Origin of the sequence: Mesorhizobium sp. LNHC252B00, from assembly GCF_000502955.1 — a bacterium.
GTDB lineage: Bacteria > Pseudomonadota > Alphaproteobacteria > Rhizobiales > Rhizobiaceae > Mesorhizobium.
In genome coordinates this window covers 1-41481 of sequence record NZ_AYWO01000035.1, presented here as the reverse complement: position 1 = coordinate 41481, position 41481 = coordinate 1, and the positions used below count along the sequence as shown (strand labels likewise).

Genomic DNA, 41481 nt, shown 5'->3' with positions numbered 1-41481 from the left:
AAGGCCCCTAAAGAATCAACCTTTCCACTCAACGCAAGACTTACTCTTACTCATATGCGATTCCCCTGCCCTTGAGGGGGAGATGGCCGGCAGGCCAGAGGGGGGCGCCTCGCAATGCAATTCGCTCGCTTTGGAGTGCGTCGGATGAGCGAATCAACGCCTGGAACGACAACCGACGGCAAATCCGCCACCTTCCATCTCCCCGGCGCCGAAGAGCAGGTCGAAGGCCTGCCGCCGGGCTTCGGCGAAGGGCTCGCCGGCAAGGCCGCCTTTCTCATCGCCGTCTCCTTTTCCGTGTTCCAGATCTACGTCGCCGCTTATGGCAGCATTCCGAGCCAGGTGGTGCGAGCCATGCATGTCGGCTTCCTGCTGCTGCTCGGCTTCGGCCTGATCGCCAATCTGCGCGCCAAAAGTATGCCGGCAAAAGCCGTGTTCTGGACGCTCGGCGTGCTCGGCTTCGGCACCGGACTCTACAATTGGGTGTTCTATACAGACCTCATCCGCCGCTCCGGCTTCCTGACCACGCCGGACCTGATCGTCGGCGCGGTGCTGGTGGTGCTGGTCTTCGAGGCCGCCAGGCGGCTGATGGGGCTGCCGCTGGCGGTCATCGCCTTCATCTTCCTCGCCTACTGCTTCGTCGGCAACCATCTGCCGCCGCCGCTCGTCCATCGCGGCTATGATTTCGCCCAACTCGTCGACACCTTCGCCTATGGCACCGAAGGCATATACGGCACGCCGATCTATGTTTCAGCCGCCTACATCTTCATCTTCGTCGTCTTCGCCGCCTTTCTCGAACGCGCCGGCATGATTGCGCTGTTCAACGATTTCGCGCTCGGTCTTGTCGGCACCTGGCGCGGCGGCCCGGCGCAGGTCTGCGTGCTGTCCTCGGCGCTGATGGGTACCATTTCCGGCTCGGGCGTCGCCAATGTGGTGGCCAGCGGCCAGTTCACCATCCCGCTGATGAAGCGCTTCGGATTCCGCGCGGCTTTCGCCGGCGCCGTCGAGGCAACCTCCTCGATGGGCGGCCAGATCATGCCGCCGGTGATGGGCGCGGTCGCCTTCATCATGGCCGAGACGCTGAACGTGCCCTATGCCGAAGTGGTCAAGGCAGCGATCATCCCGGCGCTGCTCTATTTCGGCGCCTGCTTCTGGCAGGTGCATCTGGAAGCCGGCAAGGCCAGCCTGCATGGCATGGCCAAGGCGGACCTGCCCAACCCGTGGGACGCGGTGAAACAACACTGGCCGCTGGTGCTGCCGCTTGCGGCCCTCATCTATCTTTTGTTCGCCGGCTATACGCCGATCTTCGCCGGCACGATGGGCCTAGCGCTGACCATCGTGCTTATCCTCGGTACGCCGCTGGCGGCAGCGATCGGGCCGCTCGCCTTCCGTGTCGTCTTCTGGCTGGCGCTCGGGCTCGCCGCCGCCTTGTTCATGAAGTTCGGCGTCAACCTCCTCGGCCTCGTCATCGCCGCGCTGGTCGTCGCCTGCTTCACCTCCAGGGGCGGCCGCGAGACGCTGCGGATCTGCGTCGACTCGCTCGCCGAAGGTGCCAAGAACGCGCTGCCGGTCGGCATTGCCTGTGCCATCGTTGGCATCGTCGTCGGCACGCTGACGCTGACCGGCATCGCTTCGACCTTCATCGGCTGGATCATCTCAATCGGCGAGAACAATCTGTTCCTGTCGCTGGTGCTGACCATGGTCACCTGCCTGGTGCTCGGCATGGGCATTCCGACCATTCCCAACTACATCATCACCTCGTCGCTGGCCGGGCCGGCGCTGCTGTCGCTCGGCGTGCCGCTGCTGGTCAGCCACATGTTCGTCTTCTATTTCGGCATCATGGCCGACCTGACGCCGCCGGTGGCGCTGGCCGCGTTTGCCGCCGCCCCCATGGCCAAGGAGAGCGGCCTCAAGATCGGCATCCAGGCGACCAAACTCGCCATTGCCGGCTTCGTCGTGCCGTTCATGGCGGTCTATACGCCGGCGCTGATGCTGCAGGACGCCGGGCCGATCGCCGCCCAGTTCGGCTATCCCGTCGAGGTCGCCTACATCGTCGCCAAGGCGTGCATGGGCATCGCGCTGTGGGGCGCTGCCGCGGTCGGCTTCCTTGCCAGGCGCATGGCGTGGTGGGAGCGACTTGTCGCCTTCGCCGCCGGCGTGCTTCTGGTCGCGGCGGTGCCGCTCACCGACGAAGCCGGCTGGGCGCTGTCGCTTGCCTGGATCGGCTGGCATTGCTGGCGGGCGCGGCAAGCATCGATCTCAGCATGAGCCTGTGCATCCTGGCGGCCGGCAAGACGGTGACTCTCTCCGTTGCCGCCTTCACGCTGTCCTGGACGCATTCGGTGGAACGAACGCTCTGGGAGGAAGACTGGACGGTGGTACCTACCGGCCTGCAGGTGATCGAGGCGCGGATCAGGGGCTCGGGCGCCGGTATGGAGCCGCCGGAAGGCGCAGTGCTGCGCGACGGCTGGTGGGTCTATGCGCCTGATGTCGTCCCGCAGCGGCGCGTCGTGCTTGCCGCCTCCGGCGCGACCGGCGACGGCTGGACACTGTGCACGGCTCAGGGCTGCCGAGAATTTGGCAAGGCGACCGGTGGCGCGATCGTGCTGGAACCATGCGGATCGGACGGCACGAGTCAGCCCGATAGCGCACGATCAGGCCGGTGAGCGGATGGGAAATCTCGACATGGAAGTGGAAGCGGCCGTTTTCGACGGCCTCGTGAAATCTCCTGCCGACTTGACCCCCTAGCCAATCATTCGTCCCCGCAGCTCGGGTGCGGGTATCTCGCAACTGTCCTTCCTGCCGAACAGGGTGTAGCGATTCCTGGCGATGCAATCGTAGAGCCAGTTTCGCAGCGGGCGCGGCAGCAACAGCAAAGCCTTTATCGCCCGCCACGGCCAGCCGAGTTCCGACATGACGGCAACGAAGCTGTCGAGCCGCGTGAAGGCGATGCCGTCGATCAGGACCAGATTGGTTTCGTAGGAGTCCGTGCGCAGCCCGTGCTTCCTGAACAGCGCTTCGCCAAACGGCGACTGCGCGGTGGCGAAGCGGAAACGGCTTTGGCGGTCGAGCCTGACCTCCATGCGCACGAAGCCGGAGCACAGCACGCAGACGCCATCGAAGACGATCAGCGGATGGCGTGCATCGAAGGATGTTTCGGAGGGACTGCTTGACTGGGGAAGGTCGGTCACGCGAGCCTCGACTGCTTGTGCCCTATGACACTAAGCCAGCCGGAGGCGGCATCAAAGCCGTGGCGATGTCGCACGCCGCCTGTCGGCGAGAGCGGGACGCTCGGCGCGATAGGTGGTGGCGCGGGTTGAGGCAGCGGGCCTGCAGATCCGGCTGTCGTGGCGGCTCTCGAAAGTCATGATCAGTGCGCGCCCAGCGAGTTGCCGCGACGGGCGCAGGCCGGGCCGGGGCCGCGCATGTAATAGCGCTCGGGCCGATAGGTCGGCGCGACGAATTCGCGGATGACGGCGGCATAGCCGATGAGGTGCGCGAGGAAGTTCATTTACCTGGTCCCTGTCCCGATTTTCGGATGTCCCTTCCGAATTGCGGTCATCATAGCGTCGAGGCGTGAATAGTCGGTGAACGTGATGTTAAGATCTGGTCGAAAAGGCCTTGCTTCGTGGCTGGAATGCGGCTGATTCGGGGTCTTTCCGTGCAGTTGGTCGGCATTCCGGCCAATGTGACTTTTGCATCACATATGTTTCGTTCGAATGCCGCCTGCGCGCGATTCTGTTTCAGCTTTTGCCGCGCCTGGGAAATTTCCGTGCTGGCGCGACCATCCCGGAAGGCGGCCTTCGCGCCGTCGACGTCGCGCATGGCGGAACTGGAGCGGCCTCTGCCCGTTCATCTTCATTCGGGTTCTGGAAGGGAAGATATCATGGCGCCGCGCCTGGCCGGGAAAGGCCATCCGAGGCTGTCGCTGGGCCCACGGCGAAGGCCGCCCCCAAGCCTTCGTTCGACTTGATGAAGAAGAGCCTGTCGAAGGCCGGCGCGCCAAGCGTAAGTCAGTCGCCAAGCGTAAGTCAGTCTTAGGATATCAAGAGATGGCCAGCCTCGAACAGTATCATTCCAAGCGCGATTTCAAGAAGACGGCTGAACCGGCCGGCAAGGTTTCTCGCGACAAGAAGACCAAGGCTGGCGGTATCTTCGTCATCCACAAGCACGCCGCGACAAGGTTGCATTACGACCTTCGCCTCGAACATGCCGGCGTGCTGTGGAGCTGGGCGGTGACGCGCGGCCCGAGCCTCGACCCGCATGAGAAGCGGCTGGCCGTGCATGTCGAGGATCATCCGATCGACTATGCACCGTTCGAAGGCACAATCCCCAAGGGCGAATATGGCGGCGGTTCGGTGATCGTCTGGGACGAGGGTACCTGGACCCCCGAGATCGACCCGGCCAAGGCGATGAAGAAGGGCCATATCAGCTTCGAACTAAAGGGGCATAAGCTGCACGGCCTTTGGCACCTGGTGCGGCTGAAGCCACGTGCGGGAGAAAAACACGACAACTGGCTGCTGATCAAATCGGACGATGCCGCGGCCCGCCCAGGAGATCGGAAGAGCACACGTCTGAACTNCACGACAACTGGCTGCTGATCAAATCGGACGATGCCGCGGCCCGCCCAGGTGAGGACATTCTCAAGGAGGCACCGGAATCGGTGAAGTCGGGCCTGACGATCGAAGAAGTCGGCGAAGGCAAGACCGCCAAAGGCAAGGAGCCAAAGATCTGGCATTCAACCAAGCCGGTCGTCGGCAAGGCGAAGGCCGGGGGCAAGAAACTCGACTTCATCGAGCCGCAGCTGGCCACGCTGGAACGGGATGCGCCGCCGGGCAAGGACTGGCTGCACGAAGTCAAGTTCGATGGTTATCGCATGCAGGCGCAGATCGCCGGCACCGATGCGCGGCTGCTGACCCGCACCGGTCTCGACTGGACCGCAAAGTTCGGCGACGAGATCATCGCTGAACTCGCCGGACTGAAGTGCAGCGACGCCATCATCGACGGCGAGATCGTCGTGCTGGCCGACAGCGGCGTTTCGTCCTTTGCGCTGCTGCAAGCCGATCTCTCAGCCAGGCGGACGGATCGCTTCCTCTACTATGTCTTCGACATGATGCGCCTTGACGGCAAAGACCTGCGCGCCGAACCATTGGTCGAACGCAAGCAGGCCTTGCGGGACCTGCTCGGTAAGCAGCCGGAGAATGCAGCAGTCCGTTTCAGCGACCATTTCGCCGAACCCGGCAACATCATGCTGGAGCATGTCTGCCGCATGGGGCTCGAAGGCGTCGTCTCCAAGCGCGCCGATGCGCCCTATCGCAGTGGACGCGGCCCCACCTGGGTGAAGTCGAAATGCACGGCGCGGCAGGAATTCGTCATCGGAGGGTATTTGCCGTCGGACAAGACCGGACGCGGACTGCGCTCGATCCTCGTCGGCTTCCACGAGGGCGGCAAACTGCATTATGCCGGACGCGTCGGCACCGGCTTCTCCGGCAAGGGCGCCAATGAGCTAAAGGCAAAGCTGGACCGGCTGAAGGCGACTGCCTCACCCTTCTCCGCCGCCGTGCCCAAGGGCAAGGGACTGGTCTGGGTCAAGCCGGAACTCGTCGGCGAAGTGGAGTTTCGCAGCTGGACGTCCGACCGTATAATACGCCATGCCTCGTTCCAGGGACTGCGCGAGGACAAGCCGGCGGAGGAAGTCGTGCAAGAAAAGCCGAAGGCGTCGACAGGCGAGGCAGCGACAGGCAAGGGCGCGGCCAGGGCCAGGTCTGCGGCCGGCAGCGCGGCCAAACCCTCCGGGTCGATGACGACCGCGATCAAACTCTCGCATCCCGACAAGCTGCTGTGGCCCGACGAAAAAATATCCAAGCAAGCGCTGCTCGACCACTACGCGCAGGTTTGGCCGCGCATGCAACAATTCGTCGTCAACCGGCCGCTCAGCCTGGTGCGCGCACCGGACGGCGTCGGCGGGCAACGCTTCTTCCAGAAGCATGCCTCGGCCGGCATGAGCGACAAGATCGCCCGCATGAAGGACCCGACCGACGGCGAGGAGATCCTGTTCATCCGGGATTTCGACGGCGTCGCGGCGCTCGTGCAATACGGCGTGGTCGAGATCCACATCTGGGGCTGCACCATCGACAAGCTTGAACAGCCGGACCAGATCATCTTCGATCTCGATCCCGATGAAGGCGTCGACGTGAAGGCGGTGCGTGAGGCGGCGCTCGATATCAGGGGCAAGCTCGACGAGCTGTCGCTGCCGAATTTCGTCAAGACCTCCGGCGGCAAGGGCTTTCATGTGCTGGTCCCGCTGAAACCCTCGGCCNCCTCGGCCGATTGGGAGGCGGTTAAGCCCTTCGCCCATGATTTTGCCCGTGCGCTCGAACAGGCTGCCCCCGACCGTTACACGGCGACGCTGTCGAAAAAGGCGCGCACGGGAAAGATCTTCGTCGACTATCTGCGGAATGGCAGGGGATCGACGACAGTCGCGCCCTATTCGTCGCGCGCCAAGAAGAACGCCACCGTGTCGATGCCGGTGACCTGGGCCGAGATCGAGGCCGGACTGGCGCCGAATGCCTTCCCGATCGGAGACAAGACGACGCTGAAGCAGCTGACGCAGGCCGATCCGTGGGCGGATTTTTTCGAGCGGGGGAAGGTGTTGAAACGGGAGTGATCCAGCGCACGTAGCGCTCTGTCATGGCCCCCCTCTGGCCTGCCGGCCATCTCCCCCTCAAGGGGGGAGATTATGCGCTCCGGCGCTTTCGCCAACTATCAACGCTGTAAGGCGAGCGAGACGATGAAACTGCCAATCTCCCCCCTTGAGGGGGAGATGCCCGGCAGGGCAGAGGGGGGCGCTGTCCCACCGACTCTCACCTCAAAAACACCCTCTCGAAAGCCTGCTTGCCCGGCGGCGAGAAAATGACCGCGCGGCTGTTCTTCTCGCGGCGTGCCCATTTCTCCAAAAGTATCTTGTCGAGAATGGCGGCACCGAGCGTGCCGGCGAGGTGCGAGCGCCGCACGCTCCAGTCGAGGCAGGCGCGGCACACCGGCCTGCGCGGCTTGGTGTAGACATCGATGCCGATGGCGGCGAAATGCGAGGCGGTCGCCGGCCCAAGCCTGATCTCCTTGTCGTCGCGCAGAAGAATTTTTTTGGCGACAAGACGGTCGAGCATCGCCACCGCCCGCTCGCCGGCGAGGTGATCGTAGCAGACGCGTGCCACGCGCATGGCGCCGTCGCGGGGACCCGGCCGCACACGCTTCGGCCCAACCGCCTCCGCGACACCGGTGATTGCTTCGATCATGCCCGCGACCTGCGGTCCGGCGAGGCCGTAATAGCGATGCCTGCCCTGGCTCGCCACCGTGAGCAGCCCGCCTTCCATCAGTTTGCCCAGATGCGAGCTGGCGGTCGGCAGCGAGACGCCGGCCTCGAGCGCCAGTTCGCTTGCCGTCAAAGCCGTGCCGCCCATCAGTGCGTTGAGCATGTTCGCCCGCGCCGGGTCGCCGACCAGGCTGGCGACGCGGGCGATGTCGGGTCCTTCACGCATAGTTCGTTCCTCATCGAAGCATTCTTGTCAGATAACCACTATCCTCCGACCAGATCAAGGCGACGACGATGCCCGCGCGAACCGCTCTTCCCCTCTGCACTCTCCCCCGCCGTCAATCGTTCCTGGTTGCGCCCGCGGCTGCTGACCCGCTGATCGCCATCTGCAGCGTCTCGACCTTGCCGAGATCGACGATCATTTGCCTCACGACCTTGGCCTGACACCACAGGACGCGCCGCGAATGCGCGAAATCCTTCTGGCTGGCATGACCGCCTACCACTGCCTAGCAGATCAAGCGGGACGACGTTTCGACGCCGCTCGAACTATCGACGCAGAAACCCAAGGAGACCACGATGACCATCACCTGCTTCATCCGCTACGAGATCGACCCGTTCGGCAAGCCGGCCTTCGAGGAGTACGCGCGCAACTGGGGCCAGGCCATTCCGCGCTGCGGCGCCGATTTGATCGGCTACTTCGCGCCGTATGAGGGCTCGGCGACGACCGCCTACGCCGCCTACAACATCGACAGCCTGGCAGCCTACGAAGCCTATCGCGCCCGACTTGCCGCCGATCCCGCCGGCAAGGCAAACTACGAGTTCGCCAAGCGCGAAAGATTCATTGTGAAGGAGGATCGCATGTTCCTGAAACTGGCGTCAGGCCCGCACGCGAAACTGGTGCTGCCGTGATTGCCGTCATCTTCGAGGTCGAGCCGGCGGCGGGCAGGCGCGATGCGTATCTGAGCATCGCCGCCGACTTGCGGCCGCTGCTCGACGGCATCGACGGCTTTCTTTCCATCGAGCGCTTCCAGAGTCTGGTCGACCCGAACCGTATCCTGTCGCTGTCCTTTTGGCGCGACGAGGAGGCGGTGAAGGCCTGGCGCAACACCGACGAACACCGGCAGGCGCAGAAGGCCGGCCGCGGCGGCATCTTTGCCGGCTACCGTCTGCGTATCGCTCATGTGGTGCGCGACTATGGGCTGACGGATCGGGACGAGGCGCCGGCAGACAGTCGGGCGGTGAATGGGTGAGGGTTCTATCTTCGCCCCTGAGGGAGAAGGGAGAACCGCGCTCAAGCATTCCCGATCAGCACGCCCGCCGCAAATACCAGGGCGCCGCCCAGCACCACCTGAAAGGCGGCACGCAGGAAAGGGGTCTGCATGTAGCGGTTCTGGACGAAGGCAATCGCCCACAGTTCGAAGAACACCACGACCGCCGCGACACCTGTCGCCGTCCAGAAATGCGGGATGAGATAGGGCAATGCGTGGCCAAGGCCACCCGCCGATGTCATGACGCCGGTGGTGATGCCGCGTTTTATCGGCGAACCACGGCCTGATAGCTTGCCATCGTCGGAAGCCACTTCGGTAAAGCCCATCGAGATGCCGGCGCCGATCGAAGCAGCAAGCCCGACCAGAAAGGTCTGCCAGGTGTCATGCGTGGCGAAAGCGGCGGCGAAGATCGGCGCCAGCGTCGACACCGACCCGTCCATCAGCCCCGCAAGCCCCGGCTGCACATAGGTGAGGATGAACTGGCGCTGCTCGGCGGCGGCCTCTTCGTCCTTCACTTCGCCCGGCACGTGCTTTTGCTCCAGACGCTGCGCCAGCGTTTCGTGCCCCTGCTCGGCAATCGCCAGATCGCCGAGCAGCTTTCGGGTCGAGGCGTCGGTGGTCCGCTTGGCCGCCTCGACATAGAACAGATAGGCCTGCCGCTCCATCGCTTCGGCCTGGCTGCGCACATGCTCGATGCCAAGGGGTCTCACCAGCCAGTCAGGCTTGCGCTCGTAATAGCCTTTCACATGCTCGCGCCGGATCAGCGGAATGCGCTCGCCGAACCGCTCGCGGAAAAGCTCGATCAGCGCGTCGCGATGGCCATCCTCTTCCTCGGCCATCTCCTCGAACACTTTGGCCGATTGCGGGAAGGTTTCAGCCAGACCGTCGGCGTAGGCGCGGTAGATGCGTCCGTCATCCTCCTCGGACGAAATGGCCAGCGCCAGGATTTCCTGTTCGGTGAGCGATTCGAAGGGACGGCGGCCGAAGCCGAAGACGCGGGAAAGCATGAGGAATTCACCCTAGTTTAGAACAATTCTAAACTAGGGTTTGACGCGCCGTCGGTCAATTGCAGGCGGTCAAGAATTGTTGAAATCCGCGCGCGGGGCAAGGCCTTCATTATCACTGAATGTTCACCTATATAGTCGGGCCAAGCCAAGAATGAGGAAACCGCAGATGACGGCAAAACAGCGTCCGCACCCCTATGATCCCAAGCCCGTTCTCGATCTCATCGCCAGCATCGAAGCCGATCTGCAGCGCCTGAGAGGCCTGGTCGAGCAGCAGGTCGAGAAATTCGATCCCGCCAACCCGCACAACAAGGCGCCGGACGGCAAACTGACCGAGGAAGGCGTCGAGTGCTGCTACCGCATGTTCGACGAAGGCAAGTCGCGTTATTCAGTCGCCCAGCAGATGAAGATTTCATTCGCCGCTGCCACGCACCGGTTCAACAACTGGCGCAAGCTGGGCGGGAGCAAGCGACAGCGGACGCTGTTGGGGTGAGAGCCCGCTTCGCCGCAGGCGAATTGAAAGGTCCGGTGGACCTTTCAAAGGGCTCGAACCGGGGAGCTGCCGTAGGCAGCGGGCCCCCGGCTGAGCGCTCGACCGCCAGATGTCGGCGGGACAGCGCCGTGACGTTGGCGGTCGCCCCGCCAAACTTTGTAACGGTCACATTTTTTCATTGGTGCGCCACATCTGTTTGCGCGCATCATGCGAGGACATCGTCTCTTCCACTGGACCTCGCATGACCACCATGACCCCTCCCGGCATCGCCGACATCCATGCCGCCGCCGCGCTTCTCTCCGGTCTGATCGTCGAAACTCCCTTGATCGAATCGCAGGAGCTGAACAAGCGCTTCGGCGCGCGCATCCTGTTCAAGCCGGAGACGCTGCAGCGCACCGGCTCGTTCAAGTTCCGCGGCGCCTACAACAAGCTGTCGTCGCTCAGCGAAGAGGAACGCAGCCGGGGTGTCGTCGCCTTCTCGTCGGGTAACCATGCGCAGGGCGTCGCGGCGGCGGCGGCGATGTTCGGCGTCAAGGCGGTCATCGCCATGCCGGCCGACGCGCCGGCGATGAAGATCGCCAATGTACGCAAGATGGGGGCGGAGGTGGTACCATTCGACCGCTTTCGCGACGACCGCATGACCGTGATCCGCCCTTATCTCGAAGAGGGCATGGCGCTGGTGCCGCCCTTCGACGACCCGGCCATCATTGCCGGCCAGGGCACGATCGGCCTTGAATTGATGCGCCAGGCAAAAGCGCTTGGCGTCAGCCTCGACGCGGTTGTCGTACCCTGCGGCGGTGGCGGCCTGTCGAGCGGCATTTCCGTTGCCGTCAAGGACGCCTCGCCCGGCACCGCGGTGTGGGCGGTGGAGCCCGAGCATTTCGATGACACCCGCCGCTCGCTGGCCGCCGGCACCAGGGTTTCGAACGAGCCCGGCCACGCCTCGATCTGCGACGCCATCCTGACCGCCGAGCCCGGCCTGATCACCTTCGAGATCAACCGCAGGAATCTCGCCGGCGGCATCGCTGTCTCCGACAAGGCGACGGCACAGGCGATGCGCGACGCCATGGCCTATCTCAAGCTGGTGGTCGAGCCCGGCGGCTGCGTAGCGCTGGCGGCACTGTCATCAGGCGAGATCGACCTGTCGGGCAAATGCGTTGCCGTGGTGCTGTCGGGCGGCAATGTCGATTTCGGAACGTATGCCGGGATCATGGCGGCATAGCTGGCTGCCGAAGGATTGCACCGGCGCAGAATGGTGGCTGCAGCGATCCTTCACACCCCCCTCTGCCCTGCCGGGCATCTCCCCCGCAAGGGGGGAGATCGCAGCTTCGAGGTGCCGCTCATCTCTGCAATGCCGGAGGTTGGCGAAAGCGGTTGGAGTGCGTAATCTCCCTCCTTGCGGGGGAGATGGCCGGCAGGCCAGAGGGGGGTGCTGTCCCGCCGGCTTCCAAAACCTTCTGCACCGCAAAGGCGCCCTGACGCTCAGGGCGGCGTCTAATCCAGCGTTCGCCTGAACCGCACCAGTGCTACGCCGGCAAACAATGCCACGAACATCACCAGCCAGCCGATCTCCGTTGCGACCGCCGGCAGTTCGGCTTCCTTCAGCATCACCGCGCGGATGATGCGCAGGAAATGCGTCAGCGGCAGTATCTCGCCGAATACCTGCGCCCAGCCCGGCATGCCGCGATAGGGAAACATGAAGCCGGACAGCATGATCGACGGCAGGAAGAAGAAGAAGGTGAGCTGCAGCGCCTGCATCTGCGTGCGGGCGATGGTCGAGATCGTATAGCCGAGCAGCACCAGCGCCAGCACGAAGATCAGCACGGCGCTGAGCAGCAGCGATATCGATCCGGTGAACGGAATGGCGAACAGAAGCTTCGCCGCCGCCAGCACAACCACCACCTGAACGGCGCCGACCGCCAGATAGGGCAGTACCTTGCCCAGCATGATCTCGAGCGGGCTCGACGGCATCGCCAGAAGGTTCTCCATGGTGCCACGCTCGGTCTCGCGCGTCAGCGCGATCGAGGTCATCATCACCATCGTCATCTGCAGGATAACGCCAAGCAGGCCGGGCACGATGTTGTATTGCGAGATGCCTTCGGGATTGTAGCGCCGGTGCACCACCACTTGGAGCTGGCCAAGCGCCGCCTCGGCGGCCGCCTCCTGCATGCCGCGCGCCCGAAGCAGCGCCTGGCTGGCGACGGTGCCGAGCGTCGAGATGGCGCCACTGGCTACGGCCGGATCGGTGGCATCGGCCTCTATCAGGATCTGCGGGCTGTCGCCGCGCTCGACCCGCCGGGCGAAGTCGGCGGGTATGGTGACGACGAAGGCGACATCGCCGCGCGACATCAGGAATTCCGCATCGGCAGCACTTTGCGAGACGTGGTCGAAACGGTAGTAGCCGGTGGTCTGCAGCGCCGAGACCATGGCCCGCGTGTAGGGGTCGCTGCTCGTCGCCACGAGTGCTGCCGGCAGGCTTTTCGGATCATTGTTGATGGCGTAGCCGAACAGCACCAGTTGCATCAGCGGCACGCCGAGCATCATGGCAAAGGTGATGCGGTCGCGCCGCATCTGGATGAATTCCTTGATCAGCAGGGCGCCAAGCCGGGCCACGGAAAAGACGTTGTTCATGCCATGTTGTCCTTCGAGCCGGACATGAACTGGATGAAGACATCCTCGAGGCTGGTTTCGCCGGGCGAAACTTTCACGTCCTTGTGCTCTCTTTCGACATCGGCAAGTGCCGCCTCAAGCTTCTTCTTGTCGGAGCCGACGACATGCAGTGTCGCGCCGAACGGCGCCACCTGGTCGACACCCGGGCGGCCTTGTAGCGCTTCGGCCACCTGGTCGAGCCGCGGACCCTGCAGGACGAATGTGGTCAGTCCGGCATTCCTGACCACGTCGGCGACGGTGCCGGTGGCCAGCATCTTGCCGTAGGAGATGTAGCTGATGCGGTGGCAGCGCTCGGCCTCGTCCATATAGTGAGTGGAGACCAGCACGGTCAGCCCGCCGGCGGCGAGCCGGTGGATCTCGTCCCAGAACTCGCGCCGGGCTTTCGGATCGACGCCAGCCGTCGGCTCGTCGAGCAGCAGCAATTTCGGCTGGTGCATGATGCAGGCGGCGAGCGCCAGACGCTGCTTCCAGCCGCCGGACAACGTGCCTGCCAGTTGGTTGCGGCGCGTCGCCAGGCCGAGGTCTTCAAGCGTCCTGGCGACATGTTCCTCGACTGGCTTCAGCCTGTAGAGCCGCGCCACGAATTCGAGATTCTCGCCGATCGTCAGGTCCTCGTAGAACGAGAATTTCTGCGTCATGTAGCCGACTTCGCGCTTGATGCGCAGGCTGTCGGTGCGGATGTTGAAGCCCAGCACCGTGCCTTCGCCTTCGTCAGGCGTCAGCAGGCCGCACATGATGCGGATAGTGGTGGTCTTGCCCGAACCGTTGGGTCCGAGAAAGCCCACGATCTCGCCTTCGGCGACCGTCATCGTGACATGGTCGACGACGGCCTTGCCGCCAAAACGTTTGACCAGCCCACGGACGTCGATTGCGTTCATTTTGCGCCATCCGCCAGGTCGACATCGACGATCTGGCCCGGCTGCAGCGGGCCGGCATCGCCCTCCGGCCGCGCCTCGACGAGGTAGACCAGCTTCTGCCGGTTCTCCAAGGAGTAGATCACCGGCGGGGTGAATTCCGGATCGGGCGAGACATAGCTGACGCGTGCCTTTACATCCGGGCCGCAGCCGTCGCAACGGACGCTGAGCAAGGTACCGACCTTGATCGAGGCGAAGGCGCTCTCCGGGATATAGACGCTGAGCTTCACCGCGCCGTCGGGCAGGATGGAAATGACTGGAGCGGTCGGACCGGCCGTGTCGCCCGGATTGCGGATGACATCGTTGACACGGCCTGGCGAAGGGGCTGCCAGCACCCGCTTCGACAGCCGCCACTCAGCCTGCTCCAAGGTCGCCTGAGCCTGCTTGACCTGATTGTCGGCGGCCTTGATCGTCTCCGGCCGCGCCGGCAGGCCGCCGACAGCGAGATTGGCACTGGCCTGGCCGACCTGTGCATTGGCCGTCTCCAGCGTCGCCGACGCGGTGTCGAAATCGGCCTGCGTGCCGGCGCCGCGCTTGAACAGATCAGCGGCGCGGTCGTATTTGCGCTTGGCATCAGCGGCCTGGGCGCTGGCCATGTCGAGCTGAGCCTTGAGCACCGCGATCTCTTCCGGCCGCTTGCCGATCTGCAGGTCGGCCAGTTGCGCCTGCGCCTGGGCAAGCCCGGCCTTGGCCTGCGCCACCGCGATCTTCATATCGGCACTTTCCAGCGTCACCACGGTCGTGCCGGGCACCACTCGGTCGCCGCGTTTCACAGTGACCGTCTCGACCTGCGCCACCTCGATCGGCGCCAGCAGCACATAGTCGCCCTCGACATAGCCGACGGCCAGCGGAGGAGCCGGGGCACAGGCACCGAAAAGCTGCGCGGCGAGCGGCAGCGCACACAGGAAGCTCATGGTCTTTGCCCCTTCATCCTTGCCTCTTCCGGGCAGCCAGTATGGCTTTGAGATTGCCCGATGTGACCGCCACCACCTTGGCGGCCTCGGCGGCGCCGATGTCGTTCCAGCCCATGCGGCGCATCACCGCCTCGCGGCCGATGCGGAAATAGATGACCTGTCCGATCAGCGTGAACACGATGAGCCTTGTGGCCTCGCTTTCGGCCGGCTCGCCGGTCGCCTGTTCCCAGAGCTGGCACATCCGGCGATGCGTCGGCTCGAAGACGCCATCATAGATGCGGTCAAGGGCTGCCGTCGGATGCGAAAGCTCGCGCAGAACGAACTGCACGATCTCGCCGGCCTGCGGACTGGCCACGACAAAGCCGACCATCCGTTCCAGCGCCGCGAATAGTTGGGCCTGCGCCGCCCCCGCTCCGCCCGGCATGGGAGCCTGCGCATTGCCGAGTGCCTGGCCGGCGACCGTCTGGATGGTCTCGACAATGAAGTCGGCGGCAGCAGTACGAAGGCCCTCCTTGCTGCCGAAATGGTAGGCGATCGAACCGATATTGGCTTGCGCCTCGGCCGCGATCTCGCGCGTCGAAGTGCCGTCAAAACCCCGCCGCCCGAACAGTTTAAGCGCCGCCTTGACGAGGGCCGCTCGTGTCGTCTCGGCAGGAGATGCTTCGCGGCGCAGGATTTTGGCATCGGGTTGCTTGATCATGGCGACGCACTTTAATCAATCGATTGATTAAAGTCAAACTGCGAACGCCAGTTGTGGACGTCATTGTCTTGCCATGGGCGGCGGCAACCGATTTAGTGCGCGGCCATGAGCAAGGAAGTCGAACGAAAATTCCTGGTCTCCAGCACCGCATGGCTAGAACTGGCCGAGGCGGATATCCGCATCCTGCAGTTCTATCTCGCTGCCGGCCCCGGGCGTACGGTGCGCGTGCGCATCAGCGATGGCACTTCCGCCAAGCTGACGCTCAAATTCGGCAGCGAGGCGCGCGAGCGCGACGAGTTCGAATATTCGATCCCGCTGTCGGAGGCGATGGAGATGCTGGATTTCGCCATCGGACGTGTCATCGAGAAGACACGTCACCATGTTAGGCATCGCGGCCATCTCTACGAAGTCGATGTCTTTGGCGGTCCGCTTGCGGGACTTGTGATCGCCGAACTCGAGACACCGGAGGACGTGCCGGACGAAATGCTGCCTGACTGGCTCGGCCGTGAAGTCACCGGTGAGCAGAAATTCTACAACGCGTCGCTCGCCCTCGGGGAGATACCGGAGATCGCCGCATGAGCTTTCGCATCGATCCGCGCTTGCCGCTGACCGGCGAGGTCAGGCGTATCCTTGCCGAGGAAATCGGCAGGGCGCTGCATCACCTTGACGCCGCGCGGAGTCGGCCGGAACAGGCACTGCACAAATGTCGCAAGCGCCTGAAGAGCGCGCGTGCCTTGTTGCGTCTCATCCGTTCCGGTGACGAAACATTCTGCGGGACCGAAAACCAATGCTATCGCAACGTCGCCGGCCTGCTTGCCGGTCCACGCGAGGCGACGGCGCTGATCGAGACCATCGACCGGCTGGCGGCAAGCTTTCCCAAGGAGAGCGCCGACGATGGGCTGGGTGCGGTGCGCGACAGGCTGATCGCGCGTCAGCATGAATTGCACGAAGGCAGCGGGCTCGAAGCGGCGATTGGAGCGGCGACCGCCGCTTGCGAGGACGGCCTCAAGCGGATCGAAAGCCTTGCCTTGCCCGATCAGCCGGAACAGGCCGCGGACGTGCTTGCCGAAGGCGCCCGCATCACGTTGCGCCGTGCCAGGAAGGCGCTGGACAAGGCCGGATCGCGCGGCGAAGCCAATGACTTCCACGATCTGCGCAAGGCGGCCAAGACCCACGGCATGCATCTGTCGCTGCTCGGCAGGCTGTGGCCGGCCCCGATCAAGGCCCGGCGCAAGGCGGTCTACGAACTGGGCGAGCGGCTGGGCGACCTGCATGACGTGCTGGTGATGCGCGCCCTGCTCGAAGCCGATGAGCGTCCGCTCGGACCGCCCGAAGACACGAAGCTTCTGGGCAAGCTTTTGAAGCGGTCGGAGAAGCAGCTGAAGAAGAGCTGTCTGGCCGAGGCGGCCGGCCTGTTCGGCGACAGCCCCAAACGTTCGACGCGCAAACTGGCGCGCAAGGCGCGCGACGATCTGGCTCCGCCGCCGGAAGATGCGACCGCCAGTTGACCGACATGCGGCTGGCGCCCGGCTGTCTGCCTATGCTAATCGCCATAGGACATGACCGAGCCCGTCGACACGCTTCTGGATCGACTTGGCCGCTGGCTTGCCGGCCGGCTGCAGGAAGAATCTTCCGGCTACGAACCCTATACGCCGTCCGATGCCGACACGCTGCGCCGCACGCTTGAGCCCGGCGACATCCTGCTGATCGAGGGCAACCAGAAGATCTCGGCGGCGATCAAGTACCTGACCCAGTCGACCTGGTCGCATGCGGCCCTCTATGTCGGCGACGCGCTGGCTGAACCGGAAGACGGAACGGAGCGGCGGCGGCTGATCGAGGTCACGCTCGGCGAAGGCTGCGTCGCCGTGCCGTTGTCGCGCTACCGCACCTACAACACCCGCATCTGCCGGGCGAGCGGACTGGCGCCGGAGGATCGCGACAGGGTCGTCGCCTTCATGGTCAGCAAGCTCGGCCTGAAATACGACCTCAAGAACATTTTCGACATGCTGCGGTTCTTCCTGCCTACGCCGCCGGTGCCGGTGCGCTGGCGCCGCCGCATGCTGGCCTTCGGCTCCGGCGACCCGACGCGGGCGATCTGCTCGACGCTGATCGCCGAGGCCTATGGCCAGATCCGCTATCCGATCCTGCCCGAGATCACCCGTGCGCCCGGCCGCGCTTCGGCGCAGTCGAATTATTCGCGCAAGGAAATCCTGCACATCCGCCACCACTCGCTCTACACACCGCGCGATTTCGACCTGTCGCCCTATTTCCGCATCGTCAAGCCGACGCTGGAATATGGTTTCGACTACCGGCAGATGGTCTGGGACGACAAGGCAAGCACAGACGCCGCAGCCGCAAAGGCTGGCGAAATCGCCTCAGACACGTGATGGCCCCTATGGCGCGGCCTACCGCTATCCAGCCGAGGTGCAGGCGTTTCACATGGCGGCCTATATCACGCCGAAACCACAATAGCACCCTGGTTTTCGGCTCCGTGTTCGACCCAGACATGGACCGGTTCGTCCCGGCCGCGGATGCTCACCGGTCCATGATCGCGCGCATTCAACTGTGTCGTGGGCGATTCCGCCTTCGCGGCCTCAATCAGTCGTGACCCAAAGCAAATATTCGCCTGAAGCTCACGGCAGAGCGACTGCAAACGGCTGGCGACGTTGACGGTGTCGCCCACCACCGCGAAGGACAGATTGCGCTCGCTGCCGACCGCGCCGATGACCACTGCGCCATATTGTGCACCGATCCGAACGTCCAGCGGCGGGTATCCCCTGGACACCCGCTGTACATTCCAGTCTTCGAGAGCGGCGACCATCGCTTCAGCACACTGGATGGCCCGAGTCGCGTCGTCATGGCTGGCTTGCGGAACCCCGAATGTCGCCATGATGCAATCGCCGATATAGTTATCGACGGTGCCATGGTGGTCGAAAACGACCTGTTCCATGCGACGGTGGAACTGACGCAGAAGTTCGAACACTGCTTCGGCCGGATGATCCTCGGAATAGTGTGTGAAGCCGACGATGTCGGCGAACAGCACCGCGATATCCTGCCGGCGGACCGGGCCGAAGGGCTCGTCATCGGTGGCGAGCTGGTCGACGACGTTGGGCGAAAAATGCCGGGCGAGATTGGCGCGGGCGCGCTCTGCCTTGACATAGTCTTCCGACAGATGTCGGGAACGATAGACGACCAGCGCCATGATCGCGCCGATAATCAGCACAACCAACACGTTGGTCGCCTGCGCAAATGTATCGACGAAATTGGGGTTGAGATAGAGGTTCAGTCGCTCCGTCATCGGCAGCGAATAGAGGTTCGTCGCCGGAATGACGGTTCCCGGATGAGAAATCACCCATCCCACCCCGATCGCCCATGTCAAGGCCGCGAGCGCGCCGAGATAGAGCGCCAATCGTGTCGAAAGGGTCAGCGCGCCAAGGCATACGAAAATCAGCAGGAATTTGAAGCTGCCCTCGCGCAGTTGCATCGCGGCCGGCGCGACCTCCAGGGAAAACGGGTTAGGCGTTACCAGCAGAACGGTCAACAGAATGATGTCCAGCGTACCGACGAGGTAACCGATCCACCATCGCGCCGTGCGACGGCGCGCAAAGAGAAACTGGATCAGGCCGACGAGCTGGAACAGCACGAGGCCCGCCAGCACGAAGAGCAGCGAAGCATCCCAGCGGCTGATCAATGAAAAGAAGCAGGAGATCACAGCGAGCGATGCCGTACGGGCCCAGAACTGCAATGCAGCACCCTGGCGTTCTGCGCGCGCCCGCAAATTTTTCAGGCGCGAATAGCGGCGAAGTTCAAGTGTTGGCGCGGTGGGCATAGGATCACTTCGATTTCCCGGGGAGGTGTCCCGCATTCGGCAAACCCGCCCTCTACAGTCTGGCAAATCAGTGCGCGAACTCTATCATGAATGTGATTTCATTTTTGAACAGCGGCTGCAAAGAGCAAAAATGTCCGGACAAAAGATCATCCAGAAGCAGGACAGGCGGAGGCTTCCCTATCCAGGTCACCAAAAAGCGCAGCGCCCGGCGTCATTCTCTTCATGGATGCGTTCGGCCCACGGCCGGCGCTGGGCGGCATGGCGGAACGCCTGGCTGCAGAGGGCTATACCGCGTTGGTGCCGGATCTGTTCTATCCCAACGCGCCCTATCCTGCCCGGGATGATTGGCCGTGTCAGGCCGGTAACGGGCGGCGTCCCTTTGCGGGAGCGGCGGGCCGATCGAACGCGCCGGCGTCGCGCGGATGCGGTCCGATTGGCATGATCGCGGGAAATGGCGTTGCACCAAAGGCAAACGTCCATTTGTAGCCGACCAGCCCGTCCTCCGGCGTCGTATGCTGATCGTGATGGGCCAGCAATCTGGCGCGATCGGCCAGATCCTCGGCCTCGCGCCGCACCATCTCCGCCGTCTCCGGACGCATTCGCCTGCTAAAGCTGACGAAGCTCGCTTCGTTATCGATATGGGTGATGGCCCAGCCGATGAAGTTCTTGTTGGTCATTTCGAACAGCGGCCGCAGCGGCCCTTCGAAATTCCACTGGATCGGCGTCTCGACCAGCAATCTCGCCGAAAGACCCCGGCCGAGCGCGATCAGGCCGAGTTCCTCCAGGTCGCGCAGGTAGAGAAACATCGAGGCTTCGCTCAGACCTTGCGAGCGCATGATGCCCTCGGGCGTGAACTTTTCGGACAGCATGACGAAGATGAACAGCAGTGCCGGCCGGCCGGCGAGCCTACGCTCGATCTCCGGCGCGATGTGGTTGACGGGCCCTGGCCCCCTGTTCATCGAGCCGAGCACGTTCTCGAGCTCGACGCCTGCAGCAGCGCAGATCTCCATCAGCCGGTCGAGCTTGCAGTTGCGCTCGTGGAAGATGCGCTTCACCGTCGGCTCGGAAACACCCATGCGTTCGGCGAGTTCGCGATAGGTGACACCCTTCGCCTTCAGTGTCCGCTTCAACGCGTCGAAGATCAGGCCGTTCATGGAATGCACCTCTTGCCTGCAGTTTCGTATCGACTTTCGATACTAGCGGTAATCTACCTTTCCGGAAAGTATCGAAAATCATAGGCTTCCGTTGTCATCACAGGAGACAGCCATGAACAGCCTCATCCCCACAGCGTTTCTCGCAATCGTCGGTATCGCGGCGGCGCCCGCCGCCGAGGCCGGCGAACTCTGGCGCGCCACCGGTCTCGAACAGCCGGAATCGGCCCTGTTCGATGCCGCCAACAACCGCATCATCGTCTCCAACATCGTTGGCAATCCGGGTGAGGCCGACGGCAACGGTTATCTCAGCGTGCTGTCCTTGGACGGCAAGACCGTCACCCAAGACTGGACCGACGGCATGGACGCACCCAAGGGCATGACAATATCGGGCGGCAAGCTCTATGTCGCCGACATCACCAAGGTCCGCGTCATCGATCTCGCGAGCGGCAAACTCGTCGCCAGCGTCGCGGTGCCGAACGCCGTCTTCCTGAACGACATGACATCGGACCGATCAGGCATAGTCTATGTCACCGACATGCTGGCCGACACAATCTACCGCATCGACGGCGACCGGCCGGAACTGTTCGTCAAGGACGCGGCGCTGGCTTCGCCCAACGGCGTCTTCGCCGACGGTAGCAGGCTGATCGTCGCCTCCTGGGGCAAGGGCATCAAGCCCGATTTCAGCACGGCGGAGCCGGGCGGACTGCTGTCGGTCGACATCGCCAGCAAGGTGATCTCGCCCTTGCCGGGCGCTCAAGAATTCGCCGACCTCGATGGCGTCGTCGCTATTCGTGACACCATCTACGCCACCGCCTACATGACCGGCACGCTCTACCGCTATCGTCCCGGCGGCACACCGGAAGCGGTGGCGCATTTCAAGCCCGGCAGCGCCGACATCGGCACCGACGGCGAGTCGATCCTCTATGTGCCGTTGATGAACGAGGGCGAGGTGGCGGCGCTAAAGCTCGACTGAGAGCCAGATCGGCGCCTCAGGCCGATCTCCGAGACCTTCGCCAACAGCCGTGAGATGGACCGTCATGTCGCCTTTTGGTTCGTTCAACGCCCCATCCTAGCCGCAACGACGTTGCTGGTCGCCATCCGAAAGGGGGTCCGGAGTTGGTCGTTCGGGGCACCAAGTCGCTGGCTCCGCCCAGAGCGAACAGACGCCGCGCAACGTGGTCGGCCGCGCCAAGGCCCCGCCGCACCGCCAGGCATCCAGTCATCCCGGCGAACATCGGCAAAAGCCCACGTCACGGAACCGATCCGCCATGGGCGAATTTCCGGTAGAAGCGGCCTCCCATCACGCTTGCCTCAAAGGCCAGCTCGATGATCCCTTTGCGGCTTGAGCTGAACACCATGACGACGCTCAGGAAGATGACATAGGACGCGACGAGAGAGATCAACAGCGTCACGAATGTGCCTGGCAGCGATGCCTTCAAGCTGTATTCCAGGACGCCGGTTATGATCGCTGAGACGCAGTACGGCCACAGGGTCTCCAGCAGCTGCCTGAAATCGAGTGGGCCGCGCCTTGTCGCCCCCCACCACAGGATCGGGCCCTGGATGGTGCCCACGCCTATGTAGAAGGCGGCGACCCCGGTTATTCCCCACGGCAATCCGCACACGAAAGAGGCGACAAACAGGGTGGAGCTCAGGGCGCCCCAGTTTCGCATTTCCCTGGTCCGGTCCTGGCTGATGAAAAGCCAGCCGGTGCTGCTGCTGATCGGTGCGAAGATGGCGCCAAAGGCAAGAATGGAAAATACCTGCGAAACCTCCGACCACCGCGGCCCCAGCAACGTGACGATAAGCAGCTGGCTGTTGACGATGGCGAATATCACCGCCGGGTAGGTGGCGAGAATTATCAGCTCCAGCATCCGAAAATAGAAACGGCGGTATGTTTCCGGCTCGTTCAAGGTTCTCGCAAGCGAAGGTAGCGCGACTTTCGCTATTGGCGTGGTGATCTGGCTGAGCGGCAGCAAGAGCAGCTTGTATGCCCGGTCATAGATGCCGAGAGGCATCTCGCCGAGGAAGCGGCCGATCAATATGTTGTCAAAATTCCTGGCGAAAAAGTTCAGGAAATTGAAGGACGTTATGTTGGCGCCAAAATTCAACAGATGGAAGTTCTGCGTTTGCAGAGCAGGCCTGCTCGGAACCCATCCGGCAAAGCACCAGGCCAGCAAAAGTGTGGTCAGCGATACCGCTATCTGGCTGTAGACGAGGGCCCAGTAGCCGGAGCCGTTCCAGGCAAAGAGCAGCCCTGTCACGGACCCGACCAGAAAGCTGAACAACTCGACCAGGGCTATTTTCGAGAAGAGAAGCTGCCGATTGAGCAAGGCCATATGCTGGGCGCAGAGACCGCCAATCACAAAGGTCGCGCTAAGGCCCGTCACGATGGGCACGACCCGGGGCTCTCTGAAAAAAGCACCTGCTGCCGGGGCAAGCGCTATCACCGCCAGGCAGATTGCCGCGCTCAGCCCGACATTGACCCAGAAGACGAAGCTGAGCTGCTCCTGGTTGATTTCATCCCTTTGGACCGTGGCCTGGGTCAGGCCGAAATCCGAAAACAGCGCCGCGAATGCGAACAATGGCGCCGCCATCGCCACGATGCCGAAATCCTCGGGCAGAAGAAGCCGGGCAATGAGGATCTGGTAGCAGAATTGCATCAGAAACTTCAGCGCCTGCGACCCGAAGTTGATGGCCGCCCCGTTCACCGAGGCGACCTTGAGTTCGGCCCGTGACATCCGGCTTTCAGAAAATGCAAATCGCTTGACCTGGGCCATTTCAACCAGCTTGAACAGTCGTGATTTTGTTTTTGGCCTTCCGCAGGATCGACGCGGCGATCCGCCAATCCATCATCCCGGCGGTCGCAAGCGGCAACAACCTCCTCTCGGCGATCAGTGCCTGGGTCTTGTACTCGGCCGACAGGCGCTTCATGGCGCGAATGCGCTCCTTGAGGAGGGAAACAAGTCTCGAATTGCCTGACAGCCGTCGATCGAGCAAAAGCGATTGCGACTGATCCACCTGGCCGTCGTAGTTCACCTTCGTCCTGCTCCAGCCGGCGCCTCGATGGGTGTACAAGTAGCCGCGAAAGTTGCTGGCCACGTACTTTGCGCCTTCGAGCAGCGCATCCGTCACAAAAAGAAAGTCCTCGCCATGACGAGAATTGGAGGGATAGCGCAGCGATCGATCCGCCAGGAATTTTCGCCTGAAGACCGGTTTGAGCAAACCCCAGTCAGTGTCGACGCCGAAGGGCCTCGCATGCGCCAGGAACGTCTCGATGTCGATCAGCGTCATATCTTTGGTGAACGCGATGGTCGCGGGACTGGAGGCGTCGCTTGCCGGATCGTAGTATGAGAACTTGTCGGTGACCATATCGGCGTCTTGTGCTGCGGCAATCTCGACAAGCCGCTCCACCCGCCCCGGCGCGTATGCATCATCGGCATCCAGGATTGCGATCCAGTCGCCGCTGGCAGCCTCCAGGCCGGCATTGCGGGCGGCTGAAGGCCCGCCATTCCTGGGCAGGTGAATGACTTTGACGCGGTTGTCCTGCCGCGACATTGCGCCGGCAACCTCCAGGGTTGCGTCGGTCGAGCAATCATCGACGACTATGATCTCGATAACTGCATCCCCCTGCGCCCTTGCGGAATTGACGGCGCGTTCGAGAAACGGAACCGCGTTGTAGGCGGCGATCAAGACCGAAACAGTAGGGCGTGCAAAGGGCGGTTTCTGGGCAGGGAAACGAAAATTAGCGTTCATCGGAAACCTCCGGGGAAACGAACCCGGTGGATCCCGCCAATTCCCGGGTTCTTGAGAAAGCCGCACCTCCCTATCAGCCGTCGCTGAGATCAGGATTAGGCCGCGATGAAGCGAAACTGAAATTGAAGCCGAAGCCTCACGCTGAGCCGATCAGCAGGGTTGTAACTTCAGGCTTGCCGCAACGTGACCGCGACGTGAAGGCCACCGCCGGGCGAAGGCGTGCTGAGGGCGATGTTCGCGGAAAGGCGCTCGACGATGCCCGAGACGATGGCGAGGCCCAGTCCGCTTCCTTCCACTTCGGGCACATTCACGCGATAAAACCGGCGGAATACCGCCTCGCGATGCTGAGGGGCGATGCCTGGGCCGCTGTCGGTGATTGAAAGCGTCCAGGCGCCGGGTTCAGGCGAGATCGAGACCTTGATTTTCCCGCCAGCCGGTGTGTACTTGATCGCATTGTCGATCAGATTGCCTATCAACAGGCGAAGCATGGGTTCGTCCGTTTTGACCTCGGCCGCCTCGTCTCCGTCGAGCGAGACATCATGTCGCTTGAGCGTGATGATCGTGCCGAACTCGGCGATCACCGACGCGGTGACATCATAGAGCCGGACCACTCTCAGCTCGACCGGCTGATGGCTGATGCGCGCCGCCTCCAGCATCTGCTTGACGAGACGGGTGGCCTTGTCGTTGCTGGCCGTCAGGTCGGCGAGGATCGTCTCCCGCTCCGTTTCGCTGTCGGCATGCGCCAGCATCTGCAGCAAAAGCTTTATCCCGGCATGAGGCGTTCGCAGCTGGTGCGCCGCCTGGTCGGCGAAGCGCCTTTCCGCCGTCAGCGACCGGTCGAGCTTGCTGAGCAACTGGTTCACCGACATGCCCAACGGATGCAGGTCGCGCGGCAACGCATCGATCGCGATGACGGAGAGGTCGTCGGGCGAACGGCTGCGGATCTGGCGGACCAGGCCGTGAATGGGTCCCAGGCCGTTGCTGATGCCATACCAAACCAGCAGCCCGATGACCGGCACCAACACCAGCAGCGGAAAGAACAGATTGAGCATGATGTTCGACACCAGCGTGTCGCGAAGGGCTCGCTTTTCGCCGACTTCCACGACGATGCCGGTGTTCGGGATCGGCAGCGAATAGACGAGCCATCGCTCGTTGGCATAATTCAGCTCGGTGAAGCCGGCCCTTTGGACTGGAACACTCTCGGGGAAGGCGCCGTTGGTAAAGATACGGATCCTGCCGTCCTTCCACAGGCGAAATACGTGCGCGTCGGCATAGTCGTCCGCCTGATCGTTCATGGCGAGCTGGTTGCCCATCGCAAAGTCCATATCCTTGACCTGCCTGGGCGGGTGGTTGCCCGGCTCCTCGATCTGATGTTCCAGCAGCGTCCAGAGAACGTTGGCGTCATTGATCAGCTTGGCGTCGTAGATGTTGTCGATCTCGCGCCTGGCTGAGCGGAAGGCGAGGACCCCGATGACTGCGATGGCGACGAGGATCGTCGGCGTTATCCGCAGAAAGAGCTTCCAGGTAAGGGTCAGGCGCCTCATGACTCGATCATGTAGCCGACGCCCCGGATGGAGCGGATGAAGTCGGCGCCGAGCTTTCTGCGCAGATTGTAGATGATGACCTCGGTCGTGTTGCTTTCCACCGCGCTGTCGGCGCTGTAGAGCGCGTATTCGATGTCGCTCTTGGTGACGTATTTGCCCGCCCGCTCCATCAGGAGCTTGAGCAGCCGGAATTCCTTGGCGGTCATCGCGATCTGGCCCTCGGCGCCGCGCACTACCATTGCCGCCGGATCCATTTCGATAGGGCCGCTTTTCAGGATGATCTCGGTGCGGCCCTCCCGCCGGCGCATGAGGGCGCGCAACCGTGCCAGCAATTCGTCGAGATCGAACGGCTTCACCAGATAGTCGTCGGCTCCGTTGTCAAGCCCTTCGACCTTCTGCAGGGACGTATCACGGGCGGTAAGCAGAAGAATCGGCACGGCATTGCGATTCTTCCGCGCCGAGCGCAGGACCTCAATCCCGTTCACCCCAGGCAGGTTGACGTCGAGCACGACCACATCGAAGACGAGGTCCTCGAGCCCCGCGATCGCAGCCTCGCCATCCTTCATCCAGTCCACCCCATAGGCATGCTTTTCGAGAGCCTTCTTCAGCGAAGAGCCGAGGATCAAATCGTCCTCAACCAGAAGCAGCCGCATGCGATGCCTTTCCGTTGCGGTGAATCGCCTGAATTCCCGAACCGATTTTGACCCAAGGACGCCATCGCGGCATTTTGCGGGCAAAATCAGGTTGCGGGCGGGGCGTCTCGTCACGGTTGCGAGAGCAAGCGAGAGGAGGTCCGGCGATGCGGCCGCGACCGTCAGGTTCGGCCCGCGAAACCCCATGGCTAGAGAAAACGAGGTAAGTACCTGACCATGAGAATGATCACGCACCCAACCTCGACAGCGTCATGCATCACCCGAAGGCCCCAATAATCCGCCATCATCACGGCCTTTGAACGGTCGCCCGACCGCGGCAAGAGGCAGGCCCGTGACATGCGTGTCAGCGGGGCGCTCGAAAAAGTGGCCGACCTTCAACCCGCGCGGTTCTACTGATCCGAGAACCTGACGCTCACGCCGTGCTGCCGAAAATAGGCCTGCATCAACTTGCGGCCCGAGCGGTTGTTCTGCGCCAGCTTGGTCGGAACGAACACCGCCTGTTTTGTTCCCTCTCGTGCCAGCGCTGCCTTAAGGCTCGCGATATGTACGTCGAGGTCGGCATTATCCGCCCGGAGCGAGGCATAGATGCATTCGATCGCTTCGGCCACGGTCAGTTCGCTCACAGGGGTCGTCCTTTGGTTGGTTAGGCGGGCGGCGGCTTACCACAGATTCGCGGCGCCGCCGATACCGATGAGACCGTCAGTGCACAGCGCCCGGGTTTTGCAAGCGACGACGGTGTCGCTCGAAGTGCAAAGATAGATACCAACCATTGGCGACCGTTGCAGCCTCGCTGGCGCGCTGCTGGTCATCGAGTTCTTAGCGTCCAATCACCAGCAGCCATTTTTCAGGATACTTCCCGAGGATTGCGCGTTAGGGTGTTCCAAACGGGCAGGGGGATAACGCGGTTGGCTATTTTCAAGACCTTCACGACATCGGCATGCTTGCTGTCGGTGGTTTTCCTGCTAACGGGTTGCGGGCATGGGCTGATCAACCGGCTGATCTAGTCTCCCGGCTCTAGTCTCCAGTCTCCTCGTCGCCGTTCGGGCGCTGCCCGCGCCACCGCTGCCATGTACGGGCAGCGAGCCAGCACAGCATCGCCCAGGCGAAGCCGGCGCACCAGCCGGCCAGCACATCCGACGGCCAGTGCACACCGAGGTAGACGCGGCTGATGCCGACCAGCAGCGTCGTCAGCACCGCCAGCGACAACACATAGATCTTCGTCGTTCGCCCAGGCAGAAAGCGCGCTGCCAGCGCGCCGAGCGTCAGATACGTCACCGCCGACAGCATGGCGTGGCCGCTCGGAAAAGACAGCGTTGTTTCGTTGGCGAGATGCGAGACGAGTTCAGGGCGGGGCCGGTCGATGCCAGCCTTCAGCAGGCTGGACAGCACCTGACCACCGGCCACCGCCACAAAGACGAAAAGGGCGGTCGCTGGCCTGCGGATAAGCAAGAGATAAAAAATTGCCGCTGCTACGATCAGCACCACCACGCTGCCGCTGCCCAGGCTGGTGATGTCGCGCATCGCCCCCTCCAGCCAGGGCGGACCGATCGGACTGTCGGGCTGGCCTGCCTTGCGGAACGCGAGCAGGATTTCGGTGTCGAAAGCGTGCGGCGTGGCGGCCCGCGCCACCTCGATCAATTCCTCGAGCCCCCACAGGCCGGCGGCGATGACCAGACCGGCCAGAAGCACCGGGAATTCGACACGGTTGAGCAGAGCGTTCGCGGCGTTCTTCATCGGCAATTCGCCCGTTACAATCGGCCTTGTAGATAGGGTCCGAGCGTGATCAGTGCCACGGCTGCGATTGCCAGAATGATGCCGGTGGCCTGCAACGCGTTGACGCGCTCGCCGAAGAAGACCAGTGCGACGGCATTCACTGAAACCAGCTGGATGACTGCCGACAGGCTGAATGACACCGACATGCCGAATTCGCGGATCAGCCGCAGCATGATCAGATTGCCCAAGGAATAGAGCGCCAGCGTCAGCAGGATCTTGCCAAGGCTCGGCGCAAGGCCCCACTGTTTGGCGGCGGTGGCCGCCAGCAGGAAGATGACCGTCGAAAAGCCGAGCTGAAGCAATCCCGAAAGACTCAATGTTTCATCCCCCTCTCGAAGCAGCTCCCGCCGCGTGAGTTCGCGGACGTTGTTTCCGAAGCGTGCCGGGACGTCAAGCGACCTCGACCGAACGTAGGCCTTGGCAACAGCAAGGCGGAAGCCCAATGTATTGAAATCGCCCAGCCTATCATTGAAGGGCGGTCAGGGGCTCATGATTCGTATTGTTCAAAACTTGGCGCGGCGCTGGAGCGAGCTTTCCCTTGCCCTGCAATTCGTCGTTGCCGGTGGCTTTGGCCTGCTGGCCGTCATGCTGGTGGTGGGAGCCTGGGTGACGGGTCAGATCCGGGATGGCGTCATCCGCAATTCGGCCGCCACGACGGCGCTGTATGTCGACAGCGTGATTGCGCCCCTGCTCCCGGACCTGCGCAAGCAACAGAAGCTCAGCGACTCCGTCAAGCAGGCGCTAGACGAGACGCTTGGCCAGGGCGCGCTCGGCAAGCGCCTCGTATCTTTCAAGCTCTGGAGCCGTGACGGCACGGTTCTCTACGCCAAGGAGACGGCGCTGATCGGCCGCCGCTTCGATCCGAGCGACAATCTGCGTTCCGCCTTCAAAGGCAGTGTCGTCGCCGAATTCAATACGTTCGATGATAGTGAAGGTGAGGAGAAGGCTTCCGGCCTGCCATTGCTGGAGATCTACAATCCCGTGCGCGAGCCGTGGTCCGGCGAGGTGGTGGCAGTCACCGAATTCTATGAGATCGCCGACGACTTCAAAGCCACGCTGGCTTCCGCTTTGTGGTCAAGCTGGCTGATCGTCGCCGGCGCGACGCTGGCGGCCTTCCTGCTCCTGTCGGGCATCGTCCTGCGCGGCAGCCGCACCATCGACGATCAGCGCGGGGCGCTGCGCCGCCAGGTGTCGGAGCTGCAGGGCCTGGTGACGCAGAACAGCGCCTTGCGAGTGCGCGTGCAGCGGGCGTCCCGTCGCGCCACCGCGCTCAACGAAAGGTATTTGCGCCGAATCGGCGCCGATCTGCATGACGGTCCGGCACAACTCGTGGCCCTGGCGGCGCTGCGCATGGATAGTCCGGTGTTTTCCGGCGATGGCCATTCGGGCGAAAGCCGCTCCACCGAGGTCGCAATGATCCGCAAGACACTGGAGGATGCGTTGCGCGAGATACGCGGTATCTGCACCGGCCTCGTCCTGCCGCAGATCGAGACGGCTGCCGCAAACGACATTCTGCGGCTGGCGGTCAACGAACACCAGCTGAGGACGGGAACGTCCGTGACCCTCACGCTGGCCGGACAGTTGCCAGAGCCCGGCGCGTCGGAGAAGATCAGTATCTATCGGTTCGTGCAGGAAGGGCTGAACAACGCCTATCGCCACGCGCGAGGCAAGGATCAGGCGGTGAGTGCCGGAATGAAGGGTGGCAGGCTTTACGTTGAAGTATCGGATGCCGGGCCAGGCTTCGATCCGGCACGGGACGAGGGCCTCGGGCTCGCCGGCCTCAGAGAGCGGGTCGAAAGCATTGGCGGCCAGTTTGAAACCTTGACCGGGCCGCAAGGCACGCGTCTGGTAATCCGTCTATCGGTCGAGGAGCAAGCATGACTGGTGTCATTCGCATCGCCATTGTCGACGATCATCCCCTCTTCCGCGAAGGTGTGACGCGCAGCCTATCGGAGATCGGAGGCTTCGATATGGTTGGCGAGGGTGCCACGGCGCAGGATGCCGAACGCATCGTCTCGACCGTTCGGCCGGACATATTGCTGCTCGATATTTCGATGCCGGGCGGCGGCCTGGCCGCGGTTGCGGGGATCCTCGCCGGCCATCCCGCCCAGAAGATAGTCATGCTGACCGTTTCGGAGGCCAATGCCGATGTGACCATGGCCCTGAATGCAGGGGTGTGCGGCTATGTGCTCAAAGGCATCGGATCGCGCGCGCTTGCCGATATCCTGCGCAGCGTGGCGGCCGGCGAAAGCTATCTTTCGCCGACGCTCTCGGCTCGCCTGCTTTCGGATCTCCAGTCCCAGCATCCGACCAACGGCAATGCGGACCGGCTGCGGCAACTCACGGAACGGCAGACGGAAATTCTGCGGCTGGTGGCGGAGGGGCTAAGCAACAAGGAAGTCGCGTTGCGGCTGGAGCTGCAGGAGAAGACCGTCAAGCATCACATGACCGGGGTGCTGTCGAAACTCAATGTGCGCAACCGCACCGAAGCGGCTTTGATGATGCGTGAGCTGCGCGACCGCAACCAGTCTTAAACCCCCAAACGAGGTCACCTCCGCCGGGGGCGACGGAGGTGACGTGTGAGGCCGGCCGTTGCCTGTTGGTCGGCTTCACAAGGCCTTGAGACGGCCGACGTCGGCTGGTGTGGCCCGGCGGTCGATGATCGTGCGACCGAGCGCATCCTCCATCCTGAAACGACCGTTCTCGAGCTTTTCCGTTATGCCGTCGGGATGCCGGATCGTGATCTTGTTGCCTGTCACGTCGACCTCGTCGCCGGTCGTTGCATTGACATGGCTCGCGCTGTTGCCGTTCTTACCCTTGTTGGCACCCGACTTGCCGGCATTGCCACTGTTGCCATTCCCGCTGCTGCTGCTGCTGTTGCCGCCACTGCTACCGCTATTGCCGCCGCCGCCATTTCCGCCACCGCCGTTTCCACCGCCGCCGCCGTTGCCGCCACCCTTGCCGGCCTGTGCGCTGGCGCCGTAAATCGCGGGTACGGAGCCGTGGAAGGCAATTTGATAGGGAGCGATGGTCAACGCCAGCGCAGCCGCGGATCTAAGCGCAAGCCGGCAACAAGGCGTTGTGAGCGATCTGTGCATCCTGATCTCCGTCGATTGAGCCCGGCGCGCCCACCCTCAACGTTGCAGTTGCAACCAACATCGCCGAAAGACGCGGTGCCCGGAAGCGACCGCCGACCGTTGCCGTTGTCACCCAGGACCTTTGCAAGCGCAAGATTGGACTAAAGTCCTAATCGCATGCTATATTAGCTTTGTATGAACGGCGCCGCGATCGCCATCGTCGAGCGGGATACTGGGTTTCCATGATGCCTGACGACGGCAAACGCCGAACATCAAGTCACCTCCGCCGGGGGCGGCGGAGGTGACTGCGAAGCAGGCCGTTGCCTGGGTGGCCTGCCTCACAAAGCCTGAAGACGACTGTAATCGCGCGCCGTCGCTGCACGTTCGACGATCGTTCGGCCGAGCGCATCCTTCATCTCGAAACGGCCGTTCGCGATCTCTTCGGTGGTGCCATCGGGATGCTGTACCTCGATCTTGTTGCGATCCACGTCAACCTTGTCGCCAGTGGCCGCGTTGACATGATGGCCGGCTCCGCCATCGTTTTGGCTTTTTCCGGATCCGGAATTGTCGGTGGCGCTATGATCGTTGCTGGCGCCGTCGTCGCCGCCACCAGACCCGGAATTGCCGCTGTTTCCGCTGCCGCCGCTTCCGCCGCTTCCACCAGCGCCACCATCATGTCCGCTATCCTTGGCGTGTGCGGCTGCGGCAATGAGGCCGGGCGCGGAGCCGTTGAAGGCGAGTTGATAGGGGGCGACAGCCAGCGCCAATGCCGATGTTGCTCTCAGAGCCAGCCAACGAAAGCGGGCGGGGGTCGATCCGCGCATCACGGATCCTCCTATACATCAGGCCGATGCCGGCTTTGGCAAGCGGCCGACTATTGCCGGCATAGTGGCCTTGGCATAGGGGGCCCACGACCAATGCCGCGCCGACAGGGACCTTTGCTCGGCCTGAGCAGGACTTTGGTCCCTCGCGTCGCTCGGTTGCGAAAAGGGTCGGCTGGCGGGTCGTGAAATCCGGTGAAAGCGACTGGAGATGTCACGAAAATGTGATCGACCGGCTATAAGGGGTTAAACAGGCAACACGCTCCAGCCATCGCCCAAAGCCAGAGGCAAGTCCCAAATGACCGAAAAACGCTCCCCCGACGCCCGATTCCGCACCAGCCTGCTCGAGGAAAACGACGGCCCCGCAACCAACCCTACGGACAACCGCACCATGGGCGAGATCATCGCCGCGCGGTTCTCGCGCCGTGGCTTCCTCAAAGGTTCACTGGCCGTCTCGGCCATCGCCGCAACCGTTAGTCCGCTGGCGCTGGTCAGTGCGGACGAGGCCCGGGCCGCAGAAGGCTCCGCCTTCGCGTTCGACGAGTTGGAGGCCGGCATCGACGACAAGCACCATGTTGCACCCGGCTACGACGCCGATGTGCTGTTACGCTGGGGCGATCCGCTGTTTGCCGATTCACCGGAGTTCGACCCGACGAAACAGTCGGCGCAGGCGCAGGCGAAACAATTCGGCTACAACAACGACTATGTCGGCTATCTCCCGATCGACGGTTCGGCCGAACACGGCCTGCTGGTCGTCAACCACGAATACACCAACCCGCATCTGATGTTCCCGGGCATCGTCAGGATCGTCGACAAGGACGGCAAGAAGTCGGCCGAGGTCGCACCGCTCTCTAAGGAGCAGGTCGATGTCGAGATGGCAGCCCACGGCGGCACCATCGTCGAGATCCGCAAGGTCTCGGGCAAATGGCAGGTGGTGCGCGACGGCAAGCTCAACCGCCGCATCACCTCCAACACCGAAATGGCGCTGTCCGGTCCGGTCGCCGGCCACGACCGCGTCAAGACCAATGCCGACCCGTCCGGCACCAAGGTGTTCGGCACGTTCAACAACTGCGCCGGCGGTGTCACCCCCTGGGGCACCTATGTGATGGCCGAGGAGAACATCCACGGCTATTTCTCCGGCGACCTGCCGGAGGGCCACAAGGAGGCCGCCAACTACAAACGCCTGGGCATTCCCGAAGGCGCCTATGAGTGGGCCGCACATTACGACCGTTTCGACCTTGCCAAGGAGCCCAACGAGGCCAATCGCTTCGGCTGGATCGTCGAGGTCGATGTCAACGACCCGACCTCGACGCCGAGGAAGCGCACCGCCATGGGCCGCTTCAAGCACGAGGGCGCCGAATCGATCGTCGCCAAAGATGGCCGCGTCGTCTTCTATCTCGGCGACGACGAGCGCTTCGACTATGTCTACAAATTCGTCACCAAGGGTACGTTCGATCCGAACGACCATGCCGCCAACAAGGATCTGCTCGACGACGGCACGCTGCATGTCGCCAAGTTCGCCGAGGACGGTTCGGTCGAATGGCTGCCGATCGTCTTCGGCCAGGCGCCGCTGACGACCGAAAACGGCTTTGCCAGCCAGGCCGACGTGCTGATCGAGACACGGCGCGCCGCCGACCTGCTCGGCGCCACCAAGATGGACCGCCCCGAAGACATCCAGCCCAATGGTGTCAACGGAAAGGTCTATGTCATGCTGACCAACAATTCGAAGCGCAAGGCCGACCAGGTCGATGCCGCCAACCCGCGCGCCGAAAACACCTTCGGCCACATCATCGAGATATCGGAGGATGGCGGCGATTTCACTGCCACCAAGGGCAAGTGGGAAGTGCTTTTGAAATGCGGCGATCCCTCGGTGGCCGATGTCGGCGCCACCTTCTCGACGGCAACGACGGCCAATGGCTGGTTCGGCATGCCCGACAATTGCGCGGTCGATTCGGCTGGGCGCCTATGGGTGGCCACCGACGGCCAGGGCCCGAAAGCCACCGGCCGCACCGACGGCCTGTGGGCGGTCGACACCGAAGGCTTGGCGCGGGCGACCTCGAAACTGTTCTTCCGCGTGCCGATCGGCGCCGAAATGTGCGGCCCGCTGTTCGCGCCCGACGACCAGACTGCCTTTGTCGCCGTCCAGCATCCGGGCGACGGCGGCGAGGACTGGGAGCCGTTCGGCCGCCCGTCCTATTACGAGGACCTGTCGACGCGCTGGCCCGACTTCAAGCCCGACATGCCAGTGCGGCCGGCGGTGGTCGCGATCACCAGACAGGGCGGCGGCAAGATCGCGGTCTGATATTAAAGCGCGTCGCGTCGAAATGGATCCATGCGACGCGCTTTAGGTCTTTGTTTCCATGCACAATGCCGGAATGGTCGAGGAGGACTTGATGATTGAGGTCGTCGAGTCCCGGCGGCTCGAACCGAAATCAGCGTGAGGCACCGGATGAGGCGCCAGCGGCACCTGCAATCCGTTTGGCGATCGCCTTGGCCAGGATGCCGGCATTGGCGAAACAGCCGCGAATGCTTGGCCGCATGCCGGTGAACCACAGGCCGGGGAATTTCGGATCGGATTGGCCGCCATTGAAGAGCGGAACGCCCTTGCCGTCGAGCACGCCGAGCTTGCCGACCATGGGCTCCAGCCCGGTGCGATAGCCCGTCGCGGCAATGACGATGTCGGGATAGACCAGGCTGCCATTGGCCAATATCACGCCGTCGCGGGTGAATTCCCGTATGGCCGGCACCACGGTGATCTTGCCCGATTTGATGGCGCTGACGGCGCCGTCGTCGGCGGCGATCGCTGTGTAGTCCGAGGTCAACCGGCTGGCGCCGCCCGAGGGCGCTGGCGGAAGGCCGAATTTGGTCAGGTCGCCGAAGACCAGGCGCTGCGTTGCTGCCATCACCGCATCGGCGATCCGCAACGGCAAGCGCGCCATGAGCGGCGAAAGCCTATGCACGGCGATCTTGCTGATCCGCTTGGGCAGCAAAGCGGGGCCGTTGCGGGCCGACAGCCAGATGGCTGCCGTGGCTATGCCGGCCAGATGATTGAGCGCGTCGAAACCCGAATTGCCGGCGCCTACGACCAGCACTTTTTGGCTCGCATAGCCCTGCGCGTCGCCGAAATCCGCCGAATGGATGATGCGGCCGGCGAAATCCTTCATGCCTTTCCATTCGGGAATGAATGGCAACCTGTCGCGGCCAGTGGCAATGACGACATTGCGCGCAAGGCGCAGTCCGGCGCTGGTCCGCAACGCCCAATGATCGCCCTTGAAGGTGATCTCTTCGACAGCGACGCCAAACTGCACCGGCAGCTGGTTCTCCCCACTGAAATCATTCATATGGCGGATGACGGCCGTCCTTTGCGGAAAAGCAGGCGTGCCGGGGGGATAGGCAAGGCCGGGCAGCGAAGAGAGATCGCGGTGGGTGTTGAGATGCAACTGCTGGTGCCGCCGGTGCCAGGGCTCGGCCAGCCGGCTTTCCTTTTCCAGGATCGCCGTCGGCACGCCAGCATTCATCAGGGCATGCGCCGCGACCAATCCGGCAACACCGGCGCCGACGACGATTGCCGGCTCGACCGTTATCGGCAGGTCCGCAACCGACCGGATTGTCGTATCAGTCATTCACCCTCGAATCCCCATTCGACCCGTCCTTCCGCATGGCTCGCAGAACACTGTAACCGTTTGACCCCGCGCAGTATCCATACAACAAACTGCTGCCGATTTTCGAGCCATATACGATTTTCGAGCCATCCATTGGGCCGCGGTTGCGCTCTATATGGCATATGCGCGATATCAGCGGTAATCAGGTCGCGGCAATGTGATTGATTCGAGGCCTTGGGGGGCTGGCTGGTCTTTGTCATCCTCACGCGCATGCCCGGAGTCAGGGTTCGGTTTTCGAGGTCATGCGCAGAATCAAAGTGTTACAGCACCTTTGCGCGTCTTGAACGCACGGCGCTGTGGCGGCACGCGGAATCTCGGCCATGCCCTCCTTGCGGATCTATTTCGACAAAATCCTCGAGGGCGCCGCACCCAAGGTGGCGCGGCAGGAGCTGACGCATGTCGAGCGCCTGGCGCTGGTTCGCCGCCATGGCGACTTCTCGCTCGCCTATTCAAGCGCCGTTCAAAACAAGCTTTCCTATTTCGGCGACTCCGACGGCTACATCGCCTTCGGCACCAAGATGAAGCATCATTTCGCACTGGGCGATCCGGTGGCGGCTCCAACGCTGCGGCCCGACTACATCAGACGCTTCGTCGAGACCGGCGGCAGCCCGTGGTTCGTGCAGATCGGCGAGGAGACCGCGCGCGTGCTGGCCGGGCTCGGCTACAAGGTCAATCGGCTCGGCATCGATACCCGCCTCACCCTGCCTGATCATGATTTTTCCGGAAGGCGCAACGAGACCGTGCGCTACTCCGAGCGCTGGCTGTTAAAGAAGGGCTTCTCGTTCGAAGAGGACAAGCGCACGATCCACCTCGACGAGATCGCCCGGCTTTCCGACAACTGGCGCGGCGACCGCATCGTCAAGCGTAGGGAAATGGGCTTTCTCAACCGCCCGTTCGCCGACCATCTGGGCACCGATATGCGCCGTTTCGTCCTGCATGGTCCCAATGGCGAGCTGGTCGCCTTGCTCGACTTCGACCCGTTGTATCGCGACGGCAAGGTCATCGGCTACACCACCGCCTTCAAGCGCAAGCATATCGATGCCTCGCCGCATGCCGAGATCGGCCTGACCAAATTCGCCGTCGACCGCTTTCGCGACGAGGGCATTTCGGTGGTGACGCTCGGCCTGTCGCNGCTTTCGCGAAGAGGGCATATCGGTGGTCACGCTTGGCTTGTCGCCGCTCGTCGACATCGGGCCGAGCGGATTTGCCGAGAGCGACTTCTGGCGCAACACTTTTCAGCGCGCCTACGACTCTGCCTGGGTCAACCGCCGCAGGTTCAACCTGCAAGGCCAGGCGGCATTCAAGCGCCGTTTCCATGGTGTCGAGGAGCCGGTCTACATCGCCTTCCGCAAGGGGACGCATGTCGAGATGCTGGGGTTGCTGCGGCTGGTCAAGGCGATCTAGACCTGCCTGCGGCTCAGTATACTTTCGCCGCTCAGTTTCTCAGCCGGTAACCCGTCCTGAATATCCAGGCGACGATCGTTATGCAGATGGCCAGGAAGACGACCGTCATGCCGAGGCTGATGCCGACCGAGACGTCGGACTTGCCGTAGAAGCTCCAGCGGAAGCCGCTGATCAAATAGACGACCGGGTTGAACAGCGTCACCGTGCGCCATATGCCGGGCAGCATGTTGATCGAATAGAAGCTGCCGCCGAGGAAGGTCAGCGGCGTGATGATCAGCAGCGGTACCAGCTGCAACTGCTCGAAACTCTTGGCCCAGATGCCGATGATGAAGCCGAACAGGCTGAAGGTCACCGCCGTCAGCACCAGGAAGGCGACCATCCAGAACGGGTGCAGGATGGTGAGCGGCACGAACAGCGACGCCGTCGCCAGGATGATAAGGCCGAGGATGATCGACTTGGTCGCGGCACCGCCGACATAGGCGATGACGATCTCCAGATAGGAGACCGGCGCCGACAGCAATTCGTAGATCGAGCCGACGAATTTCGGGAAGTAGATGGCAAAGGAGGCGTTGGAGATCGACTGCGTCAACAGCGACAGCATAATCAGGCCCGGCACGATGAAGGCGCCGTAGCTGATGCCGTCGATCTCGGTGATGCGCGAGCCGATGGCCGAGCCGAAGACGACGAAATACAGCGATGTCGAGATGACCGGCGAGACGATGCTTTGCAGCACGGTGCGGAAGGCACGCGCCATTTCCACACGGTAGATCGCCCATACTGCACGTAGATTCATGGCCGTGGGCAGGTTCATGGCTCTCTTCTCACCAGGTTGACGAAGATCTCCTCGAGCGAACTGTTTTGCGTGTCGATGTCACGGAACTGGATGCCGCCCGCCTCGAGGTCGCGGATGAGCGAGGCGACGCCCGGCCGCTCGGCCTGGTTGTCGTAGGTGTAGGTCAGCTGCCCGCCATCGCCCGACAGCTCCAGCGCGTAGTGCGAGAACGCTTCCGGAATTGCGGGCAGCGGATTGCGCAGTTCAAGCACCAGCCGCTTGCGGCCGAGCTTGCGCATCAGTTCGGCCTTGTTCTCGACGAGGATGATCTCGCCGCGGTTGATGACGCCGACGCGGTCGGCCATCGCCTCGGCTTCCTCGATGTAATGCGTGGTTAGGATGATGGTGACGCCGTCCTCGCGCAGCCGGCGCACCATCGCCCACATGTCCTGGCGCAACTCGACATCGACCCCGGCGGTCGGCTCGTCGAGGAACAGGATCCGCGGCTCATGCGACAGCGCCTTGGCGATCATCAGCCGGCGCTTCATGCCGCCCGACAGGGTGATCGCCTTAGCGTCCTTCTTGTCCCACAGCGACAGGTCGCGCAGCACCTTCTCTACGAAGGCCGCGTTGGCCGGCCTGCCGAACAGGCCACGGCTGTAGTTGACCGTCGCCCAGACGCTCTCGAAGGCGTCGATGGTCAGCTCCTGCGGCACCAACCCTATCAGGCTGCGCGCGGCGCGATAATCCCTGTTGATGTCATGACCGTCGACTGTGACGGTGCCCGACGAGCGGTTGACGATGCCGCAAACGATCGAGATCAGGGTCGTCTTGCCGGCGCCGTTGGGCCCAAGCAGCGCAAATATCTCGCCACGCTGGATGTCGAGATTGACCTCCTTGAGCGCGGTGAAACCAGTAGCGTAGGTCTTGGAGACCCCGGAAATAGACAGGATGGAAGACATGGCTGAAAACGGCTGCTTGAAAGAGGTTCCCTGATATAGGCCGAATGTCGTCCCATGCAACTGCAAGTCAATGCCGTTGCTGACAGTTCTCGACAACGATTGCGGGCGTCGGGGCCGGGGACGCCGAGGCCATATCGGGGGCCCTGCGGCGTTCCGCCCTGCGTGACGCGACGCCGCTTTGACCGGGCACGGCTCGCGCCCTATTCTTCCAGGCATTCGTAGCAGCCGGAGCCCACCATGGACCCGCTCGTCCTGTCGCGCATGCAATTCGGCGCGAATATCTCGTTCCACATCCTGTTTCCGACGATCACCATTGCGCTTGGCTGGGTGCTGCTGTTCTTCAAGCTGCGCTACAACGCGACGAATGATTCCGCTTGGATGCGCGCCTATTTCACGTGGGTGAAGGTGTTCGCGCTGTCGTTCGCCATGGGCGTCGTGTCGGGCGTCACCATGAGCTTCCAGTTCGGCACCAACTGGCCGGGCTATATGAAAACGGTCGGCAACATCGCCGGACCGCTGCTGGCGTACGAAATCCTCACCGCTTTCTTCCTCGAAGCGGCCTTCCTCGGCATCATGCTGTTCGGCTTCCGCCGCGTCTCCAACCGCATCCACACGCTGGCGACGGTGCTGGTGGCGGGCGGCACCACCGTCTCGGCCTTCTGGATCATCGCGCTCAATTCCTGGATGCAGACACCGGCCGGCTTCGAGATCCGCGATGGCGTGGCGCATGCCGTCGACTGGTGGGCGATCCTCTTCAACCCATCGATGCCCTACCGGCTGACCCATATGCTGCTCGCCTCCGGGCTGACGGTATCATTCCTGATATCGGGCCTGTCGGCACTGCGCTATCTCAACGGCGACCGCTCGGAATCGATGTGGAAAGCGCTGCGCACCGGTGTCTTCACCGCGGCAATCCTGATCCCGATCCAGATCTTCGCCGGCGACCAGCATGGGTTGAACACGCTGGAGCACCAGCCGCAGAAGATCGCCGCCATGGAAGCCAACTGGAACACCGGCCCCAACGTGCCGCTGGTCCTTTTTGCGCTCCCCGACGAGGCGGCCCGCGAAAACAAATTCGAGATCGCCATTCCCGACGGCGCCAGCCTGGTGCTGCGGCACTCGACCAGCGGTGTGGTGCCGGGCCTCAACGACTATCCCGGAAACCATCCGCCGGTGTTTCCGGTGTTCTGGGGCTTTCGCATCATGGTCGGAACCGGCATCCTGATGCTCCTCGTCTCGTGGTCGGCCGCCTTTTTCCTCAAGCGTCGGCACAGCCTGCCGAAGCCGCTCGCTTTGCTGATGGTGCCGATGGCACTGTCGGGCTGGCTGGCGACGCTGGCCGGCTGGTACACCACCGAGATCGGCCGCCAGCCCTGGCTGGTGACCGGCGTGCTGAAAACCGCCGATGCGGTCGGCCCGGTGGCCGGCAGCCATGTCGCCCTGACGCTCGCCATCTACCTTGTCCTCTATGTGCTGTTGCTGATCGCTTTTCTCGGCGTGCTGGTGCACCTGGCGCTGAAGGCGGCGAAGGATGGCGATAATTCGCCGCTGCCGGGCGTGCTCAATGCGCCGATGTCGCAGCCGGCCGCGGGGGAGTGAGGAATGGTCCGCGCAGTGGACGAAAAGCCAACGATTTGGCTTTTCGAATGACGAACGCCCGCAGCCATAGCGAAGGACAGAAGCCGTAATGAGAAGGACGAGAGATCAATGACCTTCGACTGGCCAACCGCGCTCCCCCTCATCTTCGCTGGCCTGATGGGCCTCGCCATCCTGATCTACGTCATCCTCGACGGTTTCGACCTCGGCATCGGCATCCTGTTCGCCGCCGCCGAAGACACTGAGCAGGACACCATGATCGCCGCGATCGGCCCGTTCTGGGATGCCAACGAAACCTGGCTGGTGCTGGCCGTCGGCCTGCTGCTGGTCGCGTTCCCGCAGGCGCATGGCGTCATCCTGACCGCGCTCTACATTCCTGTGTTCGTGCTTCTGGTCGGGCTGATCCTGCGCGGCGTCGCCTTCGATTTCCGCGCCAAGGTGCCGACCGAGCACAAGCACCGCTGGAACCGTATTTTCTTCCTGGGTTCCATTATCGCTTCGCTGGCGCAGGGCTATATGCTGGGCGTCTACGTGCTCGGCCTCGATGTCGGCTTCGGCGGCATGGCGTTTGGCGTGCTGGTGGCTTTCTGCCTGGCCGCGGCCTACGCGGCGATGGGCGCGGCCTGGGTGATCTACAAGACCGAGGGCGAGTTGCAGAAGAAGGCGGTGCGCTGGCTGCGCACGACGCTGGTGCTGACCGCGCTCGGCATGGTCGCCATCTCGCTGGCAACGCCCCTCGCCAGCCCGCGNCGCCATTCGCTGACGCCGTTCCTGACGCTGGCCGCGATCTTCGCGCTCGGCTTTGCCGGGCTGGCCTGGTCGTTCTATCCTTTCGTGGTGCCCGATCGCCTGACCATCTGGCAAGCGGCCTCGGCACCGGAAAGTCTGGCCATCATCCTGGCCGGCACCGTGGTCGTGCTGCCGATCATCATCTTCTATTCCTTCTATGCCTACCGCGTGTTCGGCGGCAAGGCGACGGATTTGACGTATGATTGAGATGACGGGGGCGCGAGGCGCCCCCCCCTCTGGCCTGCCGGCCATCTCCCCCTCAAGGGCCCTCAAGGGGGGAGATTACGCGTTTAGTCGCCTTCGCCGATCTCTGACGTCGCAAGAATGTGCAGAGCGCCGGAGCCGCCAATCTCCCCCCTTGAGGGCAGGGGAATCGCACATGAGTACAAAGGGACTCTTGTGTGGTGTGCGGAAATCGAT

38 protein-coding genes and 3 pseudogenes are annotated in these 41481 nt (G+C 63.0%); 18 read left to right on the top strand and 23 right to left on the bottom strand.

Translation table 11 applies throughout. The features are described 5' to 3' along the window. Positions 1–144: 144 nt before the first annotated feature. Both X744_RS143435 and X744_RS143440 read left to right on the top strand, forming a co-directional pair. The gene (locus tag X744_RS143435) at positions 145–2265 is read left to right on the top strand and encodes a TRAP transporter permease (RefSeq protein ID WP_023762257.1); all 2121 of its coding nucleotides are present in this window, start codon (positions 145–147) and stop codon (positions 2263–2265) included. Next, the gene (locus X744_RS143440; protein ID WP_023762256.1) at positions 2262–2663 is read left to right on the top strand and encodes a DUF1850 domain-containing protein; all 402 of its coding nucleotides are present in this window, start codon (positions 2262–2264) and stop codon (positions 2661–2663) included. The genes X744_RS143435 and X744_RS143440 overlap by 4 nt, the downstream gene beginning before the upstream one ends. Before the next feature lie 78 nt (positions 2664–2741). On the opposite strand, the gene X744_RS143445 is transcribed toward X744_RS143440, so the two are convergent. The 4 genes from X744_RS143445 to X744_RS143450 all read right to left on the bottom strand — a co-directional run bounded on the left by X744_RS143445 (position 2742) and on the right by X744_RS143450 (position 7535). Continuing rightward, positions 2742–3188: a DCC1-like thiol-disulfide oxidoreductase family protein gene (locus X744_RS143445; protein WP_023762255.1), complete on the bottom strand. Its 447-nt coding sequence runs from the start codon at positions 3186–3188 to the stop codon at positions 2742–2744. Between the two features lie 179 nt (positions 3189–3367). Beyond that, positions 3368–3508 (bottom strand): hypothetical protein, encoded by a 141-nt coding sequence (locus X744_RS1000000172700; protein ID WP_023762254.1) that lies wholly within the window; start codon positions 3506–3508, stop codon positions 3368–3370. A 50-nt stretch (positions 3509–3558) separates the two neighbouring features. Then, positions 3559–3822, bottom strand: a complete 264-nt coding sequence (locus X744_RS0138275; protein ID WP_031261101.1) for a hypothetical protein — start codon at positions 3820–3822, stop codon at positions 3559–3561. Between the two features lie 3038 nt (positions 3823–6860). Further along, complete coding sequence (locus X744_RS143450; RefSeq protein WP_023762251.1) at positions 6861–7535, bottom strand: winged helix-turn-helix domain-containing protein; 675 nt, start codon at positions 7533–7535, stop codon at positions 6861–6863. 350 nt (positions 7536–7885) lie between these two features. Between X744_RS143450 and X744_RS143455 the strand changes: the two genes are divergently transcribed. After that, the gene (locus X744_RS143455) at positions 7886–8218 is read left to right on the top strand and encodes an NIPSNAP family protein (RefSeq protein ID WP_023762249.1); all 333 of its coding nucleotides are present in this window, start codon (positions 7886–7888) and stop codon (positions 8216–8218) included. Continuing rightward, entirely contained in the window at positions 8215–8559 is a 345-nt protein-coding gene (locus X744_RS143460; protein ID WP_023762248.1) for an antibiotic biosynthesis monooxygenase, read from the top strand. The genes X744_RS143455 and X744_RS143460 overlap by 4 nt, the downstream gene beginning before the upstream one ends. A gap of 41 nt (positions 8560–8600) precedes the next feature. Here X744_RS143460 and mbfA read toward each other — a convergent pair whose 3' ends face one another. After that, complete coding sequence (gene mbfA, locus X744_RS143465) at positions 8601–9584, bottom strand: iron exporter MbfA (protein WP_023762247.1); 984 nt, start codon at positions 9582–9584, stop codon at positions 8601–8603. Between the two features lie 166 nt (positions 9585–9750). On the opposite strand from mbfA, the gene X744_RS143470 reads away from it, so the two are divergent. Together X744_RS143470 and X744_RS143475 are read left to right on the top strand one after the other, a co-directional pair. Continuing rightward, on the top strand, positions 9751–10074 hold the full coding sequence (locus X744_RS143470; protein WP_031261100.1) for a hypothetical protein: 324 nt from the start codon (positions 9751–9753) through the stop codon (positions 10072–10074). Between the two features lie 241 nt (positions 10075–10315). After that, positions 10316–11296 carry a threonine/serine dehydratase gene (locus tag X744_RS143475; protein ID WP_023762245.1) on the top strand — a complete coding sequence of 327 codons (981 nt, stop codon included), beginning with the start codon at positions 10316–10318 and terminating at the stop codon, positions 11294–11296. A gap of 272 nt (positions 11297–11568) precedes the next feature. On the opposite strand, the gene X744_RS143480 is transcribed toward X744_RS143475, so the two are convergent. Genes X744_RS143480 through X744_RS143495 form a run of 4 tightly spaced genes read right to left on the bottom strand, consistent with a single transcriptional unit; the run spans position 11569 to position 15272 of the window. Then, positions 11569–12705 carry an ABC transporter permease gene (locus X744_RS143480; RefSeq protein ID WP_023762244.1) on the bottom strand — a complete coding sequence of 379 codons (1137 nt, stop codon included), beginning with the start codon at positions 12703–12705 and terminating at the stop codon, positions 11569–11571. Further along, positions 12702–13622, bottom strand: a complete 921-nt coding sequence (locus tag X744_RS143485; protein ID WP_023762243.1) for an ABC transporter ATP-binding protein — start codon at positions 13620–13622, stop codon at positions 12702–12704. The genes X744_RS143480 and X744_RS143485 overlap by 4 nt, the downstream gene beginning before the upstream one ends. Continuing rightward, a complete protein-coding gene (locus X744_RS143490) occupies positions 13619–14572 on the bottom strand; it encodes an HlyD family efflux transporter periplasmic adaptor subunit (protein ID WP_023762242.1) in 954 nt (317 codons plus the stop codon). Before X744_RS143490 ends, X744_RS143485 begins: the two co-directional genes overlap by 4 nt. Positions 14573–14585: 13 nt before the next feature. Next, complete coding sequence (locus X744_RS143495; RefSeq protein WP_023762241.1) at positions 14586–15272, bottom strand: CerR family C-terminal domain-containing protein; 687 nt, start codon at positions 15270–15272, stop codon at positions 14586–14588. Between the two features lie 105 nt (positions 15273–15377). Here X744_RS143495 and X744_RS143500 point away from each other — a divergent pair, with 105 nt between their 5' ends. From X744_RS143500 to X744_RS143510, 3 genes are read left to right on the top strand one after another with little or no spacing between them, the layout of a single operon-like run. Then, positions 15378–15851 (top strand): CYTH domain-containing protein, encoded by a 474-nt coding sequence (locus X744_RS143500; protein ID WP_023762240.1) that lies wholly within the window; start codon positions 15378–15380, stop codon positions 15849–15851. Continuing rightward, positions 15848–16780: a CHAD domain-containing protein gene (locus tag X744_RS143505; protein WP_023762239.1), complete on the top strand. Its 933-nt coding sequence runs from the start codon at positions 15848–15850 to the stop codon at positions 16778–16780. Before X744_RS143500 ends, X744_RS143505 begins: the two co-directional genes overlap by 4 nt. Before the next feature lie 51 nt (positions 16781–16831). Beyond that, positions 16832–17659, top strand: coding sequence for a YiiX/YebB-like N1pC/P60 family cysteine hydrolase (locus X744_RS143510; RefSeq protein WP_023762238.1), 828 nt, complete (start codon positions 16832–16834; stop codon positions 17657–17659). 65 nt (positions 17660–17724) lie between these two features. On the opposite strand, the gene X744_RS143515 is transcribed toward X744_RS143510, so the two are convergent. Then, complete coding sequence (locus X744_RS143515) at positions 17725–19101, bottom strand: adenylate/guanylate cyclase domain-containing protein (protein WP_023762237.1); 1377 nt, start codon at positions 19099–19101, stop codon at positions 17725–17727. A 129-nt stretch (positions 19102–19230) separates the two neighbouring features. On the opposite strand from X744_RS143515, the pseudogene X744_RS1000000175510 reads away from it, so the two are divergent. Beyond that, positions 19231–19431, top strand: a pseudogene (locus X744_RS1000000175510) (dienelactone hydrolase family protein); the annotation flags it as partial. 23 nt (positions 19432–19454) lie between these two features. On the opposite strand, the gene X744_RS143520 reads toward X744_RS1000000175510, so the two are convergent. After that, positions 19455–20255 carry a helix-turn-helix transcriptional regulator gene (locus tag X744_RS143520; protein WP_031261099.1) on the bottom strand — a complete coding sequence of 267 codons (801 nt, stop codon included), beginning with the start codon at positions 20253–20255 and terminating at the stop codon, positions 19455–19457. Positions 20256–20367: 112 nt separating this feature from the next. On the opposite strand from X744_RS143520, the gene X744_RS143525 reads away from it, so the two are divergent. Beyond that, a complete protein-coding gene (locus X744_RS143525; protein WP_023762235.1) occupies positions 20368–21228 on the top strand; it encodes an ATP/GTP-binding protein in 861 nt (286 codons plus the stop codon). 277 nt (positions 21229–21505) lie between these two features. On the opposite strand, the gene X744_RS143530 is transcribed toward X744_RS143525, so the two are convergent. From X744_RS143530 to X744_RS0138265, 4 genes are all read right to left on the bottom strand, one after another. Next, positions 21506–22993 (bottom strand): lipopolysaccharide biosynthesis protein, encoded by a 1488-nt coding sequence (locus tag X744_RS143530; protein WP_023762234.1) that lies wholly within the window; start codon positions 22991–22993, stop codon positions 21506–21508. A gap of 40 nt (positions 22994–23033) precedes the next feature. Continuing rightward, positions 23034–24008, bottom strand: coding sequence for a glycosyltransferase family 2 protein (locus X744_RS143535; protein ID WP_084025686.1), 975 nt, complete (start codon positions 24006–24008; stop codon positions 23034–23036). 167 nt (positions 24009–24175) lie between these two features. Then, the gene (locus tag X744_RS143540; protein ID WP_023762232.1) at positions 24176–25552 is read right to left on the bottom strand and encodes an ATP-binding protein; all 1377 of its coding nucleotides are present in this window, start codon (positions 25550–25552) and stop codon (positions 24176–24178) included. Further along, on the bottom strand, positions 25549–26205 hold the full coding sequence (locus X744_RS0138265; protein ID WP_031261093.1) for a response regulator: 657 nt from the start codon (positions 26203–26205) through the stop codon (positions 25549–25551). Before X744_RS0138265 ends, X744_RS143540 begins: the two co-directional genes overlap by 4 nt. Positions 26206–26487: 282 nt before the next feature. On the opposite strand from X744_RS0138265, the pseudogene X744_RS1000000175505 reads away from it, so the two are divergent. Further along, positions 26488–26571: pseudogene (locus tag X744_RS1000000175505) on the top strand (glutathione S-transferase family protein); the annotation flags it as partial. 23 nt (positions 26572–26594) lie between these two features. On the opposite strand, the gene X744_RS143545 reads toward X744_RS1000000175505, so the two are convergent. The 3 genes from X744_RS143545 to X744_RS0138260 all read right to left on the bottom strand — a co-directional run bounded on the left by X744_RS143545 (position 26595) and on the right by X744_RS0138260 (position 28295). Continuing rightward, positions 26595–26828: a hypothetical protein gene (locus tag X744_RS143545; protein ID WP_023762229.1), complete on the bottom strand. Its 234-nt coding sequence runs from the start codon at positions 26826–26828 to the stop codon at positions 26595–26597. A gap of 391 nt (positions 26829–27219) precedes the next feature. After that, positions 27220–27939, bottom strand: coding sequence for a phosphatase PAP2 family protein (locus X744_RS143550; protein ID WP_023762227.1), 720 nt, complete (start codon positions 27937–27939; stop codon positions 27220–27222). 14 nt (positions 27940–27953) lie between these two features. Further along, positions 27954–28295, bottom strand: a complete 342-nt coding sequence (locus tag X744_RS0138260) for a hypothetical protein (RefSeq protein WP_031261091.1) — start codon at positions 28293–28295, stop codon at positions 27954–27956. Positions 28296–28467: 172 nt separating this feature from the next. On the opposite strand from X744_RS0138260, the gene X744_RS143555 reads away from it, so the two are divergent. Beyond that, positions 28468–29859: a sensor histidine kinase gene (locus X744_RS143555; protein WP_023762225.1), complete on the top strand. Its 1392-nt coding sequence runs from the start codon at positions 28468–28470 to the stop codon at positions 29857–29859. Then, positions 29856–30512, top strand: a complete 657-nt coding sequence (locus X744_RS143560; RefSeq protein WP_023762224.1) for a response regulator transcription factor — start codon at positions 29856–29858, stop codon at positions 30510–30512. Before X744_RS143555 ends, X744_RS143560 begins: the two co-directional genes overlap by 4 nt. A 75-nt stretch (positions 30513–30587) precedes the next feature. On the opposite strand, the gene X744_RS143565 is transcribed toward X744_RS143560, so the two are convergent. Together X744_RS143565 and X744_RS143570 are read right to left on the bottom strand one after the other, a co-directional pair. After that, complete coding sequence (locus X744_RS143565) at positions 30588–31076, bottom strand: hypothetical protein (RefSeq protein WP_031261090.1); 489 nt, start codon at positions 31074–31076, stop codon at positions 30588–30590. Positions 31077–31393: 317 nt separating this feature from the next. Then, positions 31394–31879: a hypothetical protein gene (locus X744_RS143570; RefSeq protein ID WP_031261088.1), complete on the bottom strand. Its 486-nt coding sequence runs from the start codon at positions 31877–31879 to the stop codon at positions 31394–31396. A 295-nt stretch (positions 31880–32174) separates the two neighbouring features. Between X744_RS143570 and X744_RS143575 the strand changes: the two genes are divergently transcribed. Further along, positions 32175–34178 carry a PhoX family phosphatase gene (locus X744_RS143575; protein WP_023762221.1) on the top strand — a complete coding sequence of 668 codons (2004 nt, stop codon included), beginning with the start codon at positions 32175–32177 and terminating at the stop codon, positions 34176–34178. Positions 34179–34308: 130 nt separating this feature from the next. Here X744_RS143575 and X744_RS143580 read toward each other — a convergent pair whose 3' ends face one another. After that, positions 34309–35499 carry an NAD(P)/FAD-dependent oxidoreductase gene (locus tag X744_RS143580; protein WP_023762220.1) on the bottom strand — a complete coding sequence of 397 codons (1191 nt, stop codon included), beginning with the start codon at positions 35497–35499 and terminating at the stop codon, positions 34309–34311. A 359-nt stretch (positions 35500–35858) separates the two neighbouring features. Between X744_RS143580 and X744_RS04170 the strand changes: the two are divergent. After that, positions 35859–36942: pseudogene (locus X744_RS04170) on the top strand (phosphatidylglycerol lysyltransferase domain-containing protein). A gap of 31 nt (positions 36943–36973) precedes the next feature. Here X744_RS04170 and X744_RS143585 read toward each other — a convergent pair. Next, the gene (locus tag X744_RS143585) at positions 36974–37735 is read right to left on the bottom strand and encodes an ABC transporter permease (protein ID WP_031261086.1); all 762 of its coding nucleotides are present in this window, start codon (positions 37733–37735) and stop codon (positions 36974–36976) included. A 14-nt stretch (positions 37736–37749) separates the two neighbouring features. Continuing rightward, positions 37750–38676, bottom strand: a complete 927-nt coding sequence (locus tag X744_RS143590; protein WP_023762217.1) for an ABC transporter ATP-binding protein — start codon at positions 38674–38676, stop codon at positions 37750–37752. Positions 38677–38913: 237 nt separating this feature from the next. Here X744_RS143590 and X744_RS143595 point away from each other — a divergent pair, with 237 nt between their 5' ends. After that, positions 38914–40275: a cytochrome ubiquinol oxidase subunit I gene (locus tag X744_RS143595; protein WP_023762216.1), complete on the top strand. Its 1362-nt coding sequence runs from the start codon at positions 38914–38916 to the stop codon at positions 40273–40275. Between the two features lie 108 nt (positions 40276–40383). Then, entirely contained in the window at positions 40384–41268 is an 885-nt protein-coding gene (locus X744_RS143600; RefSeq protein WP_023762215.1) for a cytochrome d ubiquinol oxidase subunit II, read from the top strand. Positions 41269–41481: the final 213 nt, after the last annotated feature.

Bases quoted from the DNA above. Each gene is read 5' to 3' on its own strand.
- X744_RS143435 (WP_023762257.1), top strand. From the start codon at position 145: ATGAGCGAATCAACGCCTGGAACGACAACCGACGGCAAATCCGCCACC.
- X744_RS143440 (WP_023762256.1), top strand. From the start codon at position 2,262: ATGAGCCTGTGCATCCTGGCGGCCGGCAAGACGGTGACTCTCTCCGTT.
- X744_RS1000000172700 (WP_023762254.1), bottom strand. From the start codon at position 3,508: ATGAACTTCCTCGCGCACCTCATCGGCTATGCCGCCGTCATCCGCGAA.
- X744_RS0138275 (WP_031261101.1), bottom strand. From the start codon at position 3,822: ATGCGCGACGTCGACGGCGCGAAGGCCGCCTTCCGGGATGGTCGCGCC.
- X744_RS143450 (WP_023762251.1), bottom strand. From the start codon at position 7,535: ATGCGTGAAGGACCCGACATCGCCCGCGTCGCCAGCCTGGTCGGCGAC.
- X744_RS143455 (WP_023762249.1), top strand. From the start codon at position 7,886: ATGACCATCACCTGCTTCATCCGCTACGAGATCGACCCGTTCGGCAAG.
- mbfA (WP_023762247.1), bottom strand. From the start codon at position 9,584: ATGCTTTCCCGCGTCTTCGGCTTCGGCCGCCGTCCCTTCGAATCGCTC.
- X744_RS143470 (WP_031261100.1), top strand. From the start codon at position 9,751: ATGACGGCAAAACAGCGTCCGCACCCCTATGATCCCAAGCCCGTTCTC.
- X744_RS143475 (WP_023762245.1), top strand. From the start codon at position 10,316: ATGACCACCATGACCCCTCCCGGCATCGCCGACATCCATGCCGCCGCC.
- X744_RS143480 (WP_023762244.1), bottom strand. From the start codon at position 12,705: ATGAACAACGTCTTTTCCGTGGCCCGGCTTGGCGCCCTGCTGATCAAG.
- X744_RS143485 (WP_023762243.1), bottom strand. From the start codon at position 13,622: ATGAACGCAATCGACGTCCGTGGGCTGGTCAAACGTTTTGGCGGCAAG.
- X744_RS143490 (WP_023762242.1), bottom strand. From the start codon at position 14,572: ATGAGCTTCCTGTGTGCGCTGCCGCTCGCCGCGCAGCTTTTCGGTGCC.
- X744_RS143495 (WP_023762241.1), bottom strand. From the start codon at position 15,272: ATGATCAAGCAACCCGATGCCAAAATCCTGCGCCGCGAAGCATCTCCT.
- X744_RS143500 (WP_023762240.1), top strand. From the start codon at position 15,378: ATGAGCAAGGAAGTCGAACGAAAATTCCTGGTCTCCAGCACCGCATGG.
- X744_RS143505 (WP_023762239.1), top strand. From the start codon at position 15,848: ATGAGCTTTCGCATCGATCCGCGCTTGCCGCTGACCGGCGAGGTCAGG.
- X744_RS143510 (WP_023762238.1), top strand. From the start codon at position 16,832: ATGACCGAGCCCGTCGACACGCTTCTGGATCGACTTGGCCGCTGGCTT.
- X744_RS143515 (WP_023762237.1), bottom strand. From the start codon at position 19,101: ATGCCCACCGCGCCAACACTTGAACTTCGCCGCTATTCGCGCCTGAAA.
- X744_RS143520 (WP_031261099.1), bottom strand. From the start codon at position 20,255: ATGAACGGCCTGATCTTCGACGCGTTGAAGCGGACACTGAAGGCGAAG.
- X744_RS143525 (WP_023762235.1), top strand. From the start codon at position 20,368: ATGAACAGCCTCATCCCCACAGCGTTTCTCGCAATCGTCGGTATCGCG.
- X744_RS143530 (WP_023762234.1), bottom strand. From the start codon at position 22,993: ATGTCACGGGCCGAACTCAAGGTCGCCTCGGTGAACGGGGCGGCCATC.
- X744_RS143535 (WP_084025686.1), bottom strand. From the start codon at position 24,008: ATGAACGCTAATTTTCGTTTCCCTGCCCAGAAACCGCCCTTTGCACGC.
- X744_RS143540 (WP_023762232.1), bottom strand. From the start codon at position 25,552: ATGAGGCGCCTGACCCTTACCTGGAAGCTCTTTCTGCGGATAACGCCG.
- X744_RS0138265 (WP_031261093.1), bottom strand. From the start codon at position 26,205: ATGCGGCTGCTTCTGGTTGAGGACGATTTGATCCTCGGCTCTTCGCTG.
- X744_RS143550 (WP_023762227.1), bottom strand. From the start codon at position 27,939: ATGAAGAACGCCGCGAACGCTCTGCTCAACCGTGTCGAATTCCCGGTG.
- X744_RS143555 (WP_023762225.1), top strand. From the start codon at position 28,468: ATGATTCGTATTGTTCAAAACTTGGCGCGGCGCTGGAGCGAGCTTTCC.
- X744_RS143560 (WP_023762224.1), top strand. From the start codon at position 29,856: ATGACTGGTGTCATTCGCATCGCCATTGTCGACGATCATCCCCTCTTC.
- X744_RS143565 (WP_031261090.1), bottom strand. From the start codon at position 31,076: ATGCACAGATCGCTCACAACGCCTTGTTGCCGGCTTGCGCTTAGATCC.
- X744_RS143570 (WP_031261088.1), bottom strand. From the start codon at position 31,879: ATGCGCGGATCGACCCCCGCCCGCTTTCGTTGGCTGGCTCTGAGAGCA.
- X744_RS143575 (WP_023762221.1), top strand. From the start codon at position 32,175: ATGACCGAAAAACGCTCCCCCGACGCCCGATTCCGCACCAGCCTGCTC.
- X744_RS143580 (WP_023762220.1), bottom strand. From the start codon at position 35,499: ATGACTGATACGACAATCCGGTCGGTTGCGGACCTGCCGATAACGGTC.
- X744_RS143585 (WP_031261086.1), bottom strand. From the start codon at position 37,735: ATGAATCTACGTGCAGTATGGGCGATCTACCGTGTGGAAATGGCGCGT.
- X744_RS143590 (WP_023762217.1), bottom strand. From the start codon at position 38,676: ATGTCTTCCATCCTGTCTATTTCCGGGGTCTCCAAGACCTACGCTACT.
- X744_RS143595 (WP_023762216.1), top strand. From the start codon at position 38,914: ATGGACCCGCTCGTCCTGTCGCGCATGCAATTCGGCGCGAATATCTCG.